The sequence below is a fragment of the Enterococcus sp. 2G9_DIV0600 genome, from assembly GCF_002140615.1.
Taxonomy (GTDB): domain Bacteria; phylum Bacillota; class Bacilli; order Lactobacillales; family Enterococcaceae; genus Enterococcus_D; species Enterococcus_D innesii.
In genome coordinates this window covers 274,530-331,510 of the sequence record NZ_NGLL01000001.1, presented here as the reverse complement: position 1 = coordinate 331,510, position 56,981 = coordinate 274,530, and the positions used below count along the sequence as shown (strand labels likewise).

Here is a 56,981-nt window from a genome sequence, read left to right as displayed (position 1 = left end):
GATTGTTTTTCGAATTTGAAATATTAAAAAACGAGCTCAAACGATATTTTCATTTAAAAACCCTTATAAAAGAACAAGAAAAAGATGTTAAATAACAAATAAAAGAACGGGATTTTTGCTAACAGTTTTGTAAGATTTCCCGATTTCAACTCAGATTTCACATAGAGTCCATCAAAAACGCTTGGCGCTTTCGAGAGGATAAAAAAACGAAGGAATTTTCTCACTATTTCCCAGCGAGAAAATCCTTCGTTTTGTATCACTTATTTTTCTTTCGTATCGATCACGATCGTCACCGGGCCATCATTGACCAAGGCGACTTGCATATCTGCGCCAAATTTCCCGGTAGCAACAGTGATCCCTTCGGCTTTTAAGCCTTCATTAAAGGCTTCGTAAAGCGGGATCGCAATACTTGGCGGTGCCGCTTGAATGAAGCTGGGGCGATTGCCTTTCTTCGTCTCCCCATAGAGGGTAAACTGTGAAATACTCAAGACGGAACCGTTTATGCTTTCCAGTGACCGATTCATTTTGCCCTCTTCGTCTTCAAAAACCCGTAAATTCTTGATTTTTCTTACGAGATAAGCCACATCGTCACCTGTATCCTCATGGGTGATCCCCAACAAAACCATGAATCCCTGTTGGATCGCACCGACGACATTGTCCTCAATCGACACGCTTGCTTGACTGACTCGCTGGATCACTGCCCGCATTCTTTCTCATCCCTTCGTACGTCTGACGCTGTAAACATCTGGAATTTGTTTGATCTTATCAACGATCGATTTCAAATGAGTCAAATTCTGAATCGCCACCGTGATGCGGATCGTTGCCATTTTGTCTTTGTTGGTTTTGGCTTCGACACTTACCAAACGCTTGGTGACGCTATTGACTGTCTGTAAGACATCGTTGAGTAAACCAGAACGATCATAGCCATAGATCTCAAGATCGGCATCGTATTCCTTGTTGATGTCGGTGGCATCTTCCCACTCAACGTCGATCAAACGGTTCGCGGCGTCTTTGTTTTGAACATTGGGACAATCGCTGCGGTGGATCGAGATTCCCCGCCCTTTAGTAATATAGCCGACGATCGAATCCCCAGGAACCGGATTGCAGCAGCGGGAGATGCGGATCAACAAGTTATCGACCCCTTCAATGACAATGCCGCCTTCGTGACGAACCTTCATTTTTTCTGGTTCTTTTTTCGCCGGTTGATTGATCATCTCTTGGACTTGCTGCTTTTGCTTCTCGATTTGTTTCTCCCGCCGTTCTTCTTCGGTCAAACGGTTGGCTAAGGTCGTGGGACTGACTTCCCCATAGCCGACAGAGGCAAACAAGTCATCCTCTGTTTGGTAGTTGAACCGTTCGCAAGCTTCCGCCATTTTGCTTTTCGTCAAGAATTCTTTTGGCACAAAGCCCATATCTTGTAAAGTACGAACCACTGCCTCATGCCCTTTGATGATGTTTTCATCACGATCTTGGGCTTTGAAGAATCGTTTGATTTTGTTCTTCGCTTTGCTGGTAGCCACTAGTTTGACCCAGTCGCGGCTTGGCCCAAAGGAATTTGGTGAGGTCAAGATCTCGATAATGTCCCCATTTTTTAGCTTGTAGTCCAATTGGACCATTTTGCCGTTGACCTTGGCGCCGGTGGTTTTGTTACCGATGTCGGTATGGATGCTATAGGCAAAATCCAGTGGACTGGAGCCTTGAGGCAACTCCGTCACATCACCTTTTGGCGTAAATACATAGACTTTGTCGCTGAAAATATCGCCTTTGACACCTTCCATAAATTCAGAAGCATCATAGCTTTCGTCTTGTAGTTCCAAGATTTCGCGGAACCAGCCAACTTGTTGGGTCATCTTGTCGGCTTTGACTTTTTCCGTCTTGCCTTCTTTATAGGCCCAGTGCGCAGCAACCCCAAATTCAGCGATCTCATGCATTTCATGGGTCCGAATTTGGATCTCGACAGGATTGCCTTTGGGACCAATAACCGTCGTATGCAGTGATTGGTACATGTTGGCTTTTGGCATCGCGATATAGTCCTTGAACCGCCCTGGCATTGGTTTCCATTTTGTATGGATCGTTCCCAAAACCGCGTAACAATCTTTGATGGAGTCAACGATCACTCGGATCGCCAACAAATCATAAATTTCATTGAACTGTTTCTTTTGGTCTTTCATTTTGCGATAGATCGAGTAAATATGCTTTGGTCGACCATAGATCTCAGCATAGATATCTAGTTCTTCCGTAGCGATCCGAATCTCTTCCACGGTTTCGGAAACGTAGGATTCCCGTTCTTCTCGTTTGGTCTGCATCAAATGCACGATTCGGTAATATTGCTGTGGATTCAAGTAACGCAAAGAAATATCTTCTAATTCCCATTTGATGCGGCTGATCCCTAAACGATGAGCCAATGGGGCATAGATTTCCATCGTTTCTTGGGCGATACGGCGTTGTTTGTCTTCCCGCAGATGTTTCAACGTACGCATATTATGTAATCGGTCAGCCAGCTTGACCATGATGACCCGTAGATCTTGCGCCATGGCGATCAACATTTTTCGATGATTTTCTGCTAATTGTTCTTCATGAGATTTGTACTTGATCTTACCCAGCTTGGTCACGCCATCCACTAGCATCGCTACATCGGCACCGAATTCTTCTTTCAGATCGGCTAGCGTCACATCAGTATCTTCGACGACATCATGCAAAAAACCTGTTGCAACGGTATGTGGGTCCATCTGCAATTCTGCCAAGATCCCCGCAACTTGGATTGGATGAATAATGTAAGGCTCGCCGGATTTACGGAATTGTTCTTTGTGGGCTTCTGTCGCATAGTCTAATGCTTTTTGGACAAAGGCAACGTGTTCTTCACTCATATAATGAGCGACCAATTTGATGACATTGGGCCCGGTCAATATAACTTCTTTTGCCATTCATTCCGCCTCCTGCTCTTCTTTTTTGTGCTATCAAAAAGGCAGACAGAAGTCACTGTTAACGTCTCGTCACGCACCCAAAGCCTTGCGGACAAACGTTCTAAGCATGGGACTCCTGTCTAACCTGCAGTTCTTATTTAGTAGTATTATTATACAAATTTTTCAGCTATTTTTCAATCGCTGTTGTTCAAAGCATATCGGGTGCTGGCTGGTCCTTAAGCAATTCTTCAAAAACATGATACGAGAGCCCGATTTTCTCAGCGCCGGCAGCTCGTAATGATTCCAGAGCTTGTTCATCGACCGTATCGGGATTGATCTGGATCGACAGTTGGCTGCCACCATCTAAGGAGAACAAGCTCACGTCATGCAATGCTTCTGCTAGTGGTTGTTTTTGCCCTAAAACGATCTTTGGCCAAGCTTCTTCTTTCAAGCGCTGTGCAACTTGGATTTTCGTTAATTCATTCATGATTTCGGTCTGAACAGCTAAGCGGATCTCCCCTCCTGTCAAGGTCAAGGAGCGGATCGTTTCGGTCAACTCTGCAAAGCCACGATCATTTTCCATGAAGGAAGAAGCCGGTAGCCAGACTTCCAAAAAATCGGCACCTTCCATAAACGCCCGACCGATTTCAAACGCTACCTTTGCCAGTGTTCCTTGGGCAAGGGGGTAATCGATCACTGCGCCGATTTGTAGGGAAGAGCCTTGTGCCAAGATTTTCGCCCGCCGAATGGCACTAGGCAAAACGACGACTTCCTTTAAGGCCGTCTTATATTGATTGATAAAATCCTTCAAGACCCAGTCGGTCAGATCGGCCGTCAACAAACGGACACTGATTGCTTCTTGGTTCTTATTCATCAACTCACATCCTCTTTAATTCCGTTAACACACTGACAGCACTTAAAAAATAAAACGGTGCTGTTTCTGTTCGTAAAATTCGAGGGCCTAACCCGCATAATTTGGCGTTGTTTTCCTGGGCTTCTTCGATTTCGGAGGGGGTCAGACCGCCTTCTGGGCCAAAGATCGCTAAAACTTTGCTACCAACGGGCAATGCGGTGATCACTTGCAGCAGCATCGCTGCTTCTCCTTGCTTGGCTGATTCTTCATAAGCCACTAGGACCGCATCATACTGACTGAGGCTTTGCCAAAATGCTTTGGCGTTATCCAGCAGTGTGATGGCTGGTGCGATCTGCCGTTGGGATTGCTCCGCCGCTTCTTGGGCGATTTTTTGCAGCCGCTGCTGCTTTTTCTGTAACTTCTTTTGATCCCATTTCACGACCGAAGTTTGCGCAGGAAAACCGATAAAGGCTGCAGCCCCCAGTTCCGTGCCTTTTTGAACGATCAAGTCCAGCTTGTCGCCTTTCGGGTAGCCGCTAGCGATCGTGACCTGCAGCGGCAATTCCTTGTCCTGCTGTTCTTTTTCGACTTCCTCTAAGTAAACCGTTTCTTCATCCGCCTCTTTGATCTTGGCGATGATCGCCAAATGATCCTCAAAGACTAAACCGACTTTCGTGCCGGGCGTCATGCGCATCACTCGGATCATATGGTGGAAAGGTTCTCCCGAAACGGCAAACACCGCTTTTGCTTCATAAGGCTCCTGTAAAAAATATCGCTGCATCTTACTCTACCTCTGGTTTTTTAAAGGCGATCGCATACCAGTCTTTTTGATTGAACAATTGATCGATCTCAAAGCCTTGTGCGATCATGGCATCAATCACTAATTGTTTTTTCGTCTCAATAATCCCAGAAACGATCAAGGTGCCTTCTTGCTTCAATAGACGCCACGCATCAGGGATCATCAATAAAATGATGTCCGCTAAAATATTGGCAACGATAAGATCAGCAGGGACTGTCACTCCTTGCAAAAGGTCATTGGCTTGGACAGTCACATCTTGAGCAATAGGGTTCATCGCCATATTTTCTTGGGCGGACCTCACAGCGACTTCATCTAGATCATAAGCGAACACGTCTTTGGCACCTAAATATTTACTGGCGATACTCAACACGCCTGAGCCCGTCCCGACATCTAAGACGGTTTCACCGCCTCGCAAGTAGACTTCTAGGGCTTGTAATGTCAACCGTGTTGTAGGATGTGTGCCGGTCCCAAAAGCCATTCCCGGATCAAGGGTGATGATCTTTTCCTCTTCTTGCAGCGGTTGATAGTTTTCCCAGCTCGGCACGATCGTCAGATAGCGGGAGATACGGACTGGATGGTAATATTTTTTCCAGGCCGTTGCCCATGCTTCTTCCACGACCTCGCTCGTTGTGATGGTGTTTTTGCCGATCGCCAAACCATACTCTGGCAGACGGTCAATGGCTGCTTTGATCGTCGGTAGCACTTCTGGTAAAAAGATCGTCTCTGGGAAATAGGCACTGACTTGGGCGCCTTCTTCTAAGGTCGTATAGGTTTCTTTATCCAAAATTTCGCCATATGCATCGCTTTTAAAATTTTCGATATCTAAAACGTCCTCGATCGCTACCCCACTTGCTCCGTGTTCCATTAAAATATTGGCGACTGCTTCCACTGCTTCGCTAGCTGTCGCTACGGTTACTTCATTCCACTTCATGTTCGTTCTCCTTAGTAACTAGGGTACGGGATCATGGTTTCCCCAGCCCCGGCTTGATAGTTCGTCATTTTCTCCACAAATGCTTCTTCGTTGAATCGCAATTCAAAGATCGCTTCTTCACTGTCATCGTTCAAGAAATCAAGCAGATCGCTTTGACCTTCTTCTAAAATTTCTTGAATGTAATCAACCAATCCGTCTAACAAGGCTTTTTGAATCCCTTTTTTCCCTGCATAAGGGATCGTTGCTAAATAATCTTCTTCATCAAACGTTGATTTTTGTGGATCATACAGCAAAATCCCATCTTCAAATTCGATGATCGCTTCTTCTGATGCTACACCTTGTGCATCGTCGATCTGCACGTGGTGAGGATTTTCGGCAAACAAGCGCAGCACCAATTCGATCGTATGATTTTTGGCATCCCAATCGATCGCCACATCATAGTCGGTGATTTTTTTTGTTAATCGCTGATCTAAGTAAGTCAATATCGTTTCTTTCGCCATCACTATTCCTTCTTTCTTAACACCATCCATGGTCTTGCTGAACAGCGGTTTTTCGTATATTTGTCAAATAAGGATTGCCAGCCACTGCAAAACGAAGCGGCATCTGGGTCCATTCCCCTTTGTTCGGGATACCGATCCGAGGCAATGCCAAAATTTCTTTTGGGGTACGTCGGCGCTCAGGAACCAAATGCAGCGGACTCGTAAAAATCGATTCGCCGTAAAGCTCAGCTGGAATTTGTAGTGCCTGCACTAGTTTCCCGGGGCCATTGGCTACATCCGGTCCCGTTTTTTGTCGCTGTTGTTCCATCAAGTCAATCCCATCCACCGGTTCTAGCCCGCGAATCATGATTCCTTGTGGGATGCCTTTTGGTTGCGTAATAAAGTTGACGATTCGATGCGTGTGCATCGTATATAAATAAATCGTACCGGGTTCCTGATACATCGCCCGAACCCTTGGTGTGTTTCGCATACCCACACTATGAGCCGCCAGATCATCGGGACCTAAATACGCTTCACAATCCACGATATACCCACCTAATGTTCCTACTGGGGTCTCATGTTCCAAATACATCCCTAATAAGGCACGTGCGATGGTCGTTGTCGGCTGTGTCGCAAAAAGTGCCATTAATTCATCCATTCTCATCACCCTCTTTATTCTACACAATTCTCGGCGAACTTACTATCTTTGACTACAGAGTTACGACGATCTCAACGATTTCTTTTCAACGATCCTGATTTTTGCTGACTGAGTGGAAAATAAGGGCCCTTTTGTTTCCGTAAGGGCGCAAATCAGCTTGTTTATGAGAATGTACGTTCTTATGTTATACTTACAGGAAAAGGAGAGGATCGTTTTATGCAGCAGCCACTTGCTTATCGAATGCGGCCACGGAACTTAGATGAAGTCGTCGGACAGCAGCATTTGGTTGGCCCGGGGAAAATCATTCGCCGAATGGTCGAAGCCAAAATGCTTTCTTCGATGATCCTATACGGACCGCCGGGAACCGGAAAAACCAGCATTGCCAGTGCGATCGCCGGCTCGACACGCTATGCGTTTCGCATGCTGAACGCCGCCACAGATACAAAAAAAGACCTGCAAATCGTGGCAGAGGAAGCCAAAATGAGCGGTACTGTCATTTTATTGCTGGATGAAGTCCATCGACTAGACAAAACAAAACAAGATTTTTTACTGCCCCATTTAGAAAGCGGCAAGATCATTATGATCGGTGCCACGACGGAAAATCCCTACATTACGATCAATCCAGCGATTCGCAGTCGGACACAGATTTTTGAAGTCAAACCGCTCCAAGAAGAAGATATTTTGACTGCCATTGATCAAGCCTTAGCAGATGAAACTCGCGGACTTGGATCAGAAACCATCGTATTGACCGATGATGCCCGCTTGCATCTCTCGCGAGCGACCAACGGTGATTTACGAAGTGCGCTAAATGGCTTAGAACTCGCTGCCCGTTCCACACCAAAAGGACCAGACGGCATTATTCATTTGACCTTAGAAATCATCGAAGAGTGCGTACAGCGTAAAGCATTGACCCACGATAAAGATGGGGATGCGCACTATGATGTGATCTCTGCTTTTCAAAAATCGATTCGTGGCAGTGATGTGGATGGTGCGCTGCATTACTTAGGTCGTTTAGTAGAGGCAGGCGATCTGGCGATCATTTGTCGGCGCTTGATGGTCATCGGCTATGAAGACATCGGTTTAGCTAACCCAGCAGCCGCTGCTCGAACCGTCAATGCTGTGTTAGCCGCTGAACGTTTGGGCTTACCGGAAGCTCGGATTCCGTTAGCCGATACAGTGGTCGATCTATGTCTGTCACCCAAATCCAACTCTGCCTACATGGCATTGGATGCAGCGATCGCAGATATTCGCAGCGGCAAAGCTGGCGATGTCCCGGATCATTTACGAGACAGTCATTACAAAGGTGCCGAAAGCTTGAATCGGGGTGTTGGCTATCAATACCCGCATAATTTTGATGATGCCTGGGTCGATCAGCAATACTTACCTGATAAGCTGAAAAATACTCATTATTACCAACCAAAAGCCACCGGTAAATATGAGCAAGCACTAGGCCAACGGTATCAACAATTGCAGCAGCGAAAGAAAAAAAACTAGGTGCTTAGGAAAAATAGCAACTTTTTGGTATCGTTTTCAAACAACTTTATTGCACCTTCGTCATTCCTATGCTACTATAAGGGTGGGAATTCTGTGATGTACGAGTTGTCCCTTTTGTGTGTTGACCGAACATTTTTATTGATATCTTGGGATCCGTCTTGTGTCAATGCTGGTAACATGCCTTTTCCTTTGGTAGTTCGAAGCTTAGACCGTGGAACCCACCTGCTAGAATTTGCGGGATCAATACTATGGGAAAAAGAACGGCATCAACGGATATTACCCATTCTTTTTAGAATGTGCCATCTGTTTTTAACAGATGGCTTTTTTGCGTTTTCTAGCCGATAGAAACCATGCAACGTCCTTCTCCGATATCAAAGTAAAGGTGGCTTTTGCTATTCTTTCTAGGGTTCGCTATACTAAACCTATCAACTTAGGACAGGATGGCGTATGTTTATGATTCTTCTATTATTTACGATCGTGGCACTCGTATTATTCGGCACCAGTTATTTGCTTTATGCCAAACAAGCGATTTTTTTCACTTTGATCCCTACCACCGAGGCGAATAAGGTCTTCTTAAAAACCTATAGCCTCATTCATTTCCTTTTAGGCGTGGTGGCATTGGTTGTGGGCTTTGTCGATAGGGAGCTGATTGCCTTGTTTTATTTGGCTTTGCTGCTGCTCTCTTCCGCATCTTTCAGCATCTTGCTGGCACAAAAAATGAAAAAAAAGGAAGATTAGGTTTTCTTTTTCCAGAAAAAAGCATTACAATAAAAGTAGAAGATAACAGATGGGAGTGTTTCTTATGTTACAACAATATCAACGAATCATGGTAGCCGTCGATGGGTCCAGCGAGTCCGAATTAGCCTTCAAAAAAGCCGTGAACGTGGCACAGCGGAATGATTCTGAATTAGTTTTAGCACATGTGATCGACACTCGGGCCTTTCAAACCGTTTCTTCTTTTGACGGCATGCTTGCTGAGCAAGCAACCGAAATGGCCAAACAAACCTTGAAAGACTATGAGGATTATGCCCGCAAACACCAAGTAACTGCTGTCAAAACAGTGATCGAATATGGCTCGCCAAAACCGATCATTGCCAAACAATTGCCCGAAGATCACGACATCGATTTGATTATGATCGGTGCCACTGGGCTAAATGCGGTTGAACGAATCTTTATCGGTTCTGTGTCTGAGTATGTCATTCGCCATGCTGGCTGTGATGTGTTAGTCGTACGGACAGATCTAGAAAACAAAATCCCAGAAAAAGACCACACCAAAGCTTGATAGTGAGACGACCTGCCGACGAACGGCAGGTTTTTTTGTACAAAAAAAACCGTGACAAAAGCAAAAGAGGCAACGAGCACTTAGGTCTCATTGGTCTTTTTGCCTTTGGTCACAGCTCTTTGACAAGTCGGTTATCCAAACTTGTACAGCAAAAAATGAAAGCAAAGTAATAGGTACTCCTATCTAACCATGTTTCCTTTTGATTGTAAATAGTTTTTCTGAATTTTCTGAATAAATAGTCAATTTACCCGTCGTTTAATAAAAAAGCAAAGCGTCGTTTCCCTTAGGAAAAACGACGCCAAAATCTGTATTGATAATGGGCTATCCAGAGGCCGCTGGTCAAGAGGATCACGAAGAAAACCGGACCATTCAATAACCAAAAATCAACCGAAGTCGCAGCAAAGCCGTAAAGGATGATAACAATGATGGAAAGAAACAGCGTTGCGATCGTTCCAATGGCTAACCCAAGACTCCCCGCCCCTCTCGTAAATAATTGACTGATATTGGTCCAATCTAAAAGCAGCAATCGATAATCACGAGCAAAATATTTCAAGCACAAAAGAAAACTGCTCCAAAGTGCCCCGATTAGAAAAGAGACAGCCAAAATCAGCGGCATTTTGAACAGAAGGACTGCTGCCAGCACGATGACTGCCGTTAAGCTCAGCTGCAAAACGACACCAAAGCGGAATTTTTCCCGCAAGTAGCGCTTCATCGATAGCGGCAAGGAGCGGACAAACAAGAAATTCTCCTGATCCAGTGAGATCAAATTACTGATAAAAGAAGTCGGGTTGACCATCAATGCTGCCAAGGCGATCCCCGCCACAAAAACGACACCGATAAACCGCTCATCCAATTCACTTAACTGAATCGCTCCTGTAAACACAAAGGACACTAAGAAAATGATGGGCATCAGCAACGAAGAAGAAAAGACTTGCATGATCAAATTCGGATCTCGGATCAACTGCGAATTGTAATTAAACAACAGCTGTCCCAAGCCTTGATTGGGTTTATGCTTCCGACGAACACTCCCTTGGTTGGGCGCCGCGGCTGCCACTTGCTCATAAAACTTCGGCAAGATCAATCGATAGAGGGCAAAAAGCAGCACGCCTGCTGTGGCGATGATCCCTAGCAAGCTAAGCAAACCATTCGTTTGAAACGGTGCCACCATCACATAATAAAAGGGCAATAAAAAGCTGATCGCTCCCCGATCTACCACGTCTGTCTCATAAGTATTCACCTGATTCATCATTAAGACCCCGATCACAACAACCAGCATCGTCACGCCTAGCAATAAACTAGTGACCAATTTTTTATGCTTCAAGAAAAACTTGGTCCGCGTCAGGCTGAAGACGATCAAGCTGCAAATGCTGAAGATCAAGACTAAAAACAAGCCGAACAGCAAAAACGCCCATAAGATCATCAGCAAGAAAAAGACGTTTGCCCGAATCCCTGTCAGGAGAAATAAGACCAACAGAGGAAAAATAAACGGCGCAACGGTGAGAAATACCACCACGATTTTTGCCAGAAAAATTTCACTCTGTCGAAAGGGCAGCGGCAAATACGCTGGCAGGTCTTGACTCTCGAAAAAGACATTGTAAATAGACGAAATCCCTTGGGAAAAGCCTAAGATCCCGAACAAAGCGACATAAGCGGTAAAAAAGCCCGGCATCTGACTAAAATCCAATGTGATCATCGTCAACCCATAGACTAGCAGAAACACTACCCCAGAAAGCGCATATTGAAACAACAAATAATTGGTCAAGGTCGAACCAGCCTTGCCTTTTTTGCGGGCTTTGTCTGTTAGTTGGGGATTGGCATACCGCAAATTAACGGAGGTCAGCGTCAGAAATTGTTGTTTTCGCATCTACGCTTCCTCCGCTTCTGCAAGAATCGCTTCTTCTTGACTTCTCCCAGTCATTTGCAGATAGATCGTTTCCAAAGAAAGCGACGGATGCTGTGCCAGCAAATCTGCCACTGAGCCATTGTACAGTAGCTCGCCTTTTTTCAAAATCGCCAATTGATCACACAACTGCTGGGCGGTGTCCAAGACATGGGTGGAAAAAATCACGGTCTTGCCCTTGGCAGCGTGCTGTTTCATCATTTCTTTTAAATCATACGCCGCTTGGGGATCTAAGCCTTGTAATGGTTCATCCAAGATCCAAATGTCTGGATCGGGGATCAATGCCCCAATCAGCAGTGTTTTTTGCCGCATTCCATGGGAAAAGCTGGCGATGGTCTCTTCTTCATGAGACAGCATATCAAACAAGCGCCCTAATTTTTGCAAACGCTCAGCCTTTTCCGCTGCTGGCACCTCATACGCTGCGGCAATCAAGTCCCAATACTCCCCTGCTGTTAGCTGTAAAAACAAATCTGGTGTGTCCGGCACATAAGCAATTTGTTTTTTTATCGCTTCCCGATGTTCCACGAGGGATTGACCATCAAAATAGATTTCTCCACTTGTTGGCTGCAAAATACTCACTAAGCTTTTGATCGTGGTCGACTTCCCTGCTCCGTTGTGTCCCAGAAAGCCAAAGATCTCCCCTTGACGGATCGTCAGGGAAAGATCAGACAACGCTTTTTTTGGTCCATACTGTTTCGTCAGATTCTTGATCTCAATCATTTTCCTGCCTCCTTATTCCATACCTATTGTTATCTTACGCTGAAAAGCAGGAAATGAAAAATGTTTATTGCCATTTTTAACAAATCAATTGACAGGAGCTGTAAAAACAAAGATAATAAGAGCACTTTAGGGGAGTAGCACATGGATCGTTCCATGATCTTAGATCAACAGCAAGCGGGAATCCGCTGGTTTAAGATGTTTCTTGCAAGACCTAAGTGGCAAGGGGCCGCTTAGGTCTTTTTGCAGTTTAAAATGGAGGGAAAACAGTCAATGAGTTCAAGCAAAATGAAAAAAGTGACCGCCGGCGGACTTTTAGTCGCCATGGGGGTGGTCTACGGTGATATTGGTACGAGCCCACTTTACGTAATGAAAGCCTTGGTGGAGGACAATGGCGGACTACGCACCTTAACACCTGATTTTATCTTAGGCAGCGTCTCGCTCGTCTTTTGGACGCTGACCTTGTTAACGACGATCAAGTACGTCTTGATCGCATTAAACGCGGATAACCATGGAGAAGGCGGGATTTTCTCCCTTTATACCTTAGTTCGTAAAAACAGCCGCTATTTGATTATTCCAGCAATCATCGGGGGCGCAGCCCTGCTAGCAGATGGCGTGTTGACGCCGGCCGTGACGGTGACCACTGCCATCGAAGGATTACGAGGGATTCCAGTCTTTTTTGATCGCTTCGGCAATGACCAATCGATCATCGTCGGCATCACCTTAGCAATCTTATTGGTCCTCTTTGCCCTGCAGCGCTTTGGGACTGAGTTTGTCGGCAAAGCCTTCGGACCGATCATGCTAGGCTGGTTTACCTTCTTAGGCATCGTCGGGGTGATGAACTTTGCCGGTGACCTTTCGGTGATTCGCGCCCTTGATCCCCGGTATGCAATCAATCTGCTCTTTAGTCCCGATAACAGTTCCGGGCTCTTTATTCTCGGCAATATCTTTTTGGCAACGACTGGTGCAGAAGCCCTCTACTCGGACTTAGGTCACGTGGGTAAGAAAAACATTTATGCCAGCTGGCCCTATATCAAAATCTGCTTGATGCTGAATTACTTTGGTCAAGCGGCGTGGTTGCTGCAAGTCTATCAAAACCCGACTTATCAAGAAATCGAAAACTTGAATCCATTTTTCCAAGCGTTGCCGCAAGGATGGACAGTCTTTGGTGTCAGCTTTGCCACCCTCGCTGCCATCATTGCTTCGCAAGCCCTGCTGTCTGGCTCCTTTACCTTGGTTTCTGAAGCCATCAAGTTGAAACTATTGCCGCGGATGCAAATCATCTATCCGGGGGCGTCTATCGGGCAAATGTATATTCCTGCCTTGAACACCTTGCTGTGGATCGCCTGTTCTGGCGTGGTCTTATTCTTCAGGACTTCTACGCATATGGAAGCCGCTTATGGATTGGCCATTACGGTAACGATGTTGATGACCACTGTTTTGCTCTATTTCTACTTGCACCAAAACAAGAAGACTCGTTTCTTGGCACCGTTCATCACGCTCTTTTTTGCAGCGATCGAAGGCATTTTCTTTATCTCTAGTGCGACCAAATTTTTCCACGGCGGTTACGTTGCCATCTTACTAGCCTGCCTAATCATCGGCGTGATGCTGATTTGGGAATGGGGCAATCGTATTCAAGAAAATGCTGCCGAAGAAGTTGCACTTTCTACCTACATCCCTCAATTGAAACAGTTGCGGGAAGATGATTCTTTGCCATTATCTCAGACGAATGTCGTCTTCATGGTTCCTAAACTGCAAGACGATCAGATCGGTCAGCAGTTCATCTATTCCATTTTAGACAAACGGCCGAAGCGTGCCAAAGTGTATTGGTTCGTCAATGTGGAAGTCACCGATGAACCCTATACGAAAAAATATGAAGTTTCGATGGCAGATACCGATTTTATCGTTAAACTAAAGCTTTATCTCGGCTTTCGGGTGCCGCAAGAAGTCAATCTCTACATTCGCCAAATCATTCAAGAATTGATGAAAGATGGTCGCTTGCCGCTGCAGCCGCAACGCTACTCCTTAACGCCTGGACGCAATGTGGGTGATTTCCAATTCGTGATGATCGAAGAAGAGCTGTCGAATGCAACGGCATTAAGCAAATGGCAGAAGCAAGTCATGCAGACGAAGCTTTTTATCAAACGCCATACCATTTCACCTGAACGCTGGTTCGGCTTAGAATACAGTGATGTGGTTCATGAGACCGTTCCATTGGTCATCGGTCAGATGAAAGAAAGCTCTCTGACAGAATTACGCATCGAGGAACGCTAAGAAACCGCCAGTCCTGGTTGAACTTTCTGATACTTTCAGGTACACTGAAAAGACAAAGACACAAAGGAGGGAAAACGACCATGATGCGCATGACTAAAATAACAAGTAATGAAAATTACCAACGATACCATATCGCATTTAGCCATGCAATTGGTTTTACAGTTGCTGTTGACGGGACGAGTCTGTCCAAAACAGTGAAATTTACGTAAAATCAATGGCCATCTCAAGGTATTTTTCTCGAAAGAATCTGAGTTTAAATAACACTGGCCATGGATAACCATGGCCTTTTTGAGTGGTCTCAAGGAGAGAGATCATGATCATACAAGCAATTGCTATTAAAAAAACCATCGGCGGGAATCCGTTATTTGAGGAGTTATCCTGCCAAATCGAAGCTGGGGAAAAAATTGCCCTAGTCGGCATCAACGGAACGGGCAAATCAACCTTTTTACAAATCTTGACTGGCGCTGAAGGCGTCGATAGCGGCGTTATCAGCCGCCAAAAAGGCTTAAGGATCGGGACGGTCGAGCAAGAGCTGACCGTTTCTGAAGCAACCGTTATCCACTACCTGCTCCATTCTGCTGCTAACATTCAAGAACTCAAACAACAAATGAGTCATTACGAAGCCTTGATGGCAGAACCCAATACTGATTTAGAGAAATGTCTGATCCGTTATGGCGAGTTGCAGCAGCGCTTTGAAGAGTTGGGCGGTTATGGATTAGAAGACCGAATTTCCGCGATCTTACAAGGCTTAGGAATTCCCCATCGACAGGACGCACGGCTAACAGAGCTTAGCGGTGGCGAACGGGTCAAAGTCGCTTTAGCCAAAGTGCTAGTTGCCGATGCTGACTTGCTGTTACTGGATGAACCAACCAATCACTTGGATCTTTCAAGTATCCGCTGGTTGGAAAATTATTTACAGAATACGAAAAAAGCGATCCTAGTCGTTTCTCACGATCGGCACTTTCTTGATCAAGTCACCACCAAGACCTGGGAACTGGAAGAAGGCGCCTTGATTGAGTATCCCGGGAACTACAGCCGGTTTCGTGTCTTGAAAGAAGCTCGCTTGGCGGAGCTGACCAAAAACTACGAACTGCAGCAAAAAGAGGTCCAGCGACTGAAAGTCATGATTCGGCGATTTCGTCAGTGGGCCAATGAAGGAGACAATGAGGCCTTCTTCAAAAAAGCCAAAGAATTGGAGCGCCGCCTAGCGAAACTAACCCTGGTCAAACCGCCAGCGCCCCCGAAAAATCGGCTGCAAGGCTTGGCAAATGGCGGAAAATCGGGCAAAGAGGTGTTCATCGTTCGCGACTTGCACCAGCAATATGCCGATCAGCTCCTATTCAAAGACAGCAGTTTTGCGGTCTACCGTGGGGAGCATCTAGCGATCATCGGCGACAATGGTACCGGAAAATCAACCTTACTCAAGTTACTCCTCGGTGAGGAAATTCCCAGTGGCGGCACCATCAAGCGCGGCAGCAGCTTACAAATCGGCTATTTGCCCCAGCAACTGCAGTTTGCCGCCCCCGAGAGCCGTTTGTTGGCCTACGTACAGACGTTGACAGGAAACGAAGAAACGGCTCGCCGACAATTAGCTAAAAGCGGTTTTTATCAAAGTGATGTGGCCAAACGAATCAAAGATTTATCTGGTGGTGAAAAAATCCGTTTGGCGTTACTGAAACTCTTTTTAGAAAAAATCAACGTCCTGATTTTGGATGAACCAACCAATCACCTCGACAGCTATGCCCGAGAAGAAATTGAAGAAATGTTGCAAGAATATCAAGGGACCCTGCTGGCAGTCAGCCATGACCGCTACTTTTTACAGCAGCACTTCCAAGAAGCCTTAGTTATTGAACAGCAGCAGATCACGCGCCAATCTCTGAGTCCCTTAATTGACTAAGACATTGATTTGCAACAAAAAAACTTGATTTTCCTACCGTATGCATGGGTTGTTCAATCCATGCATAGGCGGAAAATCAAGTTTTTATTTTTTGATCAATGAATGTTGCCGATCAAGTTGCGGATCGGTTTTCTAGCTAAATACAAGATGATGCCGACAACAACGGCTACTCCGCCGACGATGCCATAGTACATCCCTTCTGTTTGCGGTGTGTAGAACCGAGCGATTTGCGCATTGATGGCTTGTGAAGACGCGTCTGCTAACAACCAAATCGCCAAGGTTTGTGCTTCGAAGGCTTTCGGCGCAAGTTTGGTCGTCACCGACAAGCCCACCGGTGAAAGACACATTTCCCCAGCAATCATAATGAAGAAGCTCAATACTAACCATAATGGGCTGACCCGTTCTTCTACTCCAAACAAAAGGCTTGGCAGCATCAATAAGAGAAAAGACAAACCGGCTAAGACTAAACCGATGGCAAACTTCACTTCTGTCCGCGGTTGACGAGAACCTAGTTTGGTCCACAACCAAACAAAGACAGGTGTCAGTAAGACAACAAAAAGTGGATTTAAGGTTTGATACAAACTTGCTGGAATATTGATGCCGAATAACGTTGATTGCGTACGGTCAGCGGCAAACAATGCCAAGATCGATGAGCCTTGTTCTTCTAAGGACCAAAAGACGATCGCTGACAAAAACAGCGGAATGTAGGCCAATACTTTTTTCTTTTCATCTGGTGTGACATCTTTCGAACGCAACATTTTGGTAAAGTAGTAGATTGGTAAGAAAATACCTAGAACACTGATAAAGTTGATGAAGAAATCAACCGTCAGATGCCCCGTTGCAGCTGCTGCGCCAAACAACACTGCCAATGCGAGAAGAACCAGAACGACTGCTCGGAAGAAGGTTTTCTTTTCGGCTGCCGATAAAGGATTCGTTGGCGCGATCGCTACACTTTTCAACGTGGTTTTTCCTTGCACATAATACTGCACCAAACCGATAAACATCCCGATAGCAGCAACGGAAAAGCCTAAGTGGTAGTTAACTTCTTGTCCTAAGATCCCAACGATGATCGGTGCTAACAAGCCGCCGATATTGATCCCCATATAGAAAATCGAGAAACCAGCATCCCGACGGATATCGTCTTTGCTGTACAAATGCCCCACCATACCCGATACGTTGGATTTCAAGAGTCCGGTTCCGATGACGATCAGCATCATGGACACAAACAACGCTGGAATCCCTAAAGGTGTTGCCAAGACGATGTGTCCTAACATGATCAAGATCCCACCATAAAAAACGGATTTATTTGATCCTAAAAGACGGTCCGAGATCCAACCGCCAACAATGCTTGACATATACACTAAGGAACCGTAAATCGACATGATCGCCACAGCCGTTCCTTTTGGCAACCCTAAGCCGCCGTTGGCAACTGCATCGTACATGAAGTACACCAAAATCGCCCGCATACCATAGTAACTGAATCGTTCCCACATTTCCGTGAAGAATAACGTCGACAGCCCACGCGGCTGACCTAAAAATGTTTTTTCTTTTTCCATATGAATGGCCCCTTATAAAAATTAGTGAAAATAAAATAGCGGAATTTTTCTGAAAATTCACAAATGCCAGTTTATTCCCATTTGGCAACTTTTACAAGGGTATTTCCCTGAGAACATCCTGTAAAAAAGGAGGGAAATTTAAATTCAAATGAAAGTAAAATGAGAAGCCTTCTAAATAAGTCCAGTATGAACCACTTTTCATATGTATAATTATTAAATATTCTGTTTAAAAAATTAGAAACTGGTCTTCACCAATTTTTACCTCTGACACCATTTTTGGGATTTTCCTACAAAAAAGCACATGCAAGTATTTCCTCTTGCATATGCTTCCTCTTCTATTTAAGGATTGCTTTGGCTTAGCCGCGTAAACGTTCCACATCGCGAGCGATCATTAATTCTTCATCTGTTGGGATCAAAAGCACTTTGACTTTTGACTCTTCAGTTGAGATCACTAATTCTTCGCCGCGTTTTGCATTTTGATCGGCATCTAATTCGCAACCAAACCAAGTCATGCCTTTGATGACTTCGCTACGGACGTGGGCATCATTTTCACCGATACCAGCAGTAAAGACGATCGCGTCAACGCCATTCATGGTTGTGACATAGCCACCGATGTATTTACGGATGCGGTCAGTAAAGACGTCATAAGCAACTTTGACTTCTTCTTTGTCGTAGTTTGCTTCTAGATCGCGCATGTCGCTGGAAATACCAGTTAAGCCTAATAAACCAGATTTTTTGTTTAAAACATCCACCATTTCATCGATATTCAAATCTAATTTTTCCATTAAGTAAGGCAAAACAGCAGGATCGATGTCACCTGAACGTGTGCCCATCGTTACACCAGCTAATGGCGTGAATCCCATTGATGTATCTACTGATTTTCCGCCGTCAACCGCAGTGATCGACGCACCGTTCCCTAGATGGCAAGTAATGATTTTTAATTCTTCGATTGGTTTGCCTAACATTTCTGCTGCACGCTCAGAAACATAACGGTGGCTTGTACCGTGGAAGCCGTATTTACGTACTTTAAATTCGTTATAGTACTCTAATGGCAAGCTGTATAGGTAATTGTGTTTTGGCATCGTTGCATGGAAAGAAGTATCAAAAACAGCGACACTGATGATTTCTGGCAAGATTTTTTTGAAAGCAGTAATCCCCATCAAGTTTGCTGGGTTGTGTAATGGCGCAAATTCAGCCAATGCTTGGATGCGTTCCATCACTTCGTCTGTGATCACAACTGAATCAGGGAAATCTTCTCCGCCGTGAACGACGCGGTGACCGACGCCAGTGATTTCATCATAGGCACCTAAAATGTTTAATTCGATCAGTTGATCCAATAACATTTTTACAGCTACTTCGTGATCGTTGATGTCGATGATTTGTTCGAATTTTTGATCTTCCCCATATTTGATGGTAAAGATAGAATCTTTCAAACCGATTCGTTCAACGATTCCTTTAGCGACAACTGTTTCCTCTGGCATTTGATATAATTGCCATTTTAAACTTGAACTTCCAGCATTGATTGCGATTGTTTTTGACATGATGATCTCCTTATCCGAATTATATTACAGATTTGCTGCTTTCCAAGCCGCAAATTGTTCAAAAAGTTTTGTGATGTTCTTTGGTTCTTTCAGTGAGGCTAGCTTGACCAGCAAGACTTCGTCTGCTTGTTTGCTTATCCCTCCATGGTTTTGTAAAAGCAAAATACTTTTACGTGAATGTTCATTTTTAAAGAGTTCTTCAGGAAGCTGAATCATTCCTTGCAAATAAACCTTTTCTTTCAGCCATTTTTTCAAAAATTCACTCTGTTCTGTTTCCAAGAAGTTGCTTGGTACCAAGAACAAACCGTACCCACCTGCTTTGACATAGTTCATCGCTTGTTCCATCAGCAAATGATGGGCGTAACTGTGTCCTTCAGGAGCCGCTGTAATGAAACTTTGGGCTTTTTCATCTTGTGGGTAATAGCCCACCGGTAGATCGCTGATTGCCAGATCCATTGGTTCGATCAATAGCTCTTGTAAGCCATCTTGATGGAACAAATGCAAAGGCGCTTTGGTCCATTCCCCCGTTGCAGCTGCGATCGCCAACAAGGTTTCGTCAATATCCACACCGGTTCCTTCTACTGGCCGCTTGGCTAATTGTAGATTCAGCAAGACTGTCAATAAGAGATTCCCCATGCCTACCGATAAATCCAGAAGTTTCACTGGTTGATCGGCACTGCTTAGTTGCTCGATCAGATAAACGAATAAAAACCCAAGACTATCTGGTGTCAGTTGGTGATTGGCCTGCAAGCGCTCCGTTTGGCTGCCTTTGAGCAAAACCAACTGCGCAAGCTTGCGTTTTTCTTCTGCCGATAGTTCCATTGCTCGAATTTCTTGATAGATGGTTTCTAAACGAGCAGCAGTTGCTTCATCAGGTACCCCATCGATCACACGAACTTGGTATTGATCAACAAAATTTTCGATCGTCTCTACGTAAGCATCAAAAAAAGACGTTTCCAATGCGTTTTGAAGCAATTGGATCGCTTCAACGGTCAAATGAAAAGACGTTTCCATTTTTTCTGCGGACATCTTGCACCTCTTTTCAAAACTATAACAACATATATACCTGTTTAATTTTAGCCGATTCATCCAAAATAATCAATCGCTTTCGTTTAGAATAATTTGTGAAGCTGTAAACATTCTTTTTCTATTTCTGTATGAAAAAGGATGGTCGAAACAACCATCCTTTCCCTGTACTATTCCTCTTGGTCTTCTGTGTCTATTTCAGGCTGTTCTTCGGGTAACAAAAAGGTAAATGTAAAGCGGCGGCTTTTGACATGGCACTCGATCTGTAAGACCTGTCCTTGCCGTTCATAGGTCAACTTTCCCACATTATAAAGACGTGACCCTTGATCAGCCATTTCGTTTTGCAAGAATTCCGCATGGAACAGTTCACTCATGATGCGAGCTTCATAAGTTTCAATGGTTTTTGTATAAAAAAGTGCCGTTGTCCGACTATTTTCTAACACCAGTAATAGCATCAAACTCATCAGCTGTACAAACAATAGTGCTGTCAATAAAATACCGCCCTTATGCCGCCTCTTGTGTGTGTATTTTCCATTGCCCAATTTTTTGCTCTCCATTCTCAAAGGAAACGGTAAAGCGGATCGCTGCGCCAATTTTCTCAAAAGACACATCCGCTACTTCTGTCAATAGTGGTTGATAGCCATTGTTGTCCCGTTTCCGCAGCACGCGATTGATGCGATCGATCGTTACCGAATTGTTTTGACTGCTTCGCAAATATAGCGTCGTCTCGCTGACTGATAGATAGGTACAGGTACTTAATTCCCGTTCCAGCTGAAGCAAAAACACATGCCACTCTTGATCTTTGCGAGCCATGATCTGCTGATTGACCGGTGCCAGGTGCTTGACGATCCCACTGATCATCAATAAGCAAATCGCCAATACCCATAAAGACAACAGGCACTCCCACAAAGTAAAGCCTTTACTCTTCATACAAAATCTCCCAGAGCTGTTCGCCACTTTGGATGCGTGCCTGTTGATGCTGCGCTGCTTGCCAAAAGCGAACTTGATAGACCGCCTGACGCTGCGTCGTGTAGGTGATGGCTGAAGAATCAAAGGAATGGTTCTGGACTTCTTCATACAGCACCCTCATCATCTGGGCTTTTTCCTGCAATGCCGCACTTTGAGCAAGTACAGCAGCCTGCATCACTAAAAACAATAAGATACACGTTGCTAACACCCCAAACCCCATCAGGCTTTCGGCCAAGATATACCCGCTATTCAACGATTTTTTCATAACGGCCACTCCCAAATAAAAACTTATAGCTGATGGTTTGCTTTTTCTCCTGCCAATAAAAAACGATCTTTCGCAGACTGCTGTTGTTGCCAGATTGACTACTGAACAGGATGTCGGGAAACGCCTGCACCTCTAGCTGTGAAGGAACTTCAATCTTCGTTACCGGCTCAGTTGCAGCGCCATAAAATGAAACAGTTGGCGTTGGCTCTGCTTGATAGACGGCCCGGGTTTGTGTGTTGTCGATGATGGCCGTTTGCTGTAAAGTGTAGAGCCCTTTTTCTAAGCGAGCACAAAAGCCTAAGACTTCGGCAGATTGCTGATAGTATTCAATGGCCACAATAGGAAAAAAGAGAAACATACTACTGACAAGAAGGACCAAAAGGCTTTCTATTAAGGTAAACCCAGCAAAAGAGCGCCATTGACAATCCTCAGTTCCCCTGCTCATAAATCGCATATTGTTCCTCAGATACATACCCTTCAGCAATCAATTCTTCTCTCGAAGGCTCCCGATTTTCATTCAGACGGAAGAGTTCGATCTGGGTTTCCACTACTTTCACGATCGCCGCATTTCCTTTCTCATCAATGATTCCTCTTTGACTGGCAAGATTTGGGACAAACAATAAAACCAAAATACTGATCACTAATAAAACGACTAGCATTTCAACCAATGTAAAGCCTTTTTTGACACGCCAAATCCCCTGCTTGCGAGGAGATGCTACTTTCTTTTCTATCATTCGATCACTCCTTGGATATTTCCATAGATTGGTAAAAACATAGCGGCATAGATCCCAACGATCATCAAAGCAACTAATAAAAAAATCAAGGGCTGAATCCAGTGGATGGCTTTTTCAATCCGCTGAAACAAGCGTTCCATCAATAATTGACTGTATAGAAAAAGTTCTTCTCCTAACTTCCCCTGCACCTCTCCTTGAAAGACGATCAAAGAAAATTCTGGTGTGAGAAACGAAAAACGCCGAAGTTTTTCTGGGAGTTGTCCACCCAACGTCAAGGTTACTCGCAGCTCCCGTGCTAATTCTTGGATCAAGGTAGCTTTATTGGTATGCTCCATACACTCAATGATCTGTTGGATATCTAACCCTTGCTGAAACAACTTGCCCCATTCCAATGCGAAAAAACTCGTGTGATAACTCGTGTACAATGCTCCGAACAATGGCAGGCGGCTGAAAAACACAGCTTTTTGCAAGGCAGTGCGGCGGGCAAACACCCAGCGGCTGATCATAAAAAGCAGCCCACTGAACAACAAGAAGAGGATAAGTACTGCGGGTGCCCAAGTGATGGCGCGAATGCCCCAATGACCTTCGTCGATCATGCCAGAGGCTAACAATTGGGGCAATAAAAAGCGGTGCATCCCAAAAAGCGCAGCTAGTAAAAAGACCAGTAACAAAAGCGGATAGGCAGCTACTTTGTACAGCAGCTGTTTTTGCTTGTTGACCAATGTGTGGTAGTCGACCATCCGCCGCAAGGTCGCCGTGAGATCCCCATGCCTTTCTGCTAAATGAAGCTGACTTTTTTCAGTAGCTGATAACGACAACGGCGCTACCGCTGCTGCAAAGCTTTGCCCTTGGGCAAGATGGACAATCAGCTGTTCGATCACAGGTTCAGAAAACTGGCGGCTGCGCAGCAGCACTTGGAGGCTTTCTTGTAGGGAAAAGCCACTCTCCAATAACACCGTGAAGGTGACTAAGAGGGCTTCAGTTGCACGGCGTGGTAGCTGGGGCTTCTTTTTCATAAACTTCATCGCTGATCCACCCACTTTCTTTCACTCGGTTTAGTACGTGTTGCCACTGTTTTTCCACTTGCCCCTCATAAAAGTGATACGCCAGCAATCCATGAGGTTCATTCGCTTCATTTGGCAGCAATCGCTGATAAATGATCCCTTGCAGCGCATGTGCCAGACGATCGTCTGTCCCGAGCAATTCCAGCAGCCGCGTCTTGGTTTCTGCTACACCTCGGGCATGGATCGTGGCAAATACTCGGTGACCTGTCAGAGCGGCTCGAACAGCGGCTTGCGCCGTTTCTTTGTTACGGATCTCGCCAATCAAAAGCAGGTCCGGACGATGCCGCAAAGACAAGCGAATCAATTCATCATAATCTTGCCCGATCTTCAAATTAGTTTGTAGCTGCAAAAAGCGCGGCTCTTCGATCTCGACGGGATCTTCAATGGTAATGACTTGCCCCTTGGTTGCCCGTGCTAACTGATACATGAGGGTCGACTTTCCTGAGCCAGTGGGGCCTGAAAACAAATACAGCCCTCTTTGTTTGGTCCCCTGCTGGATCTGCTGGACATCTTCTGCAAAGAAATAGCGCAGATGCTCCTGAGTCAAGGGATAAAGAAACCGCATCACGAGACTTTCACGCCCTTGGTAGTCACCGACTGTTGAGATGCGCAGCCGCTGCAGCTGATGATCTATCGGATAACTGACTGCGCCTAACTGAGCTTTACGTCGCTCTCCCACCTCCATTCCTCCTAAAAATTTGAAGCGAGTGATCAGCTGTTGGGCTTCTTCATTCGTCAACACTTGATAGGACTCTCTGAGATAGCTTTTGCTGAAAATCACCTCCATCTGTGAACCGCTAGGCAAAATGGCCAGATCCTGCATGCGTTCTTGTCTTCCATAAAGAATCAACTCGTCTGAGAATGCTTGAATATCCACGACTTATCCCTCCTAAAAAGAAATACGCAAACGCTTTGAGAATAGAAAAAAAGATGAAGCAAATTTGCTTCATCTTTCATCATTCGTTTATTTCTGTGGTTCTTTTGCCACAAATTGGGCTTCCACCCGATAGATTCGCTGACCGCGACTTGAGAATTTTTCTTCATATTCCGTCATGATATTATTCTCAAAGGTACTGTTATGCAGGTCCAACCAAACTTGTTTGATGATCATGCCATATTGAGAAAAGCTCGCTAAGGAATACTCAAACAATCCTTGGTTGTCCGTTTTGAAATGGATCTCGCCATTGGGCCGTAAAATTTGCTCGTCCACCGCTAAAAAGGCTTTGGAAGTCAAACGGCGCTTCTCATGCTTCTTCTTAGGCCATGGATCAGAAAAATTCAAGTAGATCTGGTCTACTTCATTGTCCGCAAAATAGTTGGTCAAAGCCGAACCATCCACATGCAGCAGTTGCAAGTTTGGGATCTCCTGCTCGATCATTTTATCCAATGCGATCGAAACGACACTGATCTGCATCTCTACCCCAATATAATTGATCTCGGGATGAGCTTTCGCCATTTCTGTAATAAATTGGCCTTTTCCCATGCCGATTTCGATGTGTAGCGGATGATCATTGCCAAAGCGTTCATGCCAACGCCCTTTCCATTCGGTAGGCTCTGCAACGACGTATTGTGGATGAGCTTCAATCAGCTCTTTTGCACCTGCACGTTTTCTTACTCTCATGTTTCTTCCTTTCCGAAAAAACAAGATGGAACCAAATTGCCTCGCTCCATCTTCTCTTCATTCACTATAAATTCGTTTTAATTGTAAAATCTCTGCATTCATGGCTTTGTAATCGCCCCGCAGATAATATTTTTTGACCTCTTGCAGCATACTCAACAATGCATACCAATAAATCTTTTCGATCACTTCGCTGCTGCTATGGATACCATAGCGCACCAGCCAATGAGACCAGCTGGATAGCGGCACATAGTGACCTAAAATAGTCCCGATATCGATTGCTGGATCTGCAAACATCACGGAATCCCAATCGACTAAATATAAATAATTTTGACAAACTAGCCAATTTCGATAATTGACATCGCCATGGACGACCGCGGCTTTTTGCTCGTCAAAAGCTGGAATATTAGCTTTTAAATACTCGGTGACCAAATGAATAAAACCGTTTTGGGCGACCGCAGAAGGTAGCTGATCCTGATAATCCATCAGCATCTGTTCAGGCGATCTGACTTGTCCCCCTATTTTACTTAGCATCTGTGCTAGTGTTTTTGAATGATGCAAGTGATACAACACATCAATGACGTCATTTCTTTGGCCGATTTCATCGGGATCTAAGACCCGTCCATCCAGCCATTCTTGTGCGGAGAGCGTATCGCCATTTCCCGTCCGTTTCGTCCAGACGAGTTTGGGTGCAATGCCCTCTTTAGAGAGTGCCGCAAGCATCGGGGTCGTATTTCGTTTGATAAAGACTTTGTCGTTGTCCTTGAGCCCGATATAGGCTTTCCCGGTGTCGCCTTTGATCGGCCGCATACGCCAATCTTGATCCAAGCGAATATCCATCCTAGCTTCTCTCCTTATTTCGCAGTACCTCTTATTCTAGCTTCCTAAAGGGTCGCCGTCAAGCGCATATGCGTTCGCTTTTTGTAAGAGAAGCCACTTGTGGATCAAGCATGCATTTTCTTTAATCGCCCTGGTAAATAGATGCCTAAAAAGAGACCCGCAAACCCTAAGAAGCCAAGAAACGCGATACCGCCTTGCCAAACAAAAGGCAAGCGCAAGCAACAGATCACGCCGAAAAGAACTGCGGTCACCAGTAAGAGTGCCCCAAGAATTTTTTTGATCGCTGCGGCTTTTTGTTTTTCTGGCACGGGATACAGATGGGTCAAAACCATGTATTGAAATTCATTGATCAAAGGAATCAGTTGGAAACCGATCAGATAAAGAAACAAGCAGCCAATCAGCAGACTGATCCAAAGCTCATCGACAAAGAACAAGACGAACCCACCAATCAAGGATAAGCGGACATAAAGGCCGCCGTATTGCCCACCACGAATCACTCGGCGCAAGTAAAGATAGAGATACGTATTGCTTTGGGCTGGTTTGATCTTTGCCAGCAACCAGTCGAGGTATTTGCGCCGTTTGGCTTCCGTCGTGATTTGGGGAACATCTGTAAATAAGTTGATAAACCGATAGATCCGCATTAAGCGTGACTGTTCGGCTTGGATCATATAGTCCCAATCTAAAAGCTGACGATTAGATTTCACGCCAAAGAGGAACCAGATTGCTTGGAGGATGCTGATCACCAAGCCTAGCCAAGGTACTACATAAATACTAGCAAGTGCAGCAACTAGCGCACTGACCAACCAGATGCCTCGCTGCTGTTTGACTTGCTGCTGGGTTTCTTGATACAAACGGGTCCGTTGTAGTGAAAGATCCCCCAGTTTTAAGAGCCACATCATCCCTAAAAAGTATGGGAATGAGGCAAAGGTGCTGTTTGCTGTGACCACGACCAAAGGCATTGTTGCCCCTACGGTTAAAAATAAAACCCCAAAGGGCAGCCAGAGGGAATAACGTAACGCTTGGCTGAGGTAACTTGTCATTTGTCCTTCCTTGGCTAAAAGAAAAATCAAGTCTGCCGGTTTTGTCAATGTCGCTAAGCGTCCTAACGGTAAAACAAATAACCAAACAGCCACCACGATGACGCCGCCTAAGGGAAACGGCCGCGGCAATGTTTTTAATAACTCCGAATAGTAAAGACCGAGGCCTCCGACTAAAAAGGTGCTGATCAAAGCAAAATGATCATTGAAGACATAGCGCAAATAGCGTGTCATCTGTTTTTGATACCGCTGTAAGCGTTGCGAGAAAAACTGCTTCATGCTTGACTCTCCTTTGTCAGTGCGAGGTACAGATCATCAAGGGAGGCTTCCGGTGCTTGAAATTGGCTTCTTAGTTGCGCCAAGGTCCCTTGTGCGCGGATCTCACCGTTATGCAGTAGAATGAATTTATCACAATACTTCTCTGCGGTTGCTAAAATGTGGGTGGACATCAAAATCGATGCTCCAGTTTGTTTCATCTCATTCATCAGTTCCAATAATGCATTGATCGCTAAAGGATCCAATCCTAAGAAGGGTTCGTCGATGATGTAAACGCTTGGTTCAATCAAAAAGGCACAGAGCACCATGACTTTTTGTTTCATTCCTTTTGAAAAATTTGCTGGGAACCAATCGAGTTTGTTTTCTAAACGAAACGTTTTTAACAAGCGTTCTGCTCGCTTCATGGCTTCTCCTTGCGGAAGATCGTAGGCCATCGCCGTCACTTCGATGTGCTCTCTTAAGGTCAATTCTTCATATAAAGAAGGGGTTTCAGGGATATACCCGATTTGTTTGCGGTATTGCTCTGGGTTTTCTTTCAGGGTCAGGCCATCGATCGTGATGGTGCCGCTGTGAGGTTGCAGTAACCCGATGATCTCTTTGATCGTCGTACTCTTTCCTGCCCCGTTCAAGCCGATCAAGCCGACGAGTTCCCCATCGCCGATCGTAAAATCAATATTTTTTAAGACTGGCAGTTGATTATAGCCGCCTGTCACGTTTGCTACTTGTAAAGTCATTTTCTTCCTCCGATTCACCTAATTACGACACTTTTTCAACGTAGGCTCTTTTTGTTCAATTCAGTCAGCTGGCAAAACAGTTATTTATTTTTCTTTATTCGTAACTTGCAAGATAAATTCGTTTTCTCCCACTGTAATGGGGTCTTGCGGCAGTTCTTGGCTGCCAAAGCGCTCTTGCCACGTTTGTGCTTCGCTGGCTGGAAAGACGACCATTTGGATCGCACCAGCAGCAAGACGGGTGGTAAATGCTTGGACAGCGGCTGGTTCAGCATAAGAAACCAGACTGATCCTCAGCTCTTCTTTTTGATACCCTTGGTCAATCGCCCATGCTTCAACGGCTTCTTCCAATTCACTTTGCACCGCAGGGTCCATTGCTGTTTCAGTGACAATGGCGGCATTGACTACTTCTTCTTGCGGACGTGTCAGAGAATAAGTGATTGAAACAGCAAACACCACAAACAGCGTGATCGCGATCAACCACTCTTTATAGGCATAGGCTAAGTAGCGAAGCTTCGCTGAAGTCGTTGTTTTTTTCTGTAAGGTTTCTCTAATGATCGGTTTCATAGGTTCCTTCTTTCCAAATGATTTCTGATATTAAGTCTAGGGTTGTTGGAATCTAAATGCAAGCGTTTCTCGCTCGCTTTTCGCATTTCTTTAAAAAAGCGCCTTTGTTGAAGGAACAGTTGCCTTGTTCCGACTTTTTCAAAGAGGAAATCAGACGAAAAAAAGCAAAATATGGTAAAGTAGAGGTACTAGATCAAGGAGGTTTTTTTACAATGGAAAATTGTATTTTTTGTAAAATCAACAATCGTGAGATTCCTAGCTACAAAGTCTACGAGGATGAGCAAGTCTATGCCTTTTTAGATATTTCCCAAGTCACCCCGGGTCATACATTGGTGATCCCCAAAACTCATGTGACGGATATTTTTGAGTACGATGAAACGTTGGCAGCAGCGGTTTTTGCCCGCATTCCTAAGATTGCTCGAGCGATCGAAAAAGCATTCCCTGAGATCGAAGGCTTAAATATCATCAACAACAATAAAGAATTGGCGTACCAATCGGTCTTTCATTCCCATGTCCATTTGATTCCTCGTTACAGCAAAGACGATGATTTCAAGATCCATTTTGGCAATCACGCAGACAACTACACGGGGGAAGAACTAGCGGCAATCGCCGAAAAAATTGGAAAGCAGGTGGATTAAATGATCGGCAATTTTCTTAAAGGACTATTATTCGGTTCCATCGCCGGCGGCTTAGGTGGTTTGCTTTTTGCACCGAAAAGCGGCAATGAAACTCGTGAAGAATTGATTCGCTATTTAGATGACACGACAGAAGCGACCTTAGAATTCAATGACAGCGTTAAACAGCTAAAGGATGCTGTGATGGTGACCCGCAAAACGATCGACGAAACCATCCCCGTTGTGACCGAATCTTTTACGAAAGATCTGGAAGCCTTCAAATTCCAAGCGCAACCGCGCCTTGCTCGGATCAAAACCCAAATGGAGCAGTTGAATCAGCACATCACGACGATTCAAGCCCAAAGCGCAGAGGATACCAAACAAATTGAAAATTTGTAGTTTTTATGAATTTTGTTTGAAACATCCACTGTTTTCTTCCCAACCATTTCTAGAAGTGGTATAGTAGGTGCAGTGATTATTATGAATCTTTTTTAGAATTAGGAGTGCTTAAACGAATGAAGAAAAAATTAATTTTAGTAGCAGTCAGTGCAATGAGTCTTTTTGCATTAGCGGCTTGTGGTAATTCAAGTGAGGAAATCGCAACAATGAAGGGCGGTAAAATCACTGTTCAAGATTTTTATGACCAAGCAAAAACAAGTTCAGAAAACCAAAATGCGTTGCGTCAAATGATCGTCTTAAAAGTCTTTACTGAAAAATATGGTGATGATGTTACCGAAGACATGATCGATGAGCAATTCAACAATATGGCTGAACAATACGGTGGGAATGATTCCTTTGAATCAACCTTGACTGCCTCTGGTTATACGGTGAAGTCTTACCGGGCAGAATTGAAGCAACAACTTGCTTTACGTGAAGGCTTAAAAGCCAACATGGATATTACTGACGAAGACATGAAAACAGCATGGGATTCTTTCCACCCAGAGGTAGAGGCACAAATCATCAAAGTAGCAAGTGAAGATGATGCCAAAGATGTCTTAGAAGAAGTGAAAAAAGATGATGCTGATTTTGGTGAAATTGCCAAAGAAAAATCAACCGATGCAGCCACAAAAGAAGATGGCGGAACGATTAAATTCGATTCTACTTCATCAGCTGTACCGAATGAAGTAAAAACAGCCGCTTTTGACTTAAAAGATGGTGAAATCTCTGAAGTGATCTCTGCCACCAACACATCAACTTACACGACAGAATACTACATCGTGAAAATGGTGAAAAACCAAGACAAAGGCAACGACATGGATAAATACAAAGATGATTTGACTGAGATCGCTCAAAACACCTTATTGAATGATCAAACATTCGTGGCAGCAACGATCGGTCAAGAATTGCAAGCAGCCAACGTGAAAATGAAAGACTCTGATTTAGCAGACTTGCTTTCTGATTACATCACAGCGGCCGAAACAGAAGATTCAACCGCTGACTCTTCTGCAACCGATGCAACGGACAGCTCAGCAGCAGATTCTTCTGCTACTGATGCAACCGATGATTCTACTGCAACGAGTGAAAGTGCTACAGATTCTTCTGCTGAATAAACGAAAAAAGAAGTGCCGTCATAGCGGTGCTTCTTTTTTTGTACCGATTAGCTTTCTATCTACGATTCAAATTTTTCCAGCAGCTAACAAAAACCACGCTAAGCAAGCCTAGCGTGGTTTTTGTTCTTTCCGTCATTCACTTTGGTTGATCGTGCTGCAACGTCGCTGCTACACTTCTTTCGGTACATAAAAACTCCGGTTGTCCATGCCAAAAATACGATCCGTGTATTGACCAGGTTCCGTTAAACGGATTGACGTCAGCATCATTTGCATGGAAGCATCCAAGTTATCGATCTGATGGAGGATTTCTGCTTCCATTATGCGGGGCCGAACAGGTGACCCATATTCTAGCAACCCATGATGAGCTAAGACCATATGCCGCAAAACAACGATATCTTCTTCTTTATCATCAAATTTCAAAGCAATACAGGCTTGTGTGATTTCTTCATCCACTAAGACGAGATGCCCTACTAGATTCCCTACTAAGGTATACTCTGTCGTCATGGGACCTGTCAACTCGATTACTTTTCCTAAATCATGCAAAATAATGCCCGCATACAACAGTGAAGCATTTAATTCAGGGTATTCTTTGACGATCGCTTTTCCTAACCGCAGCATAGTTGTCGTATGATACGCCAATCCACTGGCGAAGGCATGGTGATTGCGTTTCGCAGCTGGAAAGTCAAAGAATTCCTTTTTATACTTGTTCAACAAGAAACGGACGATGCGATTCCAATGAGGATTTGTGATCTCAAACAAGGTTTGACTGATTTCTTCTTCCATCTCTTCTTTTCGCAAGGGCGCTTTCTCCATGTATTGGCTTGGTTCATGGGGTTCTTCCGGCTTCGCTAAGCGCAAATGCATGATTTTGACTTGGGGATTGCCTTGGTAGACTTCCCGTTTCCCATCTAGTAGTACTACTTTCCCGGGTTCAAAACGGGCGATTTCTTCATCTGATGCATCCCAGAACTTTCCGTCGATCGTGCCAGATGTATCTTGAAAGGTGAAGGCAATAAACTTTTTGCCGTTTTTCGCGATTCGTACATCGGCATTCTTAATCAGTAAGAAAAGTTGAAACGTTTCATCAACAGTTAATTCACGAATTTTTTTCATGGGCTTATTTGGCCGATCAGCCAAATCTTTCACTTCCTTTACTCAGATCCTGGATAGGCTGCTGGTACTTCTGATAATAGCTTACCATTTCTTGGTCAGAAGACAAACAAATTACTTGATAACTTTGACCAAACTCTTTTAACAGCGCAGCGAAGCGTTCCTTACGAACACTGTCATAATGCAACCAACCATCATCAATAATGATCGGGCACAACGGATGATTTTTTTGCAGCGCTAGATAACCGAAACGTAACGCCATGATCAACTGATCCTTCGTGCCTGTGGACAAGTCGATGATCGAAAAGGTCTCGCTGGCATTTGCCGCTACTAACAGACCATTTTCCAGAAGAATCTTTTGATAACGTCCGTTTGAAAGCTGTTCAAAATAAGTCGAAGCGGCTGACAATAGCTGCGGCAATTGCTGTTCTGACAATTCGGTCGTGACATCCGTCAAAATTGAAGCCGCCAACTGACGACTGCCCCATGCCACAGCGAGTTCTTCAATGACCGCCTTCAGCTCACTTTCTTCTTGATAAAGCTGATTCAAGGTGCCGTTTTTTTGACTAGCTGCTGCTTCCAATTCCAAGCGCTGTTTTTGCTCTGTCAACTGCTGTATTTGTGCTTGAAGCTGTGTTTGCTGCTGCTTGATCTGGTCTTTTTGCTGCAGCAATTCTGCTTGTGTCACTGGTTTGGGATAGATCGGTGTTAACATCTCCGCCAATTCTTCTGCTCGCTGCTGCGTGCGCTGCGCCGCTTCCCATTGCTTCAACCAGAGGCTGATTTCTGCGGGGTGATCTAAGCCTTGTTGCTGCAAGAGCGCACTGGCCTGGGAAAGCAGCTGGTCGCGTTCATTGCGGGTGCGGTTCAATTGTTGAGCCAGCAGTGTACTAGGTTGTTGCAGCCGTGAAAGCTTGATCGTTTGCATCTCTTCATGAAATTTCTGTAAGATCGCTGCTTTTTCTAACACTGTTTTGTTTTGCAGCGGCAGCCACTCCGCATACGGACGGAACTGCTCCTCAAAGGGGACCAGTTCTTCTGCGACGGCTTGCCGTTCTTGATAGGCTTGTTTGCGTTGTTGTGAGTAGGCTTGATAGCTAGCAACATCTTCATCATAGGCCAATAGATACGCCTGCCAGCTTTCCACCGGCAAATCACCAAAAAAGGGTGTCAACGCTTGGTAGGCACGATCGATCTGCTGCTGCTTTTGCTGCTGTTCATTTTCCAGTTGTGCCAACTCTTCTCCCAGTAGATCCAGCTGCATGAGGATCGTCTGCCATTCTTGCTTGATGCCTTGCTGCTTGTTTGGCGCTGCTTTCATCAGCGGTAAAACACTGCCGATAATCGCTGCGATCCCCACACCTAATGCAAGCCAGCGCCAGGGACTCGGCAAAAAGATACCGATCACTGCGACTAGCCCACCGACGATCCCTAGCGGCCATAGTGGGCGAGAAACGGGCTTGCGGCCAATCAATTGAGGATGCTGCTGTTCTAAGCGGGCCGCGGTGGCTTGCAAAGGCTGCGCTTTTTCTTCTAAACGCATCATGCGCTTTTCGAGCTCTTCTAACTGCACACGTTCTTGCAGTAAACGTGTGGTTTGTTCATGGATCGAAGCCGTTACTAGCGGCGGCGATTCTCTGCTCCACTGGCGCTTTTCAATCAAGCGATTCAACTCTGTGATGGCGACAGTTTCTTGTTGATTGGCCGCTGCTTCACGATCTGCCAAACGCGCCATCGTCACTTGCTGCTGCAGCAAGTGATGGATTTGGTGCTCATGATCAAGATAAAAGAAATACTTATCTGATTCTTTTCCTTGCTCCAACTGATCTAATTCAGCTTCTTTTTTGCGAATTTCTTCCGTCAGCTGCTGATACTGCTGATAAAACTGTTTGATGGCTTGGACTTGCTGAGGATCGGCTAACGTATCTGCTGGTGCCATTTGCTGCCACTCTTCATAAAGACCCCAATGACTCAGCTGCTGCTGATTTTCCTGATAGGCGTCATTCAATGCTTGATACTGGTGTCGCAAGTCTTGGATCTGTTCTTGCAGCTGGGCGATCTGCTGATACTGCTGTTGGATGCGGCTTTCTTCGCTTTCTTTTTCCGCAATCGTTTTTTGCAGTTTTTCTAATTGTTTTAACGCCTGGTTCAAAGGCAGCTTTTGCCCTCGTGGCTTGTATTGCTGCTGATTGATGGTTTCATATTGCGCCACTTGCTGCAGCATTTTTTGACTGCCGCTGATCCCTAGAGAAATCAACACTTGGTGCAGCTCATTTTCTTCTAGCTTATCGATCTGGGTCAATTGCTCTTGCTGAAAAGTAAAGACATCGAAGAACAATGCTCGATTGAGGGGCTGCAGGTGTTGTGCCAGCCATTGCTCATCGACCGTCTGGCCAGCGACATGGACTTTGGCACGACCACGGTCCACTTGCCGATAGCGTTCCACGATCACTTCGCCGAAGGGTTCCAGCGCCAACCATAACTTGCCACCGTAAGCAGCACCGTTTTTGGGGGTATAGTCTTTTTTCTTGGCTGTCTTTTTCGGAAAGCCAAACAAGATGGCGGCAATAAATTGATACAACGTCGATTTTCCGATCTCGTTGTGCCCAAAGAGCAGCTGATTTTGCGGATGAAAGGCAAAGCTTTGTTCATGGTATTTCCCAAAACCGGTAATCTCTGCTTTTAAAATTCTCATGACTGCTCCTCCCATTGAAAGTCGTCTTTCAACAATTGCTTGGCTTGCTGCAAGACTTCTTCTTGAAATGATTCATGGGTGATCCCCCGCTGGATCAGCGGATGCCGCAATAGATCCGACAGTCGGTCCGCAAACATCTCTGGTGACTCATACATCGCTAAAAACTGCAGCATATAATCTTCTGATACCGCCAATGCGATCTTGTCTTCATTGGCTTGCTCGACTTCAAGGGCATAGATCACTTGCAGCGGCTCTGTTTGTGCCAACCGTTCATTGAGGTAGGTCAGCCATTCATTTTTTTCCGCAGCTGGAAACCAATCTGGCGGCAGCTGCTGCACATCGGTCAACACCAGATGCAGCAAGCGCGAACGAGGACTTTTTAAGCGCTCAATGATCGCTGGCAATACGGCATTCGAGGCAGTCACATCCGCTAAGGAGACCACTTGCTTTTGCCAAGCGATTTCCGCGATCTCCAAGCGCTTGACTGTTGGTCCTTGCGGTGATAAGTCTGCCAAAATCACCCCAGTCGCCTGTTCTTTCTTGGTCTTTCCTTGAGGTGTACCGGGATAGAGAATCGGTGGCTGCTCTGAGAGCGTCTTAGGTACATGGATGTGCCCCAAGCCCCAATAATCATAGCCTTTTTGCTTCATTTCACTGATTGAAAAGGGGGCATACCGTTCACCAGATTGGTCCCCGTGGTAAAGCCCAATATGGTAATCCACCGCTGCTCTTGCAGGAAATTCTGTTACTTTATTTTCAGTAATCCAAGGATGTTGGTAGCTAAATCCACTGATGGCATAGGTTTCACCGTTTTTCGTTGTTCCTTGAACCGTTTGAACTTCTTCTGATGAAAAGAGAATGACATTTTCTGGAAAAGCAAACCAATACCGTTGCGGATCATAATAATCATGGTTGCCGAAAATCATATAGACTGGGATCTGTGCTTCCCCTAGTCGTTGCAGTTGGGCAAAAAAGTCATGCTGCACTTTTAGACTCGGCCGTGCTTGATGGAATGTATCCCCAGCCAGCAAAACAAAATCGACCGCTTTTTCTAAGGCAACATCCACCAAATTACGGATGATTTTTTGATTGATGGCAGGGAGTTGGGTCTTCACTTTTTCAGATAACAAATGAACCCCTTCAAATGACCGGTCGATATGCAGGTCTGCACTATGTAAAAATCGCATTTCTTTCTCCCTCCTTAATGCTTCTATCATAACATTTCTCAGGCATTTCGTCAGCAAAATACGAAAATTTGTTCGCCTTTTTCATAAAAAAAACCAAAGAAGCGATTTTGAAACTTCTTTGGAAACGGCTCTTGCAGTTGCAGCCGATTGCTCTGAAGATTCACTAGCTTCTTTGGTCTTTGTCTGATGGCGATTACGCTTCGTATAGATCTCTTACAGGACCCATGATGATACGGTTCAAGTCATTGGCTACTAAGCTGAAGGCTTGCTCTTTTTGCATCAAGTCAGAAACGATGCCGTCTTGTTGAATTTTTTGCGATAATTCTTGGGCTTTTTGCGCTTCTTCTTCCGTCATTTCTTCGCCAGCCATCATTTTTTGTTGCAGGCTTTGTTGCAACTCTTGAAACTCTTTGAATAACGCATAGGCTTCTTCATTTGCTTTCAAACGGTCGAAAGAACCTTTCAGATCTTGAAATTGTTCTGACTCCCGTAATTCACGTTCTAATTGGTTTGCTGTATCATAAATATTTGCCATTTTGACGCCTCCTCTTTTTTTCTAGTATACCATTCTTCTCAGGTTCTAGACTAGCAGTTGCCTAATTCCTTTAATTTCCGCTGATGGAATTCCACAAGCCGCCAAACAGTTCTTTCGTTCCTTCTTTGATCTTGCTGCCGAATTCCTTCATGCCTTCTTTGGCGCTTTCGGCAAAGTCATCGATGGTTTTCTGCCAATCATTGCCATTTTGTGACGTACTGCTCTCAGGATCTGATACTTCATCGGCTGCCATCAATTTTCCGCCTGTCCAATAAGCGTCTGCAACTTGGAATTGGGTGCCTTGACTATAAGGCAGTAAGCTTTCGGCCTCTGCTTTGAATATTTTCCCAACGACTTGTCCGCTAGTTCCCGTTAAGTAATGATCTTCACTCACATGTTCAAATCCTAGCCAGGTTGACAGAACCATATCAGGGGTATAGCCGACGATCCATTGGTCATTGACCTTAGAAGCATCAAAGTTGGTCTCTGTCGTACCCGTCTTACCGGCGATCGTAAAGCCGTACGGACTAGCACTAACACCCGTCCCGTTAGAAAAGGTGCCCAGCATCATGCTCGTCATTTTATCAGCGGTCTCTTTAGAAATCACCCGTTTGCCTTGCACAGACGTATTGTCAACGATCACGGCACCGGTAGAATCAACGATTTTGGTGATCAAATGCGGTTTGTAGTAATACCCACCATTTGCGAAAACGCCATACGCTGCTGCCATCGTCATTGGTGATTCCCCTTTTTCCAAACCACCTAATGCTAAACCATAATATTTGTCGGATTCGGTCAAGGAAAGACCGAATTCTTGTGCTTTGCTATACCCGCGATCTAAGCCGATCTCATGCAGCAGCCAAACTGCTGGCAGATTCAAGCTTTGGGCGAGGGCTTGATACATGACTGCTTCGCCAGCATAGGTCCCATCAAAGTTTTGAGCATCATAAAAATCCAGGGGCTCGTCTTTCAGGATACTATCGGGTTCAAACCCAGCTTCTAGGGCAGGGGCGAAGACGCTGATTGGTTTGATCGTGGAGCCTGGTGAACGTTTCATTTGCGTGGCAAAATTAAAGCCTCTAAAGACGTGCTCGCCACGACGACCCACCACCGCTTGCACCCCACCGGTATTCGGATCAAGTGCGACAGAGCCAGATTGCACCATCGTGCCATCAGCGGCATTTTCAGGGAACAAGGCATCGTTTTTATAGGCAGCTTCCATTTGCGCTTGGTAGTTTTGATCCAGCGCTGTATAGATCTTGTAGCCGCGATTCATGACATCATCGGCGTCCAACCCATAGGATTCGGCTTCATCGATGACCGCATCGAAATAATAAGGATACTTATAGCCAGATTCTGAATTGCCAAATCCATCATACAGTAAATTGGCTAAGGCAACTTGTGATTCCTGGTCAGCAACGGACTGGTCCAGCTTGCCGTTATCCACCATCAAACTCAAGACGGTGTCGCGACGGTTCGTGGCGTTTTCCAGATTGTCGATCGGGTTATAGATCGAAGGACCTTTGAGCATCCCCACCAACGTCGCAGCTTCTCCCACGCTTAGTTCAGAAGCATTGACACCGAAATATTTTAGCGAGGCATCTTGAATGCCCCAAACCCCGTTACCGAAATAGGAACTGTTCAAATACATTTCCAAAATCTCATCTTTGGAATATTTCTTCTCGATCTCGATCGCTAAGAAAAGCTCCTTGGCTTTTCGACTAAAGGTTTGATCCAAGGACAAATAGGCATTTTTGGCAAGCTGTTGGGTGATGGTACTTCCCCCACCGCCTTCGGCACTGCGGTTGACCAGCATGCGTAGGGCTGCCCGAGCGATCCCCTTGATATCAAACCCGTGGTGATTATAGAAGTTGCGGTCTTCGGTTGAGATCAAGGCGTTGACTACATCACTGGAGATGGCATCAAGAGAAACATACGTGCCTTTTTGCGAGTACAATTGCCCTGCTTCATCGCCATTGGCATCAAAAATCACCGTTGATTCTTTCAGACCTGACTCTAATTCACTAACTTTCGTATTTTTGGCGATATAAAACAAATACCCGCTCATGATTAAAATAGCAACTAAACTAAGTAAAATAAAAATTTTATTTACGTGGTATTTTTTCCAAACCCGTTTGCGCCATTGATGAAATTGCTGCAAATATGGTTTTAACCAGCGCCAAAAGGTCAGCCAACCGGTCTTTATTTTGTGAAGGATGTGCTTCCAATCCATTACTTCACGCTCCTTTGGTTAAGTGTAGCATAAATGACTTTCTTTTTTATACGGCTCTAGACGTAATTTCATTCGAAAAGAATGCTTTATTATTCTAGCATTGAATACTCTGTTTTTTATTGTTTTTTTTATAAGAAAAGCTTAAAGATGCTATAATAGTCGGTAGCGAACAGCAAAGAAAGGACGTTTTTATGGAATACACCATGACTTTACCCGAAAATCACCCGCCCATGCCGCTTCGCGAGTTGTTGGAACAGGAGTGGCTCGTCCCACGAAAAGTGCGCCATTTTCTGCGCACACGGAAAAATGTGGCCGTCAATCAGCAGCCTGCGATGTTTCATCAAGAAGTTCGTGGCGGCGATCAAATCACTTTGATCATTGAAGACAGTGATTACAGCTACCAGCCGATCCAGTTAGGTCAAGCAGACAAAGTCGACGTACTTTTTGAAGATGAGCACTTATTGGTACTGAACAAGCCGGCCGGGGTCAAGACGCACCCCAATCAGCCATTAGAAGCAGATACCCTGTTGAATGATGCCGCTGCTTACCTTGCGCCGAAACAGCAGCAGCCTTATGTGGTCCATCGTCTAGACAAAGAAACCAGCGGTGTCGTTTTATTCGCAAAAAATCCCTTGGTGTTGCCGATCTTGGGCCGAATGTTGGAAAACAAACAGATTTTCCGCCGCTATCAAGCCACGGTTTGGGGCAAACTTACGCAAGATCAAACGATCGCCAAAAAAATCGGTCGTGACCGTCACGATCGGCGCAAGCGGATCATTGACCCCCGCAACGGTCAGTCCGCCGTCACCCATGTAACCATCGCCCACGCCCAACAAAAGACAACCGATGTATATTGTGTGTTAGATACGGGTAGGACCCACCAAATTCGCGTCCACCTTGCCAGCATCGGTCATCCAGTCGTTGGTGACCCGCTTTACCAAAACAAACCAGCGCCGCGTTTGCTGCTGCATGGCTACGAATTGCATCTAGAGCATCCCTTTACCAAAGAACAGTTAGTGATCATCGCTCAACCGGGCTTGTGGTAAACGAAAAAAGCATGACGACTTGAGGAACCCCCTCTTGTCAGTCATGCTTTTTGGTTTCAGATGATTGTTTTCAATGTTTCTACTCGGAGCTTTGGCTTATAGCGGCAAGTAAGCTGCTGGATCAACGAAATCTGACCACAACGTCTTACTTAGTCCAAAGTGCAGATGGACGCCTGTCGAATTTCCAGTCGTCCCCATCGTACCGACTTGGTCGCCGACTGCAACGGTCGCCCCCTTCGAGACACTGACAGCTGTTAAATGAAAATAATACGAGTAAAAGCCGTTATCGTGAGCCAAAATCACGTAATTTCCAGTGCTTGGGCCATAGCCAGCATCTTCTACCTGTCCATCACGAGCGGCGACGATCTTCTCCCCCGCTTGACCTGTGAAGTCGATCCCGTCATGCTGCGTCCCTGAAAAACCAGTTGGGTCAGCTCGAGTACCAAAACCGCTGGAGATCGACACGGCGCCCGTGATTGGCAGTGAAAATTCACTGGCTGCCGCTTTCTCTGCTGCTTCTTTGGCTTTTTGTTTTGCTTCTTCAGCGGCTTTTGCTTCTTTGTCCACTTTTTCTTGCAAGTCTTGTACTTGCGCTTGGGTCTGCTGCAGCTGTTCTTGTTGGCTCTGCAATTCTTTTTGGGCTGTTGCTAGTTGTTCTTTACTATGTACTAATTGGGCTTGCGTCAAGGTTTGGTACGAAGTGATTCGTTGCTGTTGGGCTTCTTTTTCCGCCAATTGTTGGTTCACTTCCCGTAAAGCCGCTTGTTGTTCACTAAACTTGCGTAGTTGCTGAATCGTGGCTTGCGGTCCATCGACTACCAGGCTGCTTGGCGCTTGGCTTTCTTGATGCTGGGCTTTTTGGTCATTCAGTGCAGTGATCTGCGTTTGAATTTCCTTGCTTTCTTCTGCCAATTGGCTTAATTCTTCCTGATAATCCGCTAATTGACTTTCCAGCGCTGTGACTTTCTGTTGGCTAGTCGTGACTTCTTCTTCATAAGAGGCTAGTTCTGTGGTCAAAACCGTCAGTTCCTCGCTGCTCTTGGTTTCAGCAGCATAACTGACAGCTGGCTGGAAAAGGGGGAACGTAAGGGCGAGCAATAAAAAAATCTTTTTCTTCAATGAGGTAACTCCTTCTTTTTTTAGTAGCTTGGCTACTGTAACATGCTTATTCATGAAAAAAAAGAGGGTTTTTCCAACAGTTTAAAGTCTATTGTTGCAATTTTTCATGTAAATTACCTATAAAACGGGCTTTTTTTACAAATATTGCAGCCGAATAACAACTTTTATAAGAATTTCTTTAGCTCGCCGCTCGTCTTATCCTCGCTCTTGCAGCTTCGCCAATTCCTCAGGAGTTAATTCCCGATACTCGCCTAATGCCAAATCATCTGGCAGGGACAGGCCTCCCATGCGAATCCGTTTCAAATAAACGACTTCTTTTCCTACTGCCTGGACCATCCGTTTGACTTGATGAAACTTGCCTTCATGGAGAATCAGTTTGATTTCGCTGCGCGTTTCTTCTTCATCGACGTTGAGGATCTGCAGTTCAGCCGGCAAGGTCCACTCGCCGTCTAATTTGATGCCTTTGGCAAAGGTTTTTTGATCCTCCGCTGTCATGATCCCCTCGACTTGGGCATAATATTCTTTTTCCACATGCTTCTTAGGCGACAATAATTGATGCGCCAATCCGCCATCGTTCGTAATCAGCAAAAAGCCTTCGGTGTCTTTATCCAACCGTCCTACTGGAAACAAATCTTCGCGAAATGCTTCTTCAGAAAACAAATCTAAAACCGTCTCTTCATAGGAATCGACAGTTGCCGAAATCACTCCAGCGGGTTTATTCAGCAAATAATAAAACTGGCTTTGATAGACGATGGGTTCCCCCTCAAAACAAACGGTATCTTGTGTTTCTAGTACTTGCGCTTTGTCACTCTTGATGACTTGTCCATTGACGGTCACGAGACCTTTTTTGATCAACTGTTTCACTTCTTTGCGGGAGCCATAACCCATATCCGCTAAAAACTTGTCTAAACGCATTGCTTTCTTCCTTTCATGGAAAACAGCCGCCAAGGTCTCGCAATGGAGGCTCAGCGACTGCTTCTGGTTTTATTTGATGTGTAGTTTCTGGCGCAAACGAACCATTGATGAGCCGAGCAGTTTTTCAGCTAAACGTAATTTCAGCGCAATGTAGATGTACACACTGCCACCGACTCCTGCTACTAGCAAGCTCAAGATAAAGGCTTGAACTTTTCTTTCAGAACTGAGGACAAGCCCAAAGAGTTGGCGGGCAATCAACGCTGCGATCACCATAATGATCGTCATCGCGCCAATCAATAACGTCCGTCGCAACGTCAAGTTTACATTGAAATGGCCTTTGCGAATCATCTTGCGAATATTTAGCCAACAGACGATCCCTAGAGCAATCGTGGTGGAAACCAATGGGCCGTAAACTTGGAACAACCGAATCGCTGGGTATTGCAAGATCACTTTCACCAGCAACCCTACAAAGAAGAAAATAACGGCTTCTTTGTTGTGGTACATTCCTTGAAGCATACTGGAACTAAGCATAAACAAGCCTAAGACCAGTCCAGACAGACAGGCAGCGACTAGGACGCTCGCCCCTAACGCATCTGGGCGATAAAACAAGGTATATAGGGGATAAGACAGTACGATCATCCCAAAGGTCGCTGGGAACATTACAAAGGAATACAATTGCAAGTTGTTGCTGATCAATTTAGCTAAGTTCTTTTTGTCTTTTTTGGCGACTGCTTCACTGATCAAAGGCAAGCCTGTTGAAGCCATGGAAGTAGCTAATCCGATAACGACCATCGTCAACTTATCAGGATTGCTACCGAAAATCGCCATTAATTCTAAGAGCTGGTCATTTGAAAATTCAGTAAAACTACTCATGATCCGTACAAAGGTGTACTGATCCACCAATTTTAAAATCGTGATCCCAGAACCAACGATAATAAAAGGGATCGCTTCTTTGATGGTCGCTAAAACCAATTCTTTGGTTTGCAGCACGGTTTCTTCTTTGCTCATATCGACTAAGACATCCATCCGCACCCGTTGCTTTTGGAAGTAATAGCCTAAAACCAAAATACTTGCTAAGACACCAATAAAGGCGGCAAAAGTCGATTGCGTCACTGCTGCCGTGTATTCGCCTTCGATGACCCGCATAATGATGAAGGTCGCTAAAAGCATATAGCAGACGCGGGCGATTTGTTCCACCACTTGCGAGATCGCAAAAGGTTTCATGTCTTGATTCCCTTGGAAGTATCCTCGCATGACACTCATACAAGGAAAGACCAATAGTGCAATGCTCAATGAGCGCATTGCAGGAATCAATTCTTCCCCACCACCTGAAGCCGTTGCCAACCATGGGGCTGCCAAATACATGATGCCGGCGGTCACCACGCCAAAGCCTGCCATCAATTGGAAGGCTCTTAAAAAGAGTTTCTGGCTCGTGCGGTATTCTTGGCGAGAATTATAAAAAGAAATCTGTTTGGCAATTGCCGATGGGATCCCCGCAGTGGAGATCATTAAAAATAAGGCGTAAACATTATAGCCCATTCCAAATAACGCATTTGCTTTATCAGCATTTGCCCCCATCCAATAATACCAGGGTAAAATGTAAATGGCGCCAAGCAAACGTGAGCCGATATTTCCCATCGTCATCCAAGCAGATCCTTGAGCCATTTTTTCTTGTGTAGTTAATTCTTTTGACACTGAACGCATGTGATTATCCATCGCCATTATCTCCAACTTTCTACAAACATATCCCTTCCATTTTAATTCGAAAAAGGGTTGGTCGCAATCTATTTTTGCAACATCTTAAAGTTTCTTCAAAATAAGGAGAAAAAAAAGAAAACTTTTCTCTCCCAAACGGCGGTTTTTAGGAGTTATGCTATAATAAGAGAAATCTTTAGAGGAATGAAGGAGAACAACGATGCAAAAGGAACTCATTACCGTGCCCCAGATCCGCAAGCTCTTATTGCAGGAAAACCTATTGAAAGAAATCATCACCCCCACTGATTGGGTTTATACCGTGCCGCAAGAAATGACTGATCTTGCCTTTACCTCATTAAGCTACGACTCGCGAACAGCCGATGCGGCGACGCTTTTTTTCTGTAAAGGGGCTTCTTTTAAAGAAAGCTACCTAGCCGCCGCCATTGATCAAGGCATTCAGTGCTACATTTCAGAAACACCTTATGACAACTTCGCAACCTACGGGATCATTGTTACGGACATTCGAGAAACGATGGCAGTGATCGCCCAAGCGTTTTATGGCAACCCGCAAGAACAGCTGGTGACCATCGGCATCACTGGCACAAAAGGCAAAACCAGCTGCGCCTATTTTGCTCGGGCGATTTTAGCAGAATCGACGGGTCAAAAAGTAGCATTCTTTTCATCTGAGGAAAACTCAGTCGATGGAAAAACCTTTAATGAAGCAGTGTTAACGACCCCCGAAACACTGGATCTCTATAAAATGATGGCTGAGGCTGTCGCAAACGGCCTGACCCATCTTGTGATGGAGGTTTCTTCCCAAGCCTATAAAACCAAACGGGTCGCCGGTATTACCTTTGATATTGGCGCGTTCTTGAATATTTCGCCTGACCACATTGGACCGGTGGAACACCCGACTTATGATGATTACCTTTACTGCAAACGGGAACTGATCCGCAACAGCAAACAAATGATTTTAAATCGGCAAAGCGATCACTACCACTTGCTGCGAGAAACTTGTGAAGTCCATCAAGTTCCTTATATCACCTACGGACGTTCAGACGCCGATTATGTCGTTCAAGAAGGAATGGACCTAAAGAGTTTTGCCCTGACAGCTACTTCTGATGTCTTGCAAGTCTCTGGTGAATATCAACTGGGGATCTTAGGTTCTTTCAACCATGAGAACGCCGCAGCGGCGATTTTGGCTGCCTGCTTAGCGGGTGCCTCTCGTGAGGACGCCCAGAAAGTCCTGCCGACAGTAATCATCCCTGGACGAATGATCGTTTTAGAAAAAGAAAATGGGGCGGTCATGATTGTTGATTATGCCCACAATTACCTTAGCTTCCAATCATTAAGTGAACTTGCCCGTCAATTGCGCCCAGATGGCCGCCTGCTTTTTGTCACTGGTAGTGCTGGTGGCAAAGCCCAATCTCGCCGAGCAGATATGGGACGAGCATTAGGAGAATATGCGGACAAAGTCTATCTGACTAGCGATGATCCTGATTTTGAAGAAGCATCGGCGATTGCCCAAGAGATCGCCGACGCTATCATCAATCCTGAAGTTGCCGTCATTCTTGAGATGGATCGGGAACAAGCCGTCAAATCGGCGATTGCTGAAGCAGACAGTCGTGATATCGTGATTATTGCGGGCAAAGGTGCCGAACAATACTTGAAAGTTGCCGGAAAAAAAGTCCCTTACATTGGTGACTTGACCTTAGCGCAGCAGCAAGCCAAGCATTAATAGCAATGCCTCAACCAAAAAAGCTTTCAGATGATTTAACCGATCATCTGAAAGCTTTTTTCTGCGTGATTAAGGTTGTTCGTCTTCGTAAGTCTCATAGACATAGGGTGCGCCATCATAACGGAATTCTGTTGAAATGGCAGCGTCAAGGTCTTCGGTAAACATTCGCTTGCTGAAAGGAAACAGAAAGACTTGCCCTTCTTTGGCATCTTCGGCTGCTAAACGGTAAAACAGCTCTTCTTCTGTTAATTGTTGATTCAACTGTTCCAAGACATCGGCAGTGACTGCCTCTTCTTCATAGCCAGGTTTGGCAATCCGTGCATAATCTTCAAAAAAAGCCGTTTGGCCTTCAAATGATTGATACTCCATGTACGTCCCCTCTTTCTTTTCTCTTTCTTTATTATACGAGAGTCTGTGAGGATCAGCGAATAATATGATCGCTAACAAGCGGAATTTTGGCTTTTTTGGCGCTTAAATATGTCAGAAACATTTCAAGTGTATTACGAATCAATTATTTGACAAAATCAGATTGAACACGTATCCAAATTTTGTATAATGATACATAGAGACTATAAAAGGGGCAAATGTAATGAACAACGCAAAGAAAAAATTATTCGTCGGTACTGGTGCTGCAATTGGTTTTGTCGCAATCGTTGCTATGATGGCTCAGTTCATGATTTCCAATCATCTATTTGGCGGAAGTGATGCTTCATCAGAAATTTTCACTCGCGCTACGTATCCAAACGGCTTTCTATTAGTGATCTTGATTCCATTGGTCGCAACAGCCGCTTTGTTCTATGGGATCATTCGCAAAAAATAACAAAAAAGTGTTGCTGAGAACCACTCAGTAACACTTTTTTTCTTTGTCGCTACCAAAAAGCTGCCTAACAGACTGTCGATCTGTTAGGCAGCTACGTTTTTAGCATTTAGTTTGCAACGATATTGACCAATTTATTCGGTACGACGATCACTTTGCGGATCGTTTTTCCTTGGAGCTGTTCTTGGACAAGTTCGTTTTCTTGCGCCAATTGTTCAAGCACTGCTTTTTCGGCATCCGCTGGCACCATTGCTTTGGCACGAACTTTGCCATTGACTTGAAAGACGACTTCGATCTCATCTTCCACTAGGGCACTTTCGTCATAGGTTGGCCATGGCACATATGAGATCCCGTTGTCATTTCCGAGGATCGACCAGAGCTCTTCCCCGATATGCGGTGCGATCGGAGCCAATAGCTGCACAAATCCTTCGACATATTCGTAAGGCAAGGCATCGGCTTTATAGGCTTCATTGACAAAGACCATCAATTGGGAAATCGCCGTATTGAAGTGCAGCTGCTCAAAATCTTCCGTCACTTTCTTAACTGTTTGATGGTACACTTTCGACAATTTGCCATCGTTGAATGTCGTGATGCGGTCGCGCATTTTGCCATTTTCATCGACGATCAAGCGCCACACGCGATCCAAGAATTTGCGACTGCCTTCGAGGCCGTTCTCATTCCAAGCGATCGATGCATCCAATGGTCCCATAAACATTTCATATAGACGCAAAGTATCTGCACCGTATTGATTGATGACATCATCTGGATTGACGACGTTGCCGCGGGATTTCGACATTTTTTCATTGTTTTCCCCAAGGATCATCCCTTGGTTGAACAATTTTTCAAATGGTTCTTTCGTTGGTACGACACCGATATCATACAAGAATTTATGCCAGAAGCGAGCATAAAGCAAATGCAAGACAGCGTGTTCCGCCCCACCGATATAAATATCGACTGGCATCCAGCGTTTCAATTTATCATAGTCTGCCAAAACAGACTTATTATGAGGATCGATAAAGCGTAAGAAATACCATGAGCTTCCTGCCCATTGTGGCATCGTATTGGTTTCGCGACGTCCTTTTTTCCCAGTTTCTGGATCGGTGACATTGACCCAATCCGTGACATTAGCTAATGGCGATTCCCCAGTACCGCTTGGTTTGATATTGTCGGTTTTTGGCAAACGCAATGGCAGCTGATCTTCAGAAAGCGCTGTGGTCGTCCCATCTTCCCAATGGATGATTGGGATTGGTTCCCCCCAATACCGTTGACGAGAGAACAACCAATCGCGAAGACGATAGCTGACTTCTTTTTTCCCAACGTGGTTTTCTTCCAACCATGCGACCATTTTTTCGATGGCTGTCTCTTTGTCTAGCCCATCCAAAAAGTCTGAATTGATATGCAGTCCATCTTCGGTATAGGCAGATTCTTCCACGTTGCCCCCTGCCAATACAGGAATGATCTCTAAACCGAATGTTTTGGCAAATTCGTGGTCACGTTCGTCATGGGCAGGAACCGCCATGATCGCACCTGTTCCATAAGAAGCCAAAACGTAATCGGCGATCCAAATCGGGATTTCTTTGCCATTCACGGGATTGATGGCATAGGCACCAGTGAAGACACCGGTTTTTTCTTTGGCCAAATCTGTTCGGTTCAAATCAGATTTTTTCGATGCTTCTTCTACATAGGCATCAATGGCTGCTTTTTGTTCTGGGGTAGTGATTTGAGCCACTAGCTCATGTTCTGGTGCCAATACAGCGTAGGTCGCACCAAACAAGGTATCTGGTCGAGTCGTAAAGACGGTAAAGTCATTTTCCATCCCTGCCACTTTAAACGTTACGTTGGCTCCGATAGAACGTCCGATCCAATTGCGTTGCATTTCTTTGATGCTTTCTGGCCAATCAACTTCTTCTAAATCGTCCAACAATCGATCAGCATATGCCGTGATTTTTAGCATCCATTGGCGCATCGGTTTGCGGATCACATCATAGCCGCCCCGTTCGCTCTTGCCGTCAATGACTTCTTCATTGGCAATCACAGTTCCAAGCTCTGGTACCCAATTTACCGGAACTTCGGCTTCATAAGCTAACCCTTTTTCATAAAGCTTGGTAAAGATCCATTGCGTCCACTTGTAATATTCAGGATCTGTCGTATTGATTTCACGATTCCAGTCATAGCTGAACCCTAACGAATTGATTTGACGACGGAAGGTCTCAATGTTTTTCTTTGTGAATTCCGCTGGATCATTTCCTGTGTCTAGTGCATATTGTTCGGCAGGCAGACCAAAGGCATCCCAGCCCATTGGGTGCAGTACATTGTAGCCTTGGCTGCGTTTGAAGCGGCTCAAGATATCCGTAGCCGTATAGCCTTCTGGATGTCCGACATGTAATCCTTGTCCAGATGGATATGGGAACATATCTAGCGCATAAAATTTTGGTTTGTCCGGCTCATCATGGGTGTTGAATTCATTTTTCTTCGCCCAATATTTTTGCCATTTTTTTTCGATTTCTTTGTGATTGTAATTCACGATGGACTCCTCCTAAAAATTGGTGTTTTGCTCGTCAAATCAACCAGCAAAACTTAAAAAAAGTCCTATAAAAATCGCTATGATTTTTATAGGACGTTATCAACGTGGTACCACCTAAGTTTATCTGCTCCTCAAAAAAGCAGACCTCGATGTTTTAACGGCCATCGCCGTATCTGCCTAGCCAATTCAGGTTCAGTCAGATATCACTCGAAGACGAGTTCGAAAGGTGTGCTGTGCATTTCCACCAACCATGCACTCTCTAAAAGTCCCACCGTACTTCTACTATTCCTTCTCAAACGTGAAAGTTTCTTTGCACTTATCCTAACAAAAATCATTAGGAATAGCAATCTATTTTACCCTAACTGTTTGTCCTGGGTAAATAAAGTTATTTTGAATATTGTTCCATTGGATAAATTGATCCGTCGTGATGCCGAACTTATCTGCGATTCCCCAAACGGAATCCCCCGATGCGACCTTGTAAGAACCATTTGTCGTGGAAGTACTGGTGGTAGCTGCCGTGCCGCCTTGCTTAACGACCACCTTTTGTCCTGGATAGATAAAATCATTTTTGATGTTGTTCCAGCTGCGGAATTGATCCATCGTAATCCCATGTTTATTGGCAACTGACCAGACTGAATCACCCGCTGCCACCGTATAGGTATTGCCTGCAACACTACTGCTGGTTTGGCTGCTGACGGTCGTGCTTGTTGTAGTACTCGTTGCGGAACTACCGCTGACAATCACCTTTTGTCCTGGATAGACATAGTCGTTTTTAATATTGTTCAAACTGCGGAATTGATCCATGGAAATCCCATGTTTGTTAGCAATCGACCAGACCGAATCGCCAGCTGCCACCGTGTAGGTGCCGCCACTGCTTTGGCTAGCCGTTGATGCAGTGCTGACGGTCGTAGTACTGCTGGTATTCGTAGACGATCCACCGCTGACGACAACTTTTTGCCCTGGATAGACAAAATCATTTTTGATGTTGTTCAAGCTGCGGAATTGATCCATCGAAATGCCATGCTTATTGGCAATCGACCAGACCGAATCGCCAGAAACTACGGTATAGGTGTTGCCTGATGTAGTTGCTGAAGTATTACGATTAACGATCGATACTGTTGAAGTTGTCGAAGTACTTTGGGTGCTGCCGTTGACATTCAACGTTTGCCCTGGATAAACAAAATCGTTTTTGATGTTGTTCAAACTGCGCAACTGATCCATGGAGATGCCATGTTTGTTAGCAATCGACCAGACCGAATCGCCTGAAGCGACTGTATAGGTTTGACTGCCGCTCGTGCTAACAGCTGCCGTTGTAGTCGTGGTATTGGTTGATGCGCTAGCTGTGGCACCACCACCGGCATTGCCAGAAGCTGGTGTGTCATATTGCGTCAAACCAAATTGTTGGATCACGGCATTCAGGGAAGAAGCATAGTTTGGTGCAGTCGCATAGCGACCTGCTAGCCATGCGGTTGCATCAAGATATGAAGTCGTATTGCTCTTCCAAGCGCCAGAATAATAAGCGACACCGCTTTGTAAAGAGGTTGAGCGTAAAGTACGTGCATTATCTTCGAATGATTGCGTGTAAGATGGGTAGCGCTTAAAAGGTTCATTCATAGTCAACCATTGATTGTTCAAGTACTCCAAGGTACTCATATAAACGGTTTGACCGTTGTAGCTGCCTTTGATCCCGAATAAATTATAATTTGGTGCTTTTGATAAACTGCTTCGGCCCCAACCACTTTCTAAAATGGCTTGTGCGATCATCACAGAAGCATATAAATCGTTGGCTTGTGCCACGGGCTGAGCGTACGTAGCGATTTCAGCAATAAATGCGGAAGTATTCGGCGCGGCAAAATTGCTAGTAGAAACTTGGGCGATCGAGGTCTCTACGGCTTCTGCTTGAACCGATGACACCAATGGAGCTACAACAGAGCAAGCAGTCAGTGTCGTTCCTAAAACAACTGCACTTTTTTTGATCACTCGATACTTATCGCCCGATTGGTCTGCTTGACGATGTACTTTTCTTGATTGACTCGTGTTCATGTCCGTTATTCCTCCGTTTTTTCCTTATAGTGAACGTAGATTAAGTATACAATTTCTTAAGAATTTATAAAAGGTATTTGAGCCGATTTCAGAAACTGTAAACTCTTTGTAATCAAACAAACATTTATTGAAATGAAGAGTTTGTATTTAACCAAACGAAAGCTATTCTTTGAAAGTGGGAGAATCCTTGATTGGTCCCCTGCTTTTTCCGTCGTGCGATAAATGCTATAATACCTTCTAGATGTCTCTTTGCTTGTAGGGACAGAAATTCTCTAGAAACGAGGCTTTTCCATGCATAAAAAACTATATTTTCAATTTGCCGGCAGCTGCTTTTTACTGCTGTTCGTTTTTCTCGGCTATCTCGTGAAATTTTATCCTACTTGGTTGGTCTCCTTTGACGAAACCTTGACTCGCATCATCCGCAGCGGCTACCCGTTTTGGACACCGTTTTTTCTATGGGTCACAAAATTTGCGAACCCTACCACGATCATCTTGCTCTTTCTCGCCGTTTTAGCTGTCTTAGTGATCAACAAATATTATGCAGAAGCACTATGGCTCAGTATCGGCACCATCGGGATTGCTGGGCTCTTTAATCCATTGATCAAACTCGTCTTTTTAAGGGAGCGACCAACCCTTGAACACTTAGTCACGGAATCAAGTTTCAGTTTCCCCAGCGGACACTCGACGGGCAGTATGGTTTTTTATGGGACATTGCTCTTCTTGGTCCCGGTCTTCTTCAAGCAGCCTTTTTGGCAATGGGGACTCCGCATTCTGTTAGGCCTATTGATCGGTTGCATCGGCATCAGCCGCATCTATGTTGGCGTGCATTTTCCCAGCGATGTGTTAGGTGGGTTTTGTGTCGGCCTTTCATGGCTGCTGTTGACCTACCCTTACTACTTGCAAAAACGCTTTGTCTGGCGCTTCACCCGTAAACAATTATAAAAGAAGGTAAAAAAATGAATCCATTTCCTTATGCAGAAGATAAAAACAAACGATACCATTCGTGGAACTTTGCTTTGCGGCAAGAATTTGGCGAAAAAATCTTTAAAGTCCCCATTGATGCCGGCTTCGACTGCCCCAATCGTGACGGCACCGTTGCCAAAGGCGGCTGTACATTTTGCAGCGTGTCCGGCTCTGGTGATATGATCGTAGCACCTGAAGCCCCGCTGCCAGAGCAGTTTGAAAAAGAGATCGCCATGATGCACAAAAAGTGGCCGCAAGTGGACAAATACATTGTCTATTTTCAAAACTTTACGAACACTCACGCACCGGTGGCAGTGATCCGCGAGCGCTTCGAGCAAGTGCTGACACTACCTGGTGTTGTCGGGATCTCCATTGGGACCCGACCAGACTGCTTACCAGCAGATGTCGTTGACTATCTGGCAGAACTCAATCAACGCTTTTATTTATGGGTCGAATTAGGACTGCAAACGACTTTTGAAACCACGAGCAACGCCATTAACCGCGCCCATGAGTATCAAACTTACTTAGACGGCGTCGCCAGCCTGCGCAAACACAATATTCGTGTCTGTACCCATTTGATCAATGGCCTACCAGGCGAGACGATCGAGATGATGCAAGAAAACGTCCGCCGCACCATTCAAGATTCTGATATTCAAGGCATCAAACTGCACTTGCTGCATTTGATGCGCAATACTCGGATGCTGCGGGATTATCATGAAGGACGTTTGCAATTGATGCGGCGCGATACCTATGTGTCATTGATTTGTGATCAGTTGGAGATGATCCCCCCAGAGATCATCATTCATCGCTTGACAGGCGATGCACCATGGGACTCTCTGGTAGGTCCAATGTGGAGTTTGAAAAAATGGGAAGTCTTGAATGAGATCGATCAAGAAATGCTACGCCGCAACTCCTATCAAGGAAAATTCAATGTGCGAAAGGAGCCAGTCGATGCTGCCGACCGCCATGCGCTATAGCCACACCCTTTTAAAAGAAGTTCTGCAACCGGGACAAACCGCCGTTGATGCCACGATGGGCAACGGCTTCGACACGGAATTACTGGCTTCCTTAGTTGGACCGACTGGTCAGGTGTTTGCTTTTGATATTCAAGAACAAGCCCTGCAAGCTACCAAAAAGCGGTTGGCTGAAAAAGAGCTGTTGGCGCAAGTCCAGCTGATCCATCAAGGCCATGAGACGTTGGCAGATATTGTGAGTGGTCCGGTTCACGCCGCCATTTTCAATTTAGGCTACTTGCCTAAAGGGGACAAAGCGATCATCACGCTGCCTGATACAACGAAAACGGCTTTAGAAGCTTTACTGACACGTTTAGCCCCGAAAGGTAGAATCATCCTCGTCTGCTATTATGGACACGCTGGCGGCGAAGCAGAGCTGAAAGAAGTCCACTCCTTTTGTCAGCAGCTGCCGCAAGAGGCATTCAATGTCCTTTCCTATCAATTTATCAATCAGCGCAACCACCCGCCGATCTTATTTTGTATCGAACGAAAAAACCATCAGTCCTCGGCACGTTAAGGTGTCGATCGACTGATGGTTTTTTTTATTCGCTAAAAAGCCATTGCAAGACTCGTTGGATCCATTGATCCCAGAAATTCCAATCATGATCCCCAGTTCCCGATTCAAACGTTACGGCTATTTTGCGTTTTTGCAGCTTATCCGCCGCATACTCACTTGCCGGGTACAGTTGATCTTCGGTTCCGCAGCTAATAAAAAAACGCGGCGCGGTGCTTGGATCGATGGTCTCAATCAGATGGATCAAATCATTTTCAGATCCTTTGAATTGCTCTAAAGGGCCAAAGATTCCTGCCCAATAAGCTTGGCTTCGCAGCTGCAGCAAGGAATCCATACTTTCAGCCAGCGCTAATGCCCCAGACAAAGAGGCTACCGCCGCAAACTGGTCAGGCTTGCGCAGCCCAAGTTTTACAGCCCCATAGCCCCCCATCGAGAGACCTGCTGCAAAAGTTTTTTCTCGTTTTTGCGTCAGCTGAGGAAACAGCTCATGACAAATCTGTGGTAATTCTTCGGCGATAAACGTCCAATACTTCATTTCATAGGTCGTATCAGTATACCAACCCAGATCAGTAGACGGCATGATGACCGCTAGTTGATACTCTGCGGCATACCGCTCGATCGACGTCCGTCGCTGCCAGACACTATGATTTCCGTTCATCCCATGCAATAAATAAAGCACTGGGAGATCTGTGCCCGTCGATTGGCTTTGGGTGCCGATTTTTTTCTTGGTACTTTGAGGCAAGATCACATCGATCATTACCTCCATTTCAAGAACATTTGAATAGATATTTGCTTGTAAAAAAGCCATACAATCACCTGCGATCCTTTTTTTATATTGTACCAGATTCTCGCGAAATCGTGCGGGTCAAACCAATCGCTATCACAATGAGTAAAACACCGATCCCAAAAACCCAGTGTAGACCGCTATAAAGAATCTCCCGTAATTGTCCTAATAAGGCGGTTGGCAGCTGACACGCGGCGGCTGGATCTACCAGTTGATTCATGACACTGCTGTCAGTGACTTGCGCCTGTGCTAAGCCTATGCTATTACTGGTATTTAAAACGATACCGAAGACCGCCACCATGATGGTTTGCCCGATCGTGCGCAGCAGCGTATTAAAAGAAGTCGCCACGCCGACTTGGGTGGGGGCAACGCTGGTTTGGGCAGTAACGGTACAAACCACCATCGTTGCCCCTAAACCGACGCCCGTAATAGAAGAAATCACCAAGAACAACCAGAATGACGTCTGTGCCGGTGTCAAAAAGAGCCACAAAGCACCGGTAGCCGTGATCACTAAGCTAACCGTCAAGACCCAACTGACACTGTGTTGTGTCAACCAACGGCTGGCTAAGAAGGAACCAATCATCCATAGAATCGACAACGGTGCCAACACAAGCCCGCCAATCCCCGCACTCATGCCTAAGACCCCTTGCATCCACATTGGGATATAAACATCGATCCCCATCAAGAAGCCACTAGCCAAAGCTGCTACGATATTGACCACCACAAACAATTTTGAGTGGAACAGCTTCAGATCAATAATCGGATCTGTTGCTTTTTTCTCCACTTGAATGAAGCCGATGAACGTAAGGACAGAAAAAACGAATAGCCCGATGACAGGCAGACTCATACCATAATCTCCCAGCAACTGGAAGCCTAGCAGGAGCCCTACTAGCGTCAACATCAACAAGAGACTGCCTGCATAATCAATGTTGACTGCAGCAAAGGCTTTTTTTTCTTCATGAAAATAAAACCAAATCAAGGCGATCAACCCTAATCCGATGGGCACGTTGATAAAGAAGATCCAATGCCAGCCGATCGTATCTACGATCAAGCCACCGGCTAAGGGTCCGACGACGCTGGCGATCCCCCAAGCAGTACTATTGAGCCCTAAGACTTTCGCCCGCTTTTCAACAGGATACAGGTCCGCAATGATCGTTAGGGCAACGGGCATCATGGCCCCTGCGCCTAATCCTTGCAACGCTCTGGCAATGATCAACGTCAACATCGTATTGACCATCCCACAAAACGCCGACCCGATAATAAACAGCAGCGTACCAAATAAAAAGACTGGTTTGCGGCCGATATTATCGGCAAACTTGCCGTAGATCGGGGTCAACATCGCACTGGTCAAAAGATAGATCGAGAAGACCCAGTTCATGATCTCGATTCCTTTCAATGAACTGACGATGGTAGGCATCGCTGTCGTAATGATCGTTCCTTCGATCGCGGTCATAAACGTTGCGACAAAAACTGCAATGGTGACTAATTTTACATTGGTTCGCATGTAACTCCTCCTTTTACTCCAAAAAAAAGAACCTCTATTGATAGTCATCAATAGAGGTCGCCTCTTTTAATCCTTCACACTTGCCAAAAGTGCCGCCACCTTGTCGGTGCGTTCCCATGGCAAATCGATATCTGTACGACCGAAATGTCCGTAAGCGGCAGTCTGACGATAAATCGGACGGCGCAAATCTAACATTTCAATAATTCCTGCTGGTCGCAAATCAAAGTTTTCCCGTACCGCTTGGATCAAGCGCTCATTGCTGACGGTTCCGGTACCAAAAGTGTTGATGCTGATCGACACGGGTTGTGCCACACCGATCGCATAGGCTAATTGGACTTCCACTTTTTTGGCTAGCTTTGCTGCTACGATGTTTTTGGCAATGTAGCGAGCCGCATAGCTAGCTGAACGGTCAACTTTGGTTGCGTCTTTTCCAGAAAACGCACCGCCGCCATGACGTGCATAGCCGCCATAAGTATCAACGATGATTTTTCTGCCAGTCAAACCGGCGTCCCCTTGAGGACCGCCGATCACAAAACGACCAGTAGGATTAATATAATATTTTGTCTGCTCGTCTAAAAGATCGGCAGGGATCACTTCTTTGATCACTTTTTCGATGACATCACGGTGGATCGTTTCATTATCAGCCGCATCATCATGCTGGGTACTAATAACGACGGTGTCCACTCTTTGTGGTTGATTGTTATCATCATATTCAACGGTTACTTGTGATTTTGCATCTGGACGCAAGTAGCTTAGTTCCTTGTTTTTACGCAACTCTGCTAAGCGACGTACCAGCCGATGGCTCAAGGCGATCGGTAAAGGCATCAATTCAGGTGTTTCATCAACGGCAAAACCAAACATCAAGCCTTGGTCACCGGCACCGATATCTTCTTTATCCGTTTCTCCGCGACTTTCTAAAGCATCGTCAACGCCTTGAGCGATATCTGGTGATTGCTCATCGATCGCTACCAAAACAGCAACCGTGTCGCCGTCAAAGCCGAATTTTGCTCGTGTATAGCCGATTTCTTTGATGGTTTCTCGGACGACTTTTTGGATATCTACATAAGCAGAAGTAGAAATTTCTCCAAAGACTAAAACCAGTCCGGTAGTAACTGACGTTTCGCAAGCGACCCGTGCCATTGGATCTTCGGCAAGTAACGCATCTAAGATGGCATCACTGATTTGGTCGGCTACTTTGTCTGGGTGTCCTTCTGAAACGGACTCTGATGTAAATAAGTGTTTCTCTGTCATTTTTGTATTCCCCCTAATATATGTTTCGGTTACAAGGCATCTTCGCAGCTGCGAATCCTTTCGGGAACTTGCAACGGACTGATTATAACAAATTTTGACTGCTCATGCTTGAGAAAATGATAAAAAGATCATTTTTGGGTAATAAAAAAACACTCTCAAGAGTGTTTGCATGATCCGTACGGGATTCGAACCCGTGTTACCGCCGTGAAAGGGCGGTGTCTTAACCGCTTGACCAACGGACCAGTTTAAAAATGTAATGGGCCTAAATGGACTCGAACCATCGACCTCACGCTTATCAGGCGTGCGCTCTAACCAGCTGAGCTATAGGCCCCAAATAAAAAATGCAAAGCGGGTGACGAGAATCGAACTCGCGACAACAGCTTGGAAGGCTGTAGTTTTACCACTAAACTACACCCGCATTCCTATGGCGCGGGACAGAATCGAACTGCCGACACATGGAGCTTCAATCCATTGCTCTACCAACTGAGCTACCGAGCCAAAAACAACGGTCTGGACGGGACTCGAACCCGCGACCTCCTGCGTGACAGGCAGGCATTCTAACCAACTGAACTACCAAACCAGAAGCTTTGTATTGCTGCTTTGCCGTTAAACAAAGCGATTGCGGGAGCAGGATTTGAACCTACGACCTTCGGGTTATGAGCCCGACGAGCTACCAGACTGCTCCATCCCGCGATAAGTAATTACTTTACAGTAATTAAA

General features: G+C 45.3%; 53 protein-coding genes, 6 tRNA genes, 1 other RNA gene, 1 riboswitch and 1 other annotated feature. Of the genes, 16 read left to right on the top strand and 44 right to left on the bottom strand.

Features of this window, described 5'->3' with window-relative positions; all coding sequences use genetic code 11:
• Positions 1-260: 260 nt before the first annotated feature.
• The 7 genes from dtd to A5870_RS01580 form a co-directional block, all read right to left on the bottom strand.
• On the bottom strand, positions 261-707 hold the full coding sequence (dtd, locus tag A5870_RS01610) for a D-aminoacyl-tRNA deacylase (protein ID WP_077452331.1): 447 nt from the start codon (positions 705-707) through the stop codon (positions 261-263).
• 6 nt (positions 708-713) lie between these two features.
• Positions 714-2,924 (bottom strand): RelA/SpoT family protein, encoded by a 2,211-nt coding sequence (locus A5870_RS01605; RefSeq protein WP_077452332.1) that lies wholly within the window; start codon positions 2,922-2,924, stop codon positions 714-716.
• Positions 2,925-3,111: 187 nt separating this feature from the next.
• Complete coding sequence (locus tag A5870_RS01600; protein ID WP_086291603.1) at positions 3,112-3,777, bottom strand: deoxyribose-phosphate aldolase; 666 nt, start codon at positions 3,775-3,777, stop codon at positions 3,112-3,114.
• Between the two features lie 4 nt (positions 3,778-3,781).
• Positions 3,782-4,537: a 16S rRNA (uracil(1498)-N(3))-methyltransferase gene (locus A5870_RS01595; RefSeq protein WP_086291602.1), complete on the bottom strand. Its 756-nt coding sequence runs from the start codon at positions 4,535-4,537 to the stop codon at positions 3,782-3,784.
• A 1-nt stretch (position 4,538) separates the two neighbouring features.
• A complete protein-coding gene (prmA, locus tag A5870_RS01590) occupies positions 4,539-5,486 on the bottom strand; it encodes a 50S ribosomal protein L11 methyltransferase (RefSeq protein WP_086291601.1) in 948 nt (315 codons plus the stop codon).
• An 11-nt stretch (positions 5,487-5,497) separates the two neighbouring features.
• Positions 5,498-5,986: a DUF3013 family protein gene (locus tag A5870_RS01585; protein ID WP_086291600.1), complete on the bottom strand. Its 489-nt coding sequence runs from the start codon at positions 5,984-5,986 to the stop codon at positions 5,498-5,500.
• Positions 5,987-6,002: 16 nt separating this feature from the next.
• Complete coding sequence (locus A5870_RS01580) at positions 6,003-6,623, bottom strand: DNA-3-methyladenine glycosylase (protein ID WP_086291599.1); 621 nt, start codon at positions 6,621-6,623, stop codon at positions 6,003-6,005.
• Between the two features lie 216 nt (positions 6,624-6,839).
• Here A5870_RS01580 and A5870_RS01575 point away from each other — a divergent pair, with 216 nt between their 5' ends.
• From A5870_RS01575 to A5870_RS01560, 4 genes are all read left to right on the top strand, one after another.
• Positions 6,840-8,117, top strand: coding sequence for a replication-associated recombination protein A (locus A5870_RS01575; RefSeq protein WP_077452338.1), 1,278 nt, complete (start codon positions 6,840-6,842; stop codon positions 8,115-8,117).
• An 85-nt stretch (positions 8,118-8,202) separates the two neighbouring features.
• Positions 8,203-8,397: non-coding RNA, 6S RNA (ssrS, locus tag A5870_RS01570), on the top strand.
• A 167-nt stretch (positions 8,398-8,564) separates the two neighbouring features.
• Entirely contained in the window at positions 8,565-8,855 is a 291-nt protein-coding gene (locus tag A5870_RS01565) for a hypothetical protein (RefSeq protein ID WP_005233435.1), read from the top strand.
• A 64-nt stretch (positions 8,856-8,919) separates the two neighbouring features.
• A complete protein-coding gene (locus A5870_RS01560; RefSeq protein WP_086291598.1) occupies positions 8,920-9,399 on the top strand; it encodes a universal stress protein in 480 nt (159 codons plus the stop codon).
• Between the two features lie 283 nt (positions 9,400-9,682).
• On the opposite strand, the gene A5870_RS01555 is transcribed toward A5870_RS01560, so the two are convergent.
• The gene (locus tag A5870_RS01555; RefSeq protein ID WP_086291597.1) at positions 9,683-11,263 is read right to left on the bottom strand and encodes an ABC transporter; all 1,581 of its coding nucleotides are present in this window, start codon (positions 11,261-11,263) and stop codon (positions 9,683-9,685) included.
• Entirely contained in the window at positions 11,264-12,019 is a 756-nt protein-coding gene (locus A5870_RS01550; protein WP_005227750.1) for an ABC transporter ATP-binding protein, read from the bottom strand.
• A 270-nt stretch (positions 12,020-12,289) separates the two neighbouring features.
• Here A5870_RS01550 and A5870_RS01545 point away from each other — a divergent pair, with 270 nt between their 5' ends.
• The 3 genes from A5870_RS01545 (at position 12,290) to abc-f (ending at position 16,187) form a co-directional block, all read left to right on the top strand.
• Entirely contained in the window at positions 12,290-14,290 is a 2,001-nt protein-coding gene (locus A5870_RS01545; protein ID WP_086291596.1) for a KUP/HAK/KT family potassium transporter, read from the top strand.
• Positions 14,291-14,370: 80 nt separating this feature from the next.
• A complete protein-coding gene (locus tag A5870_RS17515; protein WP_005233423.1) occupies positions 14,371-14,499 on the top strand; it encodes a hypothetical protein in 129 nt (42 codons plus the stop codon).
• A gap of 104 nt (positions 14,500-14,603) precedes the next feature.
• Positions 14,604-16,187, top strand: coding sequence for a ribosomal protection-like ABC-F family protein (gene abc-f / locus A5870_RS01540; RefSeq protein ID WP_086291595.1), 1,584 nt, complete (start codon positions 14,604-14,606; stop codon positions 16,185-16,187).
• Between the two features lie 95 nt (positions 16,188-16,282).
• Here the strand turns inward: abc-f and A5870_RS01535 are convergent, their stop codons facing one another.
• The 15 genes from A5870_RS01535 to A5870_RS01465 form a co-directional block, all read right to left on the bottom strand.
• Positions 16,283-17,743 (bottom strand): peptide MFS transporter, encoded by a 1,461-nt coding sequence (locus A5870_RS01535; protein WP_081117826.1) that lies wholly within the window; start codon positions 17,741-17,743, stop codon positions 16,283-16,285.
• A 356-nt stretch (positions 17,744-18,099) separates the two neighbouring features.
• The gene (locus tag A5870_RS01530) at positions 18,100-19,284 is read right to left on the bottom strand and encodes an acetate/propionate family kinase (protein WP_005233419.1); all 1,185 of its coding nucleotides are present in this window, start codon (positions 19,282-19,284) and stop codon (positions 18,100-18,102) included.
• A gap of 24 nt (positions 19,285-19,308) precedes the next feature.
• Entirely contained in the window at positions 19,309-20,313 is a 1,005-nt protein-coding gene (locus tag A5870_RS01525) for a class I SAM-dependent methyltransferase (protein WP_086291594.1), read from the bottom strand.
• Between the two features lie 167 nt (positions 20,314-20,480).
• Positions 20,481-20,801, bottom strand: coding sequence for a competence type IV pilus minor pilin ComGG (comGG, locus tag A5870_RS01520; protein WP_226818255.1), 321 nt, complete (start codon positions 20,799-20,801; stop codon positions 20,481-20,483).
• 13 nt (positions 20,802-20,814) lie between these two features.
• The gene (gene comGF, locus A5870_RS01515; protein ID WP_077452346.1) at positions 20,815-21,240 is read right to left on the bottom strand and encodes a competence type IV pilus minor pilin ComGF; all 426 of its coding nucleotides are present in this window, start codon (positions 21,238-21,240) and stop codon (positions 20,815-20,817) included.
• Positions 21,230-21,544, bottom strand: coding sequence for a hypothetical protein (locus A5870_RS01510; protein ID WP_077452347.1), 315 nt, complete (start codon positions 21,542-21,544; stop codon positions 21,230-21,232). The genes comGF and A5870_RS01510 overlap by 11 nt, the downstream gene beginning before the upstream one ends.
• Positions 21,525-21,989, bottom strand: a complete 465-nt coding sequence (gene comGD, locus A5870_RS01505) for a competence type IV pilus minor pilin ComGD (RefSeq protein ID WP_081117829.1) — start codon at positions 21,987-21,989, stop codon at positions 21,525-21,527. The genes A5870_RS01510 and comGD overlap by 20 nt, the downstream gene beginning before the upstream one ends.
• On the bottom strand, positions 21,973-22,278 hold the full coding sequence (comGC, locus tag A5870_RS01500) for a competence type IV pilus major pilin ComGC (RefSeq protein WP_077452349.1): 306 nt from the start codon (positions 22,276-22,278) through the stop codon (positions 21,973-21,975). Before comGC ends, comGD begins: the two co-directional genes overlap by 17 nt.
• Positions 22,275-23,303, bottom strand: coding sequence for a competence type IV pilus assembly protein ComGB (gene comGB / locus A5870_RS01495; protein WP_086291593.1), 1,029 nt, complete (start codon positions 23,301-23,303; stop codon positions 22,275-22,277). The genes comGC and comGB overlap by 4 nt, the downstream gene beginning before the upstream one ends.
• Positions 23,257-24,219, bottom strand: a complete 963-nt coding sequence (gene comGA, locus A5870_RS01490) for a competence type IV pilus ATPase ComGA (RefSeq protein ID WP_086291592.1) — start codon at positions 24,217-24,219, stop codon at positions 23,257-23,259. Before comGA ends, comGB begins: the two co-directional genes overlap by 47 nt.
• An 87-nt stretch (positions 24,220-24,306) precedes the next feature.
• Positions 24,307-24,963: a tRNA (guanosine(46)-N7)-methyltransferase TrmB gene (trmB, locus tag A5870_RS01485; protein ID WP_077452352.1), complete on the bottom strand. Its 657-nt coding sequence runs from the start codon at positions 24,961-24,963 to the stop codon at positions 24,307-24,309.
• A gap of 57 nt (positions 24,964-25,020) precedes the next feature.
• Positions 25,021-25,800, bottom strand: a complete 780-nt coding sequence (locus A5870_RS01480; RefSeq protein ID WP_077452353.1) for a phosphotransferase family protein — start codon at positions 25,798-25,800, stop codon at positions 25,021-25,023.
• Positions 25,801-25,904: 104 nt separating this feature from the next.
• Positions 25,905-27,116 (bottom strand): ABC transporter permease, encoded by a 1,212-nt coding sequence (locus tag A5870_RS01475; protein WP_086291591.1) that lies wholly within the window; start codon positions 27,114-27,116, stop codon positions 25,905-25,907.
• Positions 27,113-27,847: an ABC transporter ATP-binding protein gene (locus tag A5870_RS01470; protein ID WP_077452355.1), complete on the bottom strand. Its 735-nt coding sequence runs from the start codon at positions 27,845-27,847 to the stop codon at positions 27,113-27,115. The genes A5870_RS01475 and A5870_RS01470 overlap by 4 nt, the downstream gene beginning before the upstream one ends.
• Positions 27,848-27,931: 84 nt before the next feature.
• Entirely contained in the window at positions 27,932-28,411 is a 480-nt protein-coding gene (locus A5870_RS01465; protein WP_086291590.1) for a hypothetical protein, read from the bottom strand.
• A gap of 212 nt (positions 28,412-28,623) precedes the next feature.
• On the opposite strand from A5870_RS01465, the gene A5870_RS01455 reads away from it, so the two are divergent.
• From A5870_RS01455 to A5870_RS01445, 3 genes are all read left to right on the top strand, one after another.
• Positions 28,624-29,049, top strand: a complete 426-nt coding sequence (locus A5870_RS01455) for an HIT family protein (RefSeq protein ID WP_005227719.1) — start codon at positions 28,624-28,626, stop codon at positions 29,047-29,049.
• On the top strand, positions 29,050-29,424 hold the full coding sequence (locus tag A5870_RS01450) for a YtxH domain-containing protein (RefSeq protein ID WP_077452358.1): 375 nt from the start codon (positions 29,050-29,052) through the stop codon (positions 29,422-29,424).
• A gap of 116 nt (positions 29,425-29,540) precedes the next feature.
• On the top strand, positions 29,541-30,575 hold the full coding sequence (locus tag A5870_RS01445; protein ID WP_077452359.1) for a peptidylprolyl isomerase: 1,035 nt from the start codon (positions 29,541-29,543) through the stop codon (positions 30,573-30,575).
• A 168-nt stretch (positions 30,576-30,743) separates the two neighbouring features.
• Here A5870_RS01445 and A5870_RS01440 read toward each other — a convergent pair whose 3' ends face one another.
• The 5 genes from A5870_RS01440 to A5870_RS01420 all read right to left on the bottom strand — a co-directional run bounded on the left by A5870_RS01440 (position 30,744) and on the right by A5870_RS01420 (position 38,335).
• A complete protein-coding gene (locus A5870_RS01440; protein ID WP_086293371.1) occupies positions 30,744-31,688 on the bottom strand; it encodes a 3'-5' exoribonuclease YhaM family protein in 945 nt (314 codons plus the stop codon).
• Between the two features lie 16 nt (positions 31,689-31,704).
• On the bottom strand, positions 31,705-34,380 hold the full coding sequence (locus A5870_RS01435) for an AAA family ATPase (protein WP_170924046.1): 2,676 nt from the start codon (positions 34,378-34,380) through the stop codon (positions 31,705-31,707).
• Positions 34,377-35,567, bottom strand: coding sequence for a metallophosphoesterase family protein (locus A5870_RS01430; protein WP_242595974.1), 1,191 nt, complete (start codon positions 35,565-35,567; stop codon positions 34,377-34,379). Before A5870_RS01430 ends, A5870_RS01435 begins: the two co-directional genes overlap by 4 nt.
• 193 nt (positions 35,568-35,760) lie before the next feature.
• The gene (locus A5870_RS01425) at positions 35,761-36,102 is read right to left on the bottom strand and encodes a YlbF family regulator (protein WP_005227708.1); all 342 of its coding nucleotides are present in this window, start codon (positions 36,100-36,102) and stop codon (positions 35,761-35,763) included.
• Positions 36,103-36,172: 70 nt separating this feature from the next.
• On the bottom strand, positions 36,173-38,335 hold the full coding sequence (locus tag A5870_RS01420; RefSeq protein WP_077452363.1) for a PBP1A family penicillin-binding protein: 2,163 nt from the start codon (positions 38,333-38,335) through the stop codon (positions 36,173-36,175).
• 191 nt (positions 38,336-38,526) lie between these two features.
• Between A5870_RS01420 and A5870_RS01415 the strand changes: the two genes are divergently transcribed.
• Positions 38,527-39,381: an RluA family pseudouridine synthase gene (locus A5870_RS01415; RefSeq protein WP_077452364.1), complete on the top strand. Its 855-nt coding sequence runs from the start codon at positions 38,527-38,529 to the stop codon at positions 39,379-39,381.
• A 96-nt stretch (positions 39,382-39,477) separates the two neighbouring features.
• Here A5870_RS01415 and A5870_RS01410 read toward each other — a convergent pair whose 3' ends face one another.
• The 3 genes from A5870_RS01410 to A5870_RS01400 form a co-directional block, all read right to left on the bottom strand.
• Positions 39,478-40,554: a M23 family metallopeptidase gene (locus tag A5870_RS01410; RefSeq protein ID WP_086291588.1), complete on the bottom strand. Its 1,077-nt coding sequence runs from the start codon at positions 40,552-40,554 to the stop codon at positions 39,478-39,480.
• Between the two features lie 141 nt (positions 40,555-40,695).
• Positions 40,696-41,415, bottom strand: coding sequence for a pseudouridine synthase (locus A5870_RS01405; protein WP_077452366.1), 720 nt, complete (start codon positions 41,413-41,415; stop codon positions 40,696-40,698).
• Positions 41,416-41,484: 69 nt separating this feature from the next.
• Complete coding sequence (locus tag A5870_RS01400) at positions 41,485-43,131, bottom strand: putative polysaccharide biosynthesis protein (protein ID WP_077452367.1); 1,647 nt, start codon at positions 43,129-43,131, stop codon at positions 41,485-41,487.
• A 199-nt stretch (positions 43,132-43,330) separates the two neighbouring features.
• Here A5870_RS01400 and murE point away from each other — a divergent pair, with 199 nt between their 5' ends.
• Positions 43,331-44,848 (top strand): UDP-N-acetylmuramyl-tripeptide synthetase, encoded by a 1,518-nt coding sequence (murE, locus tag A5870_RS01395; RefSeq protein ID WP_086291587.1) that lies wholly within the window; start codon positions 43,331-43,333, stop codon positions 44,846-44,848.
• A 69-nt stretch (positions 44,849-44,917) separates the two neighbouring features.
• On the opposite strand, the gene A5870_RS01390 is transcribed toward murE, so the two are convergent.
• The gene (locus A5870_RS01390; RefSeq protein WP_008382014.1) at positions 44,918-45,217 is read right to left on the bottom strand and encodes a DUF5960 family protein; all 300 of its coding nucleotides are present in this window, start codon (positions 45,215-45,217) and stop codon (positions 44,918-44,920) included.
• Positions 45,218-45,437: 220 nt separating this feature from the next.
• Between A5870_RS01390 and A5870_RS01385 the strand changes: the two genes are divergently transcribed.
• Positions 45,438-45,668: a hypothetical protein gene (locus A5870_RS01385; protein ID WP_005233376.1), complete on the top strand. Its 231-nt coding sequence runs from the start codon at positions 45,438-45,440 to the stop codon at positions 45,666-45,668.
• Positions 45,669-45,774: 106 nt separating this feature from the next.
• Here the strand turns inward: A5870_RS01385 and leuS are convergent, their stop codons facing one another.
• Both leuS and A5870_RS01375 read right to left on the bottom strand, forming a co-directional pair.
• Entirely contained in the window at positions 45,775-48,189 is a 2,415-nt protein-coding gene (gene leuS, locus A5870_RS01380) for a leucine--tRNA ligase (protein WP_086291586.1), read from the bottom strand.
• A gap of 86 nt (positions 48,190-48,275) precedes the next feature.
• Positions 48,276-48,495: a binding site (T-box leader), on the bottom strand.
• A 42-nt stretch (positions 48,496-48,537) separates the two neighbouring features.
• The gene (locus A5870_RS01375; RefSeq protein WP_086291585.1) at positions 48,538-50,232 is read right to left on the bottom strand and encodes a muramidase family protein; all 1,695 of its coding nucleotides are present in this window, start codon (positions 50,230-50,232) and stop codon (positions 48,538-48,540) included.
• Between the two features lie 291 nt (positions 50,233-50,523).
• Here A5870_RS01375 and A5870_RS01370 point away from each other — a divergent pair, with 291 nt between their 5' ends.
• From A5870_RS01370 to A5870_RS01360, 3 genes are read left to right on the top strand one after another with little or no spacing between them, the layout of a single operon-like run.
• Positions 50,524-51,174 carry a phosphatase PAP2 family protein gene (locus A5870_RS01370; RefSeq protein ID WP_081117844.1) on the top strand — a complete coding sequence of 217 codons (651 nt, stop codon included), beginning with the start codon at positions 50,524-50,526 and terminating at the stop codon, positions 51,172-51,174.
• A 14-nt stretch (positions 51,175-51,188) separates the two neighbouring features.
• Complete coding sequence (locus A5870_RS01365) at positions 51,189-52,172, top strand: TIGR01212 family radical SAM protein (RefSeq protein ID WP_086291584.1); 984 nt, start codon at positions 51,189-51,191, stop codon at positions 52,170-52,172.
• A complete protein-coding gene (locus tag A5870_RS01360) occupies positions 52,147-52,725 on the top strand; it encodes a tRNA (mnm(5)s(2)U34)-methyltransferase (protein ID WP_170924047.1) in 579 nt (192 codons plus the stop codon). The genes A5870_RS01365 and A5870_RS01360 overlap by 26 nt, the downstream gene beginning before the upstream one ends.
• Positions 52,726-52,750: 25 nt before the next feature.
• Here A5870_RS01360 and A5870_RS01355 read toward each other — a convergent pair whose 3' ends face one another.
• From A5870_RS01355 to A5870_RS01315, 9 genes are all read right to left on the bottom strand, one after another.
• Positions 52,751-53,530: an alpha/beta hydrolase gene (locus A5870_RS01355; RefSeq protein ID WP_077452373.1), complete on the bottom strand. Its 780-nt coding sequence runs from the start codon at positions 53,528-53,530 to the stop codon at positions 52,751-52,753.
• 22 nt (positions 53,531-53,552) lie between these two features.
• Positions 53,553-55,010 carry an MDR family MFS transporter gene (locus A5870_RS01350; RefSeq protein WP_086291583.1) on the bottom strand — a complete coding sequence of 486 codons (1,458 nt, stop codon included), beginning with the start codon at positions 55,008-55,010 and terminating at the stop codon, positions 53,553-53,555.
• 66 nt (positions 55,011-55,076) lie between these two features.
• Positions 55,077-56,261, bottom strand: a complete 1,185-nt coding sequence (gene metK, locus A5870_RS01345; RefSeq protein ID WP_086291582.1) for a methionine adenosyltransferase — start codon at positions 56,259-56,261, stop codon at positions 55,077-55,079.
• Positions 56,259-56,340: riboswitch (SMK box riboswitch) on the bottom strand. Its footprint overlaps the gene before it by 3 nt.
• Before the next feature lie 91 nt (positions 56,341-56,431).
• Positions 56,432-56,503, bottom strand: a tRNA-Glu gene (locus A5870_RS01340).
• Positions 56,504-56,518: 15 nt separating this feature from the next.
• Positions 56,519-56,592: transfer RNA gene (locus tag A5870_RS01335), tRNA-Ile, on the bottom strand.
• Positions 56,593-56,608: 16 nt separating this feature from the next.
• Positions 56,609-56,679 (bottom strand) — tRNA-Gly (locus A5870_RS01330).
• A gap of 7 nt (positions 56,680-56,686) precedes the next feature.
• Positions 56,687-56,759 (bottom strand) — tRNA-Phe (locus tag A5870_RS01325).
• Positions 56,760-56,767: 8 nt separating this feature from the next.
• Positions 56,768-56,841, bottom strand: a tRNA-Asp gene (locus A5870_RS01320).
• Positions 56,842-56,880: 39 nt separating this feature from the next.
• Positions 56,881-56,954 (bottom strand) — tRNA-Met (locus tag A5870_RS01315).
• Between the last annotated feature and the right edge of the window lie 27 nt (positions 56,955-56,981).

What these genes read in the sequence shown, in the direction of transcription:
- A5870_RS01365 (WP_086291584.1), top strand. Translation starts at nt 51,189, where the DNA reads ATGAATCCATTTCCTTATGCAGAAGATAAAAACAAACGATACCATTCG.
- A5870_RS01545 (WP_086291596.1), top strand. Translation starts at nt 12,290, where the DNA reads ATGAGTTCAAGCAAAATGAAAAAAGTGACCGCCGGCGGACTTTTAGTC.
- A5870_RS01550 (WP_005227750.1), bottom strand. Translation starts at nt 12,019, where the DNA reads ATGATTGAGATCAAGAATCTGACGAAACAGTATGGACCAAAAAAAGCG.
- A5870_RS01510 (WP_077452347.1), bottom strand. Translation starts at nt 21,544, where the DNA reads ATGAAAAAATCGTTGAATAGCGGGTATATCTTGGCCGAAAGCCTGATG.
- A5870_RS01575 (WP_077452338.1), top strand. Translation starts at nt 6,840, where the DNA reads ATGCAGCAGCCACTTGCTTATCGAATGCGGCCACGGAACTTAGATGAA.
- A5870_RS01595 (WP_086291602.1), bottom strand. Translation starts at nt 4,537, where the DNA reads ATGCAGCGATATTTTTTACAGGAGCCTTATGAAGCAAAAGCGGTGTTT.
- A5870_RS01450 (WP_077452358.1), top strand. Translation starts at nt 29,050, where the DNA reads ATGATCGGCAATTTTCTTAAAGGACTATTATTCGGTTCCATCGCCGGC.
- A5870_RS01435 (WP_170924046.1), bottom strand. Translation starts at nt 34,380, where the DNA reads ATGAGAATTTTAAAAGCAGAGATTACCGGTTTTGGGAAATACCATGAA.
- A5870_RS01565 (WP_005233435.1), top strand. Translation starts at nt 8,565, where the DNA reads ATGTTTATGATTCTTCTATTATTTACGATCGTGGCACTCGTATTATTC.
- A5870_RS01415 (WP_077452364.1), top strand. Translation starts at nt 38,527, where the DNA reads ATGGAATACACCATGACTTTACCCGAAAATCACCCGCCCATGCCGCTT.
- A5870_RS01605 (WP_077452332.1), bottom strand. Translation starts at nt 2,924, where the DNA reads ATGGCAAAAGAAGTTATATTGACCGGGCCCAATGTCATCAAATTGGTC.
- A5870_RS01385 (WP_005233376.1), top strand. Translation starts at nt 45,438, where the DNA reads ATGAACAACGCAAAGAAAAAATTATTCGTCGGTACTGGTGCTGCAATT.
- A5870_RS01555 (WP_086291597.1), bottom strand. Translation starts at nt 11,263, where the DNA reads ATGCGAAAACAACAATTTCTGACGCTGACCTCCGTTAATTTGCGGTAT.
- A5870_RS01535 (WP_081117826.1), bottom strand. Translation starts at nt 17,743, where the DNA reads ATGGAAAAAGAAAAAACATTTTTAGGTCAGCCGCGTGGGCTGTCGACG.
- abc-f (WP_086291595.1), top strand. Translation starts at nt 14,604, where the DNA reads ATGATCATACAAGCAATTGCTATTAAAAAAACCATCGGCGGGAATCCG.
- A5870_RS01580 (WP_086291599.1), bottom strand. Translation starts at nt 6,623, where the DNA reads ATGGATGAATTAATGGCACTTTTTGCGACACAGCCGACAACGACCATC.
- A5870_RS01405 (WP_077452366.1), bottom strand. Translation starts at nt 41,415, where the DNA reads ATGCGTTTAGACAAGTTTTTAGCGGATATGGGTTATGGCTCCCGCAAA.
- A5870_RS01560 (WP_086291598.1), top strand. Translation starts at nt 8,920, where the DNA reads ATGTTACAACAATATCAACGAATCATGGTAGCCGTCGATGGGTCCAGC.
- A5870_RS01475 (WP_086291591.1), bottom strand. Translation starts at nt 27,116, where the DNA reads ATGAAGCAGTTTTTCTCGCAACGCTTACAGCGGTATCAAAAACAGATG.
- A5870_RS01355 (WP_077452373.1), bottom strand. Translation starts at nt 53,530, where the DNA reads ATGGCTTTTTTACAAGCAAATATCTATTCAAATGTTCTTGAAATGGAG.
- A5870_RS01400 (WP_077452367.1), bottom strand. Translation starts at nt 43,131, where the DNA reads ATGGATAATCACATGCGTTCAGTGTCAAAAGAATTAACTACACAAGAA.
- A5870_RS01430 (WP_242595974.1), bottom strand. Translation starts at nt 35,567, where the DNA reads ATGCGATTTTTACATAGTGCAGACCTGCATATCGACCGGTCATTTGAA.
- A5870_RS01350 (WP_086291583.1), bottom strand. Translation starts at nt 55,010, where the DNA reads ATGCGAACCAATGTAAAATTAGTCACCATTGCAGTTTTTGTCGCAACG.
- A5870_RS01375 (WP_086291585.1), bottom strand. Translation starts at nt 50,232, where the DNA reads ATGAACACGAGTCAATCAAGAAAAGTACATCGTCAAGCAGACCAATCG.
- dtd (WP_077452331.1), bottom strand. Translation starts at nt 707, where the DNA reads ATGCGGGCAGTGATCCAGCGAGTCAGTCAAGCAAGCGTGTCGATTGAG.
- metK (WP_086291582.1), bottom strand. Translation starts at nt 56,261, where the DNA reads ATGACAGAGAAACACTTATTTACATCAGAGTCCGTTTCAGAAGGACAC.
- A5870_RS01410 (WP_086291588.1), bottom strand. Translation starts at nt 40,554, where the DNA reads ATGAATAAGCATGTTACAGTAGCCAAGCTACTAAAAAAAGAAGGAGTT.
- comGF (WP_077452346.1), bottom strand. Translation starts at nt 21,240, where the DNA reads ATGAAGAGTAAAGGCTTTACTTTGTGGGAGTGCCTGTTGTCTTTATGG.
- A5870_RS01530 (WP_005233419.1), bottom strand. Translation starts at nt 19,284, where the DNA reads ATGTCAAAAACAATCGCAATCAATGCTGGAAGTTCAAGTTTAAAATGG.
- A5870_RS01585 (WP_086291600.1), bottom strand. Translation starts at nt 5,986, where the DNA reads ATGGCGAAAGAAACGATATTGACTTACTTAGATCAGCGATTAACAAAA.
- murE (WP_086291587.1), top strand. Translation starts at nt 43,331, where the DNA reads ATGCAAAAGGAACTCATTACCGTGCCCCAGATCCGCAAGCTCTTATTG.
- prmA (WP_086291601.1), bottom strand. Translation starts at nt 5,486, where the DNA reads ATGAAGTGGAATGAAGTAACCGTAGCGACAGCTAGCGAAGCAGTGGAA.
- A5870_RS01425 (WP_005227708.1), bottom strand. Translation starts at nt 36,102, where the DNA reads ATGGCAAATATTTATGATACAGCAAACCAATTAGAACGTGAATTACGG.
- A5870_RS01440 (WP_086293371.1), bottom strand. Translation starts at nt 31,688, where the DNA reads ATGAAAAAAATTCGTGAATTAACTGTTGATGAAACGTTTCAACTTTTC.
- A5870_RS01455 (WP_005227719.1), top strand. Translation starts at nt 28,624, where the DNA reads ATGGAAAATTGTATTTTTTGTAAAATCAACAATCGTGAGATTCCTAGC.
- A5870_RS01525 (WP_086291594.1), bottom strand. Translation starts at nt 20,313, where the DNA reads ATGTCCGCAGAAAAAATGGAAACGTCTTTTCATTTGACCGTTGAAGCG.
- A5870_RS17515 (WP_005233423.1), top strand. Translation starts at nt 14,371, where the DNA reads ATGATGCGCATGACTAAAATAACAAGTAATGAAAATTACCAACGATAC.
- A5870_RS01480 (WP_077452353.1), bottom strand. Translation starts at nt 25,800, where the DNA reads ATGGATATTCGCTTGGATCAAGATTGGCGTATGCGGCCGATCAAAGGC.
- A5870_RS01470 (WP_077452355.1), bottom strand. Translation starts at nt 27,847, where the DNA reads ATGACTTTACAAGTAGCAAACGTGACAGGCGGCTATAATCAACTGCCA.
- A5870_RS01360 (WP_170924047.1), top strand. Translation starts at nt 52,147, where the DNA reads ATGCTGCCGACCGCCATGCGCTATAGCCACACCCTTTTAAAAGAAGTT.
- A5870_RS01370 (WP_081117844.1), top strand. Translation starts at nt 50,524, where the DNA reads ATGCATAAAAAACTATATTTTCAATTTGCCGGCAGCTGCTTTTTACTG.
- comGD (WP_081117829.1), bottom strand. Translation starts at nt 21,989, where the DNA reads ATGAGCAGGGGAACTGAGGATTGTCAATGGCGCTCTTTTGCTGGGTTT.
- A5870_RS01465 (WP_086291590.1), bottom strand. Translation starts at nt 28,411, where the DNA reads ATGAAACCGATCATTAGAGAAACCTTACAGAAAAAAACAACGACTTCA.
- A5870_RS01600 (WP_086291603.1), bottom strand. Translation starts at nt 3,777, where the DNA reads ATGAATAAGAACCAAGAAGCAATCAGTGTCCGTTTGTTGACGGCCGAT.
- A5870_RS01420 (WP_077452363.1), bottom strand. Translation starts at nt 38,335, where the DNA reads ATGGATTGGAAGCACATCCTTCACAAAATAAAGACCGGTTGGCTGACC.
- comGB (WP_086291593.1), bottom strand. Translation starts at nt 23,303, where the DNA reads ATGAAGTTTATGAAAAAGAAGCCCCAGCTACCACGCCGTGCAACTGAA.
- trmB (WP_077452352.1), bottom strand. Translation starts at nt 24,963, where the DNA reads ATGAGAGTAAGAAAACGTGCAGGTGCAAAAGAGCTGATTGAAGCTCAT.
- comGC (WP_077452349.1), bottom strand. Translation starts at nt 22,278, where the DNA reads ATGATAGAAAAGAAAGTAGCATCTCCTCGCAAGCAGGGGATTTGGCGT.
- A5870_RS01445 (WP_077452359.1), top strand. Translation starts at nt 29,541, where the DNA reads ATGAAGAAAAAATTAATTTTAGTAGCAGTCAGTGCAATGAGTCTTTTT.
- A5870_RS01390 (WP_008382014.1), bottom strand. Translation starts at nt 45,217, where the DNA reads ATGGAGTATCAATCATTTGAAGGCCAAACGGCTTTTTTTGAAGATTAT.